General features: G+C 42.3%; 59 protein-coding genes and 1 tRNA gene. 52 read left to right on the forward strand and 8 right to left on the reverse strand.

Going from position 1 to position 46,872, the window contains the following annotated elements:
- Window positions 1–2: 2 nt before the first annotated feature.
- Both MTF66_RS33230 and MTF66_RS33235 read right to left on the reverse strand, forming a co-directional pair.
- Window positions 3–76, reverse strand: a tRNA-Asn gene (locus MTF66_RS33230).
- A gap of 684 nt (window positions 77–760) precedes the next feature.
- On the reverse strand, window positions 761–1,297 hold the full coding sequence (locus tag MTF66_RS33235; protein WP_248529894.1) for an XRE family transcriptional regulator: 537 nt from the start codon (window positions 1,295–1,297) through the stop codon (window positions 761–763).
- 363 nt (window positions 1,298–1,660) lie between these two features.
- Here MTF66_RS33235 and MTF66_RS33240 point away from each other — a divergent pair, with 363 nt between their 5' ends.
- From MTF66_RS33240 to MTF66_RS33390, 31 genes are all read left to right on the forward strand, one after another.
- Window positions 1,661–1,927: a helix-turn-helix domain-containing protein gene (locus tag MTF66_RS33240; protein ID WP_109874407.1), complete on the forward strand. Its 267-nt coding sequence runs from the start codon at window positions 1,661–1,663 to the stop codon at window positions 1,925–1,927.
- Window positions 1,928–1,930: 3 nt separating this feature from the next.
- Window positions 1,931–4,141, forward strand: a complete 2,211-nt coding sequence (locus tag MTF66_RS33245; protein ID WP_248529896.1) for a Mu transposase C-terminal domain-containing protein — start codon at window positions 1,931–1,933, stop codon at window positions 4,139–4,141.
- An 11-nt stretch (window positions 4,142–4,152) separates the two neighbouring features.
- On the forward strand, window positions 4,153–4,860 hold the full coding sequence (locus MTF66_RS33250; RefSeq protein WP_248529897.1) for an AAA family ATPase: 708 nt from the start codon (window positions 4,153–4,155) through the stop codon (window positions 4,858–4,860).
- Between the two features lie 11 nt (window positions 4,861–4,871).
- Complete coding sequence (locus MTF66_RS33255) at window positions 4,872–5,477, forward strand: hypothetical protein (protein WP_248529898.1); 606 nt, start codon at window positions 4,872–4,874, stop codon at window positions 5,475–5,477.
- Window positions 5,461–5,793 (forward strand): LacI family DNA-binding transcriptional regulator, encoded by a 333-nt coding sequence (locus MTF66_RS33260; protein ID WP_248529899.1) that lies wholly within the window; start codon window positions 5,461–5,463, stop codon window positions 5,791–5,793. Before MTF66_RS33255 ends, MTF66_RS33260 begins: the two co-directional genes overlap by 17 nt.
- 2 nt (window positions 5,794–5,795) lie before the next feature.
- Window positions 5,796–6,002 (forward strand): hypothetical protein, encoded by a 207-nt coding sequence (locus tag MTF66_RS33265; protein WP_248529901.1) that lies wholly within the window; start codon window positions 5,796–5,798, stop codon window positions 6,000–6,002.
- Between the two features lie 5 nt (window positions 6,003–6,007).
- Entirely contained in the window at window positions 6,008–6,610 is a 603-nt protein-coding gene (locus MTF66_RS33270; RefSeq protein WP_138764270.1) for a DUF3164 family protein, read from the forward strand.
- A gap of 11 nt (window positions 6,611–6,621) precedes the next feature.
- A complete protein-coding gene (locus MTF66_RS33275; RefSeq protein ID WP_248529903.1) occupies window positions 6,622–6,807 on the forward strand; it encodes a hypothetical protein in 186 nt (61 codons plus the stop codon).
- A gap of 96 nt (window positions 6,808–6,903) precedes the next feature.
- Window positions 6,904–7,083: a hypothetical protein gene (locus tag MTF66_RS33280; protein WP_248529904.1), complete on the forward strand. Its 180-nt coding sequence runs from the start codon at window positions 6,904–6,906 to the stop codon at window positions 7,081–7,083.
- The gene (locus MTF66_RS33285) at window positions 7,076–7,543 is read left to right on the forward strand and encodes a gp16 family protein (protein WP_248529906.1); all 468 of its coding nucleotides are present in this window, start codon (window positions 7,076–7,078) and stop codon (window positions 7,541–7,543) included. Before MTF66_RS33280 ends, MTF66_RS33285 begins: the two co-directional genes overlap by 8 nt.
- Window positions 7,536–7,961, forward strand: a complete 426-nt coding sequence (locus MTF66_RS33290; RefSeq protein ID WP_248529908.1) for a Mor transcription activator family protein — start codon at window positions 7,536–7,538, stop codon at window positions 7,959–7,961. Before MTF66_RS33285 ends, MTF66_RS33290 begins: the two co-directional genes overlap by 8 nt.
- Entirely contained in the window at window positions 7,962–8,315 is a 354-nt protein-coding gene (locus tag MTF66_RS33295) for a hypothetical protein (RefSeq protein ID WP_248529909.1), read from the forward strand.
- 220 nt (window positions 8,316–8,535) lie between these two features.
- Complete coding sequence (locus tag MTF66_RS33300; RefSeq protein WP_248529911.1) at window positions 8,536–8,721, forward strand: hypothetical protein; 186 nt, start codon at window positions 8,536–8,538, stop codon at window positions 8,719–8,721.
- 196 nt (window positions 8,722–8,917) lie between these two features.
- The gene (locus MTF66_RS33305) at window positions 8,918–9,187 is read left to right on the forward strand and encodes a hypothetical protein (protein WP_198523398.1); all 270 of its coding nucleotides are present in this window, start codon (window positions 8,918–8,920) and stop codon (window positions 9,185–9,187) included.
- Window positions 9,187–9,711 carry a hypothetical protein gene (locus tag MTF66_RS33310; protein WP_248529912.1) on the forward strand — a complete coding sequence of 175 codons (525 nt, stop codon included), beginning with the start codon at window positions 9,187–9,189 and terminating at the stop codon, window positions 9,709–9,711. The genes MTF66_RS33305 and MTF66_RS33310 overlap by 1 nt, the downstream gene beginning before the upstream one ends.
- Window positions 9,712–9,757: 46 nt before the next feature.
- Window positions 9,758–11,419 carry a P-loop NTPase fold protein gene (locus tag MTF66_RS33315; protein ID WP_248529913.1) on the forward strand — a complete coding sequence of 554 codons (1,662 nt, stop codon included), beginning with the start codon at window positions 9,758–9,760 and terminating at the stop codon, window positions 11,417–11,419.
- Between the two features lie 73 nt (window positions 11,420–11,492).
- Window positions 11,493–12,086 (forward strand): glycoside hydrolase family 108 protein, encoded by a 594-nt coding sequence (locus MTF66_RS33320; RefSeq protein WP_248529915.1) that lies wholly within the window; start codon window positions 11,493–11,495, stop codon window positions 12,084–12,086.
- A complete protein-coding gene (locus MTF66_RS33325) occupies window positions 12,086–12,349 on the forward strand; it encodes a hypothetical protein (RefSeq protein ID WP_248529916.1) in 264 nt (87 codons plus the stop codon). Before MTF66_RS33320 ends, MTF66_RS33325 begins: the two co-directional genes overlap by 1 nt.
- Window positions 12,339–12,785, forward strand: a complete 447-nt coding sequence (locus tag MTF66_RS33330) for a 3TM-type holin (RefSeq protein ID WP_248529918.1) — start codon at window positions 12,339–12,341, stop codon at window positions 12,783–12,785. The genes MTF66_RS33325 and MTF66_RS33330 overlap by 11 nt, the downstream gene beginning before the upstream one ends.
- The gene (locus tag MTF66_RS33335) at window positions 12,782–13,003 is read left to right on the forward strand and encodes a TraR/DksA C4-type zinc finger protein (protein WP_248529919.1); all 222 of its coding nucleotides are present in this window, start codon (window positions 12,782–12,784) and stop codon (window positions 13,001–13,003) included. The genes MTF66_RS33330 and MTF66_RS33335 overlap by 4 nt, the downstream gene beginning before the upstream one ends.
- 1 nt (window position 13,004) lies before the next feature.
- Window positions 13,005–13,331 (forward strand): DUF2730 family protein, encoded by a 327-nt coding sequence (locus MTF66_RS33340; RefSeq protein WP_248529921.1) that lies wholly within the window; start codon window positions 13,005–13,007, stop codon window positions 13,329–13,331.
- Window positions 13,318–13,530, forward strand: coding sequence for a hypothetical protein (locus MTF66_RS33345; protein WP_248529923.1), 213 nt, complete (start codon window positions 13,318–13,320; stop codon window positions 13,528–13,530). Before MTF66_RS33340 ends, MTF66_RS33345 begins: the two co-directional genes overlap by 14 nt.
- A gap of 11 nt (window positions 13,531–13,541) precedes the next feature.
- Window positions 13,542–13,841: a hypothetical protein gene (locus tag MTF66_RS33350; RefSeq protein WP_024606090.1), complete on the forward strand. Its 300-nt coding sequence runs from the start codon at window positions 13,542–13,544 to the stop codon at window positions 13,839–13,841.
- A 2-nt stretch (window positions 13,842–13,843) separates the two neighbouring features.
- Complete coding sequence (locus tag MTF66_RS33355; protein ID WP_248529925.1) at window positions 13,844–14,440, forward strand: DUF3486 family protein; 597 nt, start codon at window positions 13,844–13,846, stop codon at window positions 14,438–14,440.
- Window positions 14,433–16,034 carry a terminase large subunit domain-containing protein gene (locus tag MTF66_RS33360; protein ID WP_248529926.1) on the forward strand — a complete coding sequence of 534 codons (1,602 nt, stop codon included), beginning with the start codon at window positions 14,433–14,435 and terminating at the stop codon, window positions 16,032–16,034. The genes MTF66_RS33355 and MTF66_RS33360 overlap by 8 nt, the downstream gene beginning before the upstream one ends.
- Window positions 16,034–16,189 (forward strand): hypothetical protein, encoded by a 156-nt coding sequence (locus tag MTF66_RS33365; protein ID WP_248529927.1) that lies wholly within the window; start codon window positions 16,034–16,036, stop codon window positions 16,187–16,189. The genes MTF66_RS33360 and MTF66_RS33365 overlap by 1 nt, the downstream gene beginning before the upstream one ends.
- Complete coding sequence (locus tag MTF66_RS33370) at window positions 16,186–17,751, forward strand: DUF935 domain-containing protein (protein WP_248529928.1); 1,566 nt, start codon at window positions 16,186–16,188, stop codon at window positions 17,749–17,751. Before MTF66_RS33365 ends, MTF66_RS33370 begins: the two co-directional genes overlap by 4 nt.
- Window positions 17,752–19,233 (forward strand): phage minor head protein, encoded by a 1,482-nt coding sequence (locus MTF66_RS33375; RefSeq protein ID WP_248529930.1) that lies wholly within the window; start codon window positions 17,752–17,754, stop codon window positions 19,231–19,233.
- On the forward strand, window positions 19,230–19,424 hold the full coding sequence (locus MTF66_RS33380; RefSeq protein ID WP_248529931.1) for a hypothetical protein: 195 nt from the start codon (window positions 19,230–19,232) through the stop codon (window positions 19,422–19,424). The genes MTF66_RS33375 and MTF66_RS33380 overlap by 4 nt, the downstream gene beginning before the upstream one ends.
- Entirely contained in the window at window positions 19,424–19,876 is a 453-nt protein-coding gene (locus MTF66_RS33385) for a phage virion morphogenesis protein (protein WP_248529933.1), read from the forward strand. Before MTF66_RS33380 ends, MTF66_RS33385 begins: the two co-directional genes overlap by 1 nt.
- Before the next feature lie 61 nt (window positions 19,877–19,937).
- Window positions 19,938–21,158 (forward strand): hypothetical protein, encoded by a 1,221-nt coding sequence (locus MTF66_RS33390; RefSeq protein WP_248529936.1) that lies wholly within the window; start codon window positions 19,938–19,940, stop codon window positions 21,156–21,158.
- A gap of 162 nt (window positions 21,159–21,320) precedes the next feature.
- On the opposite strand, the gene MTF66_RS33395 is transcribed toward MTF66_RS33390, so the two are convergent.
- A complete protein-coding gene (locus tag MTF66_RS33395; RefSeq protein ID WP_248529937.1) occupies window positions 21,321–21,512 on the reverse strand; it encodes a hypothetical protein in 192 nt (63 codons plus the stop codon).
- A 433-nt stretch (window positions 21,513–21,945) separates the two neighbouring features.
- Here MTF66_RS33395 and MTF66_RS33400 point away from each other — a divergent pair, with 433 nt between their 5' ends.
- From MTF66_RS33400 to MTF66_RS33490, 19 genes are all read left to right on the forward strand, one after another.
- Window positions 21,946–23,118, forward strand: coding sequence for a phage protease (locus MTF66_RS33400; RefSeq protein WP_248529938.1), 1,173 nt, complete (start codon window positions 21,946–21,948; stop codon window positions 23,116–23,118).
- Window positions 23,118–24,026: a Mu-like prophage major head subunit gpT family protein gene (locus tag MTF66_RS33405; RefSeq protein ID WP_248529939.1), complete on the forward strand. Its 909-nt coding sequence runs from the start codon at window positions 23,118–23,120 to the stop codon at window positions 24,024–24,026. Before MTF66_RS33400 ends, MTF66_RS33405 begins: the two co-directional genes overlap by 1 nt.
- Before the next feature lie 68 nt (window positions 24,027–24,094).
- Complete coding sequence (locus MTF66_RS33410; RefSeq protein WP_248529941.1) at window positions 24,095–24,577, forward strand: HI1506-related protein; 483 nt, start codon at window positions 24,095–24,097, stop codon at window positions 24,575–24,577.
- Window positions 24,578–25,006, forward strand: coding sequence for a gp436 family protein (locus tag MTF66_RS33415; protein ID WP_248529943.1), 429 nt, complete (start codon window positions 24,578–24,580; stop codon window positions 25,004–25,006).
- Complete coding sequence (locus MTF66_RS33420; protein ID WP_248529944.1) at window positions 25,006–25,425, forward strand: hypothetical protein; 420 nt, start codon at window positions 25,006–25,008, stop codon at window positions 25,423–25,425. The genes MTF66_RS33415 and MTF66_RS33420 overlap by 1 nt, the downstream gene beginning before the upstream one ends.
- 1 nt (window position 25,426) lies before the next feature.
- A complete protein-coding gene (locus tag MTF66_RS33425; RefSeq protein WP_248529946.1) occupies window positions 25,427–26,179 on the forward strand; it encodes a hypothetical protein in 753 nt (250 codons plus the stop codon).
- Between the two features lie 80 nt (window positions 26,180–26,259).
- Entirely contained in the window at window positions 26,260–29,835 is a 3,576-nt protein-coding gene (locus tag MTF66_RS33430) for a tape measure protein (protein ID WP_248529948.1), read from the forward strand.
- Window positions 29,832–30,212: a hypothetical protein gene (locus MTF66_RS33435; RefSeq protein WP_248529950.1), complete on the forward strand. Its 381-nt coding sequence runs from the start codon at window positions 29,832–29,834 to the stop codon at window positions 30,210–30,212. Before MTF66_RS33430 ends, MTF66_RS33435 begins: the two co-directional genes overlap by 4 nt.
- Window positions 30,205–32,316 (forward strand): hypothetical protein, encoded by a 2,112-nt coding sequence (locus MTF66_RS33440; RefSeq protein ID WP_248529952.1) that lies wholly within the window; start codon window positions 30,205–30,207, stop codon window positions 32,314–32,316. Before MTF66_RS33435 ends, MTF66_RS33440 begins: the two co-directional genes overlap by 8 nt.
- A gap of 3 nt (window positions 32,317–32,319) precedes the next feature.
- On the forward strand, window positions 32,320–33,279 hold the full coding sequence (locus MTF66_RS33445; RefSeq protein WP_248529953.1) for a hypothetical protein: 960 nt from the start codon (window positions 32,320–32,322) through the stop codon (window positions 33,277–33,279).
- Window positions 33,255–33,599 carry a hypothetical protein gene (locus tag MTF66_RS33450; RefSeq protein WP_248529955.1) on the forward strand — a complete coding sequence of 115 codons (345 nt, stop codon included), beginning with the start codon at window positions 33,255–33,257 and terminating at the stop codon, window positions 33,597–33,599. The genes MTF66_RS33445 and MTF66_RS33450 overlap by 25 nt, the downstream gene beginning before the upstream one ends.
- Entirely contained in the window at window positions 33,599–35,422 is a 1,824-nt protein-coding gene (locus tag MTF66_RS33455) for a hypothetical protein (RefSeq protein WP_248529956.1), read from the forward strand. The genes MTF66_RS33450 and MTF66_RS33455 overlap by 1 nt, the downstream gene beginning before the upstream one ends.
- Window positions 35,415–35,639, forward strand: coding sequence for a hypothetical protein (locus MTF66_RS33460; protein WP_248529958.1), 225 nt, complete (start codon window positions 35,415–35,417; stop codon window positions 35,637–35,639). Before MTF66_RS33455 ends, MTF66_RS33460 begins: the two co-directional genes overlap by 8 nt.
- Window positions 35,640–35,669: 30 nt before the next feature.
- Window positions 35,670–36,050, forward strand: a complete 381-nt coding sequence (locus tag MTF66_RS33465; RefSeq protein WP_248529960.1) for a hypothetical protein — start codon at window positions 35,670–35,672, stop codon at window positions 36,048–36,050.
- A gap of 752 nt (window positions 36,051–36,802) precedes the next feature.
- On the forward strand, window positions 36,803–38,182 hold the full coding sequence (locus MTF66_RS33470) for an MATE family efflux transporter (protein WP_055013372.1): 1,380 nt from the start codon (window positions 36,803–36,805) through the stop codon (window positions 38,180–38,182).
- Window positions 38,179–40,173 carry an excinuclease ABC subunit UvrB gene (gene uvrB / locus MTF66_RS33475; RefSeq protein ID WP_138596406.1) on the forward strand — a complete coding sequence of 665 codons (1,995 nt, stop codon included), beginning with the start codon at window positions 38,179–38,181 and terminating at the stop codon, window positions 40,171–40,173. Before MTF66_RS33470 ends, uvrB begins: the two co-directional genes overlap by 4 nt.
- Window positions 40,174–41,103, forward strand: coding sequence for a class I SAM-dependent methyltransferase (locus tag MTF66_RS33480; protein WP_109874453.1), 930 nt, complete (start codon window positions 40,174–40,176; stop codon window positions 41,101–41,103).
- A gap of 8 nt (window positions 41,104–41,111) precedes the next feature.
- On the forward strand, window positions 41,112–41,777 hold the full coding sequence (locus MTF66_RS33485; RefSeq protein WP_248529961.1) for a tRNA (adenine(22)-N(1))-methyltransferase TrmK: 666 nt from the start codon (window positions 41,112–41,114) through the stop codon (window positions 41,775–41,777).
- Between the two features lie 95 nt (window positions 41,778–41,872).
- On the forward strand, window positions 41,873–42,886 hold the full coding sequence (locus MTF66_RS33490) for a hypothetical protein (protein WP_248529963.1): 1,014 nt from the start codon (window positions 41,873–41,875) through the stop codon (window positions 42,884–42,886).
- An 8-nt stretch (window positions 42,887–42,894) separates the two neighbouring features.
- On the opposite strand, the gene MTF66_RS33495 is transcribed toward MTF66_RS33490, so the two are convergent.
- Window positions 42,895–43,137 (reverse strand): hypothetical protein, encoded by a 243-nt coding sequence (locus tag MTF66_RS33495; RefSeq protein ID WP_010388451.1) that lies wholly within the window; start codon window positions 43,135–43,137, stop codon window positions 42,895–42,897.
- Between the two features lie 174 nt (window positions 43,138–43,311).
- Here MTF66_RS33495 and MTF66_RS33500 point away from each other — a divergent pair, with 174 nt between their 5' ends.
- On the forward strand, window positions 43,312–43,761 hold the full coding sequence (locus MTF66_RS33500) for an isoprenylcysteine carboxylmethyltransferase family protein (RefSeq protein ID WP_010388452.1): 450 nt from the start codon (window positions 43,312–43,314) through the stop codon (window positions 43,759–43,761).
- A 60-nt stretch (window positions 43,762–43,821) separates the two neighbouring features.
- On the opposite strand, the gene queC is transcribed toward MTF66_RS33500, so the two are convergent.
- Window positions 43,822–44,478: a 7-cyano-7-deazaguanine synthase QueC gene (queC, locus tag MTF66_RS33505; RefSeq protein ID WP_008110177.1), complete on the reverse strand. Its 657-nt coding sequence runs from the start codon at window positions 44,476–44,478 to the stop codon at window positions 43,822–43,824.
- 145 nt (window positions 44,479–44,623) lie between these two features.
- On the opposite strand from queC, the gene queE reads away from it, so the two are divergent.
- Window positions 44,624–45,289, forward strand: a complete 666-nt coding sequence (gene queE, locus MTF66_RS33510) for a 7-carboxy-7-deazaguanine synthase QueE (protein WP_055013381.1) — start codon at window positions 44,624–44,626, stop codon at window positions 45,287–45,289.
- 129 nt (window positions 45,290–45,418) lie between these two features.
- Here the strand turns inward: queE and MTF66_RS33515 are convergent, their stop codons facing one another.
- The 3 genes from MTF66_RS33515 to MTF66_RS33525 all read right to left on the reverse strand — a co-directional run bounded on the left by MTF66_RS33515 (window position 45,419) and on the right by MTF66_RS33525 (window position 46,590).
- Window positions 45,419–45,691, reverse strand: coding sequence for a hypothetical protein (locus MTF66_RS33515; protein WP_138623813.1), 273 nt, complete (start codon window positions 45,689–45,691; stop codon window positions 45,419–45,421).
- A gap of 15 nt (window positions 45,692–45,706) precedes the next feature.
- A complete protein-coding gene (locus tag MTF66_RS33520) occupies window positions 45,707–46,009 on the reverse strand; it encodes a hypothetical protein (RefSeq protein ID WP_024601110.1) in 303 nt (100 codons plus the stop codon).
- Window positions 46,010–46,125: 116 nt separating this feature from the next.
- Window positions 46,126–46,590, reverse strand: a complete 465-nt coding sequence (locus MTF66_RS33525; protein ID WP_010388460.1) for a hypothetical protein — start codon at window positions 46,588–46,590, stop codon at window positions 46,126–46,128.
- Window positions 46,591–46,872 lie beyond the last annotated feature (282 nt).

The following is a 46,872-nucleotide window of genomic DNA, read 5'->3' on the forward strand; positions in this document are numbered from 1 at the left end:
GGCTCCCCCTCCCCGACTCGAACGGGGGACCTGCGGATTAACAGTCCGTCGCTCTAACCAACTGAGCTAAGGGGGAAGCGTCTTGCCTTTCAACGGGGCGAAATATTAATGACCGCATAGCAAAGTGTCAACATATAAAAGATCATAAATTCAAAAAAGAGGTCTATTCGTTGTTTTTATGTGCAATCTGCGCGTTTTATAACACTATTTAAGTAAAGCGTAGTGATATTGTTTTACAAAAACAGCGTAATATTTGAATCAAGTAAGGATCTTTATCCAATAAAAGTTGCCATAAAATTTAAAAAAGTAGCTTTTAGTAATAAAAAACTGGTCTATTTCCTTTATTTTTAAAAAGACTTTATAAACGTATTTAAAATAAATACCTCACTTTTACTTTGTATCGTTAAAGTTTGTTGAACTAAATCTAAATGAAAGACGTAATAGATAGTTTCTATGTTGATTAAAATAAAATGTTTGTAGAGTTATGTGGTTTTGTATAAAAACAGAGCAATCAAAGGGTTGGCTATTTATTCAACATAAATATGGTTTTGCATTAAATAAACAAATAATCTCGTTTTAATGAGTTACTGTAACTAACAGATCTTAATGGGTAATAGGGAATAGATAAGAATAGATGGGAAAACACGGGATAAATAAGGGTTTAAAGGGGGTTTAACAAAAACTAAGTGCGAAAGGTGAAGAGCGAATAAAATGGGTAAAATAAAAAGCAACTTTAAAATTCGCGGGAGTAAATGGGTAACTAAAAAATAAGCTCGGCCTTAATAATCCTACCTAAAAGCCCTAGAGTCTTCAAAATATAGTGCGATTCAGTACTACCATCCTCAACATTAAATTCAGCATCTTTACGCTTTGCGTTATCAAATACTAGCCTTAGCTGTGTATCAGTTAACGCTAGCTTCGCTGCAAAGTAACAACCGGTCATTGGGTTTAGAAAGCCATACATAGCACCAGGTGCCACGTTCTTGTTGCAGGTGTCAATGTATACGGTTGCATCCATAGGCACAGCAGTATGTGAAAGCTCACCAAGCTTCACTTGCAGTAATTCACTGCTAGTTTTGTACTTAAGTGAATTATCAGAAACTTTGTTATCGGTTGAATTTACTGCGTTTAAAGAACTAATAGCTTTTTTAGCAGCTTCTTCATTAGCTTTTGAATCATCTAGGCGTTTCTTAATAATCTCAGTAAAAGGCACACCCACCACCTCTGCAAAATCAACCAAGTAATCAATTGGGGGATCTCTATGGCCCTCATAATTTGACTGAGTATGTCTATGCACTCCAATGCGCTTAGCAACAGTGCCTATGTCCAGGGATTTTTGTTCCCTTAACGATTTTAAATAGTCGTTGAATGCAGCCATTTATCAGCAAGTCTGTGTTCGGATGATTGATGTATATATATTTAAGCACACATGCGAGTGCATACAAAATAAAAAATTTACACAGTCCGTGTTATCAAGTGCGATCTTTCGCACTTTAAAAGCGCGAACCGCGATCCCCTCTAATAAAAAATAAATAATATTAAATATCAATAGCTTAACCATTTGTGTATACGTTCGTATAAAAAACAGTTTGAATGTATATAAATGTATGTATATGCTTGTGTTCATGGATACAAACATATACAACAAAAGGTGGCTTAAATGGATAGCATAGAATGTCCAGGTTGGACAAAAGCAGATATAAAAGCTGCGCTAGAGGATGAGGGTTGGTCATGCCGCCAGTTGTCTTTTAGTCGCGGCTACACCTCAAATGCTGTGCAAACTGCATTACACAGACCCTACCCAGCTATAGAGCGAATTATTGCCGATGTAATCGGCGTAAGTGCCTGTGAAATATGGCCTGAGCGTTACGGTAAAGATGGCAAGCCAAATCGTAAGCTCGGACGTCGTAAGATGAACGGGGTGTAAATTATGGAACTCTACACAGCTAAACAACTTGCTGATTACTTACTATTTAGTAAGCGCAGCATTCAAATCAAAGCTAAAAACGAAAACTGGCCTTTTACAGAAGTACCTAGCCGTGGTGGCAAAGTGCGAAAATACGCGCTTTGTGATTTGCCTGTATATGTTCGTGTACAAGTTGAAGAGGCTATTATTAAATCAATGGATACACCAGCGTCTAAAAGCGGTGCATCTTACCTAGCTGTTAAAGAAAAAGTGAACAGCCTAAGCAAAGATTTAATTGATCACCAACGTCAATCAAATCTAAAAACCTTAGCTGGATTAGAAAAAATCGATCCAAAAGTAAGCGCCAAAGTGCAAATATTAAATGCAGCAGACGCATATATAAGTGCAAACAAACTAGGCAAAATTGTTGGCTTAAAACTTTTTAGCGAGCGCTATAACCAAGGTTTAATTGAAGACGTATTAGAGTGTAAATCTGTTATACCGTCAGTGTCGCGTAATTCATTAATACGCTGGCAAAAAACCGTAACTGAAAAAGGCATAGCAGGGCTAGCTTTAAAGCCTAAGCGCACCGGTAAATCAATCATCGACTCAGACAAAGAGCTAAGCGATTTTTGCATAGCCATGATCTACGAATACCCACACGTAAAAGCCACCCAAATAAAAGAGGGCTTAATTGCTCGTTTTTATCAAGTAGGTAAATCGTTACCAGCAGAAACCACAATCCGCGATTGGCTAACACGTTGGAAGCGCGAAAACAGCGCACTTTATACCAAAATGGCAAACCCAGATGCTTGGAAAAACAAGTATATGAGCGCCATGGGTAAAATGGACGAAAACGTAAAACGTCTTAACCAATTATGGGAATTCGATTCAACCCCATCAGACGTAATGCTAACCGATGGCCGCCACTCACTAATCGGAATTATCGATGTATTTAGCCGCCGTGCAAAAGTCGTTATTCACCCAACCAGTGACAGCACCGGTATCTGTTTAGTTATACGTAAAGCAATACTCGATTGGGGCATACCCGAAATAGCCCGCACCGATAACGGTAAAGACTACACCTCAATACAAATCAAAAGTGTGTTTGACGCGCTCGACATAAAGCACGAAACAACACGCCCGTTTTCAGGTGAAGAAAAGCCCTACATAGAGCGCTTTTTCAAAACGTTCTCGCACGACATAGCCGAGCTATTAACCGGTTACATAGGTCACAACGTTTCAGAACGCCAAGCTATAGAAGCGCGCAAAACCTTTGCACAGCGCCTATTAGCAAAGCAGGGTGGTGATAAATCAGCTATCGAAATCAACATGACCGCGCAGCAGCTGCAAGAGTTCGTAGATAACTGGATAGACAACCGTTACCACCACAAACCACATAGCAACTTAGGCAACAAAACACCATTCGATTTATTCGCAGCAAGTCGCGACCAAATCAAAGTGATCAAAGACGAGCGTTTGCTTGATGTAATGCTACAGCCAATACCGTCAAATCGTGGTTTACGCATGGTAGGTAAAGAGGGCATTAAATTAAGTGGCGGGTTCTATATTGCCCCAGAACTGGGCGCAATCGTAGGAGATGAAGTGCTATGCAAATGGGACCCTAAAAACGTAGGCCGTATTTACGTATTTAATCGCATGAATAACGAGTTTATTTGTATCGCAGTAGACCACGAAATTCAATCAGCAGGCATGACACGCCAAGACGTAGCACACCACGCAAAACGCAGTCAATCAGCCGAAACATCACGCAAGCTTAAAGAGCTTAAAAAGACCGCTAAAAGCGTCAACGTATCAGACATAGCAAACGAAGTGCTAGGGCATTACACAACCCAAAACAAAGCGCTTGCAACACTGCCTAAACAGTCGGTTGAACATACCAATGTCATAACACAGTCAGCTACCAAAGCGCTCGACAGCAAGCCAGCAGTCGGCTTTAGCGACGAGCAATTAAGCGAGTTTGAAAAACGCCGTAAGCAGTTAGAAATTGAAACCGCCATAGCAAACGTCAACCCAACGCCGCTATTCGACAACCCACAAAGCAAAGCCATGTTTCATAAAAAGCAGCGCCTAACAAATCAGTTAAGCGAAGTAGATGCAAGCTGGTTAAACACATGGGAGCAAAACAATCGCGCATCATCAAAACGCCTAGACGACCTACTAAGCGACATGAACGCAGCACCGGCTGCACCAACTCAATTACATAAACAGTAAAAGGAAAAACCATGAAAACTAAAATAGCAATCGTAAGCAATGTAGTAGCTACACAAATGATGGTAGAAGCTCTAAATCAACGCGCGCATGGCGTACCAGGCATTGGCCTAATCTACGGCGATCTAGGTCTTGGTAAAACCACAGCAACAGCATGGTTGGTTAATCGATGCGACGGCATCTACATACGTGCCACATCAGGTATGACATTAGCGCAGCTTTTACGTCAAATAGTTAAAGAGCTAAGCGGCCCAGACATTTACACCCGTGAAGCCATGCTTAACTACATCATAGAGCACATGGCAATACACAACCGCCCACTGTTTATAGACGAAGCCGACTACCTACTAAACGACAAAAACACACTCGAAATTGTGCGCGATATTCACGACTTAACTAACTGCCCAGTAGTACTTATTGGCATGGAGTCAGTGCGCCGCAAATTACAGCGTCACCGTCAATTTTATAACCGTATATCAGAATGGTTAGAGTTCCAGCCAACCCAACGCGAAGACCTGCACATTATCGTCAACGCAGTCATAGAGCCAACGCTCACAATACAAGACGACCTACTAAGCCAGCTGCTCAGCGACACCGACGGCGAAGTGCGTCGCATCATTACAGGGTTATCAAAAATAGAAGCCTTTGCACTGGCAAACGGCCTAACAAGCATCGACCTACAGCAGTGGGGTTCTAAAGAATTTTTCCTTAAAAAAGCGTAAGGAGAGATTCAGTGAGCCGCCCACAATTACAAGACGCATGGCAAGCAATGAGAATCCTAAAAACATTCTCATTGCAACAAGTGCGCGATGCCATAGAGCACACAACACTCGACAGCTTAAAAGCCTTTGCAAAACGTTTAATAGCAGCCAAGGCCATAGCCGAAAATGTTGATTACGAACACATCACCTACACCGTTTTAAACGCCCAATACAAGCCGTTTAAACAACCAAAAAACAGTGATACAAAACAAAAAAACTCAGGGAGACAGCGCATGTGGCAATCAATGCGAATCCTAAATGAATTTGATGCAGGGCAAGTAGCAAGCACCGCCGACATATCGGTAGCCTCTGCGCGTTCATATATCTCAATTTTAAAAAAAGCAGGGTACATATTTGTTGTCAAATCAGCCCCGCGCACAGGCTCAGTCATTGAGCGAGCAGGAGAAACAACCATATACCGCATGCTTAAAAACACCGGTCCAAAACGCCCTGTTCCAAAAGCAACAGGCATATTCGACCCAAACACAAACGAGCTAGTTGAGTTTAACGCCGTGCAACGTAAAACCGTAAAAATAGCCCCCGTCACACTGGGAGAAGCGCATGACTTCAACAGCTAACTGGCTACACGTTTTAAAAGACGAAGTAGCAAAGCAAGGCATGCGCAGCGTTGCCGAAAAGCTAGGCGTAAGTAAAGCCACAGTAAGCCAAGTAATGAATCGCAAATACAAAGCCTCTACACACGTAATACAGCAGCGTGTAGAGGGCGTATTTATGGCATCAACGGTAATTTGCCCAATCCTAGACGAAATACCGCTAAACCAATGCCTAGAGCACCAAAACAGAAAGTTCGCAGCCACCAATCATGTACGCGTCGCGCTATATAAAGCATGTCGCAATGGTTGCCCAAACTCAAAAATATGCGGGAGCAAATAACCATGCAACTGCGCAACGTACTCAAAGAGCTACAAAAACAAGGGCTGCAAATTATCAGCTCACACAAAGGCTTTAGCCGCCATGTAATCGAAGTGGCAGGCAAAGCCCCAGCACATTTACCCGTGCTAACCGAAACCAAAAACGGGCAAACCCGCCAAGTTCGCCCAGCAAAATTATACGGCCAAATCATCATTTTTATAGAGAGATAACCACCATGTCACAAGAGTTTTTAAAAAATCACAAAGGCCACCAGGTGCCACTTAAAGCGATTCGCCCAGCCGACATTATTCGCCATGAGTTTGTGCAATCGGCCATAGCCAAAGCCAAAGAGCAAAGCAAAGCATTAGCCGCCTTTAAAAAAGAGCAAATGAGCGAGTTTGACGCATTCATAGGCTTATTAGCACAAGAGTACGCAGTAGAACTGGGCGGCACAAAAGGCAACGTCACTTTACGCAGTTTTGATCACAAGCAAAAAGTAACCCTGCAAGTGCAAGAAAGCATAGAGCTGGGGCCAGAGCTAATAATAGCAAAAGACCTAATTGACGAATGCCTAAACGAATGGAGCGAGGGCGCAAACGAAAACCTAAAACTCATTATTGAGCAAACCTTTGCCACCGACAAAAAAGGCAAAGTTTCAGTGCAAAAAGTACTCGGCCTACGCCGCCTAAATATCACCGACGAAACCGGAAAATGGCAGCGCGCAATGGACATTATAGCCGACTCAATACTGGTAATGGACTCAACGCGCTTTATACGTTTTTACGAAACCATAGGCGAGCAAGAACACGCCATATCACTCGATATAGCCAAGCTGTAAGGGGCGCAATCATGGAAGTTAAATCAACAATTCAAGTAAACGAACACAGCGACCTACAAACAGTTTTAAACCTAGTGGCACAAAGTAAAGAACCAGTGAACATCAACTTTGTGTTTCAAAACATCAGCTTTGTAGTGCAAAGCCAGCTGGTAGGCATTAACCCGCCTAAGCAAAAAAGCGTAAGCCACGCCAGCTAAACCATTAAAAAGCGCGCACGGACGCGGCTTTTTATCAAAGTGTTTTACCCAAAGCAAAAGCACTTTGATAAACAGCAAACAACAAAAGGAGGTCACATGGCCTATATCGTAAAACCAAAATTAGAGTTAAGACAGCTTGTTGCCCTAGTTAAGTTTTTAGAGTGCTCACACAAGCTATCAATAGACACCAGCGTATTTACAGACCAAGAGGCCCAGCTAATAGGTCAAGGCTACTTAGCCCTACGCGCGCAGCTAGAAGAGTTTAAAAATGACTAAAGCAAAGTTAATACAGCTCATTCACATAGCAAAAGGGCAGTTAGGGCTAGACGACGACACCTACCGCGCCGCATTACTTGGTTCAGCGGGTAAAACGTCATGCAGCCAAATGAGTCTGCCAGAGCTAAACAAAGTGTTAGAACACTTTAAAAAAGCAGGGTTTAAAGCCAAGGCTAAACGCCGTTTAAGCCCTAAATCATCAGCAAAGCAGCTAGGCGAAATAAACAAAATACGCGCAATTTGGATCAGCATGCACAAACAAAACATTGTACGTGATGGCTCAGAAACCGCCCTAGATGCCTACGTAAACCGCATGTTAAACCGCGCAAAAGAGGGTGTAAACGTAAGTTATCACACCCAGTTTTTAACTCAACAACAAGCGTTTAAAGTACTGGAGTCACTTAAGCAGTGGCAAAAGCGTGAATCGAACAAAGAGCAACCGAGAGGTAATAATGACTAATCAAAAAGAACTCCAATCAGAGCTGTTTGGCGAAAGCGTAGAGCAGCTGCAAGACTGCCTGAGCAAGTTATCTACCGAGGATGCAGCCGAAGTACGTAAACGCTGGCCTAGCAACCTACAATCGCTTGCACTACTTATTGAGTCTCAGTTAACTAAAGCCAGTGTAAACAATCCGCAAGGGGTAGGCGAGGCCATAACCCTAGCAATAGGTCATTACTTTGGTGGGCGCGACGTATACATACCCACAGACCAACGTCTAAAAGCCGCGCTGCGCGACATACAAATATGGCAAGAATATAAAGGCAACAACATCGAGCAGCTTGCCAATAAGTTTAAACTAACAGAGCGCCGCATAGCCGAAATCATCCAGCACCAACGCATTGTAGAAACCGAGCGCCGCCAAAGGAGGCTATTTTAAATGACTAATCCAGCCAAAAAAGCCCCAATGAGCGAAGCGGTTAACATAGCCGCCGAGGCCATAGAGTGTGTAGATACGCTAATAGTCGATATGTTAGAGGGTAAGCACCGAAACAATTACGTACTACTGGGCACACTGCAAATGCAAAGCACGGATATACAAATACAGCTGCACGTAATGCAAGACAAAAACAAATTTATAGACGAAGTAGGCGCACCACTCATAGCAAAAAAACCAGCAGCGCTTGAAAAAACAAAAGCGCAAGACCTAGAGTTTATGCTTATACATCAGCCCAACCAGCTGCTAAAAGGCATTACTGAGTTACAGCAAAAGTTAAGGGATTTAACAGGTTAAATTCATGTTTGCTGCTACCCGTACTTTTTCTGCAAGGATTTATACAAAAGGTAACTTGATGGTTAGAGCTTATAAAAAAGTTGATTATTTTTGCACTACTATCATTAAAAAGTTAAAAGTACACAGCATGGATAAAAGTTAATCAGCTAAAGTTTATAAAATACTGTTTAAGTTCGTTTTTAATGTAGTAACCCTTGCTGTTGTATTTTAGGAATTAGTAATGGATAACAAATTAAAAGAGCATGCATTAAATGAGCTACACAATATTCAAGTCACCTTATCTTTATTTGCAGAGCTCGCAAGTCTCCCCAATAGTAATAATGTACCAATAGGCTTAAGCGATATAGCCACAGTACTTGCTGATAATGCCCACCGGATGAAGCAAAATCTCAGTAATCTTGGTTAAGCAAAAATAAGCCGCTTTACGCGGCTTTTTGTTGTATTTAAAATCATTTATATACACTGTTGATTGAAAAAACATTTAAAAGCCCTTACTATCTTAATGCAAGGTTTACTATGTGCAGGGAGTAAATTTAAATAGCATGATGAAAGTTTTATTGCTTAAAAAACAGCAGGTATTTTATGCTTAAAGGGAGAGGTTTATGGCTGTTTATTCTATAGTCAGTAATATGGCGAATAAGGATTTTTTACAAGAGCTCATCGAGTCAAAGTATCCTGGTGATTTACACTGCACTTTCTCCGAGTTGGGCTGGTTTTTACATGAGCCTTTAGGCGGAAGTGTTAAAGAAGTGTCTGATAAACTGGTAGGTGAAGGCGATACAAAATTTATTTTTGTTATAACGACGGTAGACTCATTTTGGGGGGTTCAGCCTAACTCTGTCTGGGATTGGCTTCAACCTAGGGTGAAGTGATGGAACAAAATAATCAAAATAACTTCCCGTCACAGCCTCCTCAAAATGGGGGAGGAGCTTCGGAAAAAAAACATCTTGAGTGGGTACTTACCAATCAAAATGAAATTTCTATCAAAATAGCTAAGCTAGAATCGAATCATGACCATATTAATCAATCCCTCAGTAAAATTGAGGACTTATTGAGCTCTAGCTCCGACAAGCTATCATTAGGACAGGAACGATTATCTGAAACTCTGAGTGTTCAAGTGAATACGTTAGTGCAAGAAACGAGGAAAGACGTTAAAGAATTAAGTTCCGACTTCAAATCTGAATTGAAATCTTGCGATGAAAATTTTAAAAAAGAAATAAAAGAAAGTAATTCTGAAATCAGAAAAATAAACATTAAGATTGCTTGGGCAGGAGGTGCTTTAGCCGCAGCCATATTTCTTGGTGGTATATTGATCAATGGTAGTTTAGGAAAAATACAGAAACTAATGGAGCAGTCAGCAAAGGCTGAAGTTAGCTCTCAAGTCAAAACTAAATAAATTAAAAGGCTACTTTAAAGTGGCCTTTTTTGTTTGTAGGATAAAAATGGATTTTAATTGGAACGAACCTAAACCGATTGATGATAAAGTATTTTCCCCTGATAACCTTGGTCGAGCGAAATACGCCACTTATTTAACGTCTTTAATTAAAGCAAAAGGTGGTACAGATAAAAATAATTTATCAAATTACGTGCTAAACCTTGATGCTGAATGGGGCGCAGGTAAAACCTACTTTTTGAAGCGTTGGAGCGAAGATTTAAAAGGCAATCATCCAGTCGTCTATATTGATGCGTGGGCTATTGACTACCTTGAATCTCCGTTGATGACTGTTTTAAGTGAAATTATAGAGCAATTAAAAACGCAAACAGACAAAATTGATCCTGATGAAACTCAAAGAAAGTTAAATGGGGTTATAAAAGCGGCTGCGCCAAGGATTGGTAGTGCTTTAATGAAAAGGTACTTAGGGTTTGATTTTAATATATTTGATTCTACAGAAACGAATGAGGGACAATTAACAGGTTCAGGTAAAGAAGTTGATTTTTCTAAAGCTGGTGAAAAGGTACTCGAAGTATTCTGTAAAGAAGTCACTGATAGTAAAGAAAGTGTAAAAACACTAAAGCTAGCTATTCAAAGCTGGGTTGAATACGTTGTAGAACATCCTGTTAATAATATGAATACTATTAAAAATAGCTATCCAGCTTTTATTTTTATTGATGAGTTGGACCGCTGTAAACCTACCTATGCTGTAGAAATGCTGGAAGCAATCAAGCACGTTTTTGACATCCCAGGACTAGTTTTTATTGTTGCTACAAATACTCAACAGTTAAGTCATACTGTTAAATCAGTATATGGCTCAGGTTTTAACGCTGAAGAATATTTAAGCCGTTTTTTTGATAACAAGTATTATCTGAGAGCAAACGTAACTGAAGATTTATTACTAAATAATTTTTTATCAAAATCACTAACGCCGGAGCTAGTTCAGGAGCGAGGAGTTATACTTTTTCCCTATATAAACTTTGAGTTACCAGCCTTTTTTAAATTATGCGCCGACATTTTCAACAGTTTAAGAATAGCACCACGTCAAGCAATTAAAGTGTTAAATAGAATTGAACTCATATTATCAATAGTAAATAGAGATACTACATTGGATATACCGTTTCTTGTAGTATTAGTAGCTTTAATGGAAAAAAATCATAGTCAGTATGAGCAGTTTATTGAGTGGGTGAATTCAAATAGTTCACTCATTCCGGTCAACGAGATGAGTGGTGCGGTTCAGGCTGTAGTATCGGAATTTAATAAAGTAAAAGTTGAGGTAAGAATTGAGTCTGGTAAAGACCGATTGTTGTACCCTAGAGTTGGTAACACACAAGTTGAATATGAGAGTTCAAATAGTATAAATAATGTAAATAATGTTATGGTTAAAGAAGAATTATCTTTAAATAGTTATCTAGAGATATATTTGGGCTCAATTGCAAAATCGAAAGAGGAGTTTAGTACTAAATTTTCTTCGATTAAAAATGACCTAGAAGCACAAGTAGAGCATGCTCATGAGCGCCTTTCTCGGGGGGACCCTACAAAAGAACTTCGCAAACAGCTTACAAATCAGGTAAATACAAAAAGATTGAATCTTATGTTTTATGTATTCAGAAATACTTTGGATCTTAAGTTTTATCAAGAGTTAGTTGAAATGTCGGCAAACCTAGATTAATTCCCGAAACCTCGCACGGCCATTAATCAAGGCTAACTAACCAAAATACCGAAAAACAACAAGGTTTTTCGGTATGACATTACTCCCCAATATAACTTACTTCAAACAATCGCCAGAAATACAAGCGGCGCTTACCCCATACTCGCTTAAATTTGCTCAATGCATTTTACCTATCTTGTATTTGGAGGGGGGCTTGCGCAGTGATGGCGGGTTAAATAATGTTGCATCAGACCGTGGCGGCCTTACCAAATACGGCATAAGCCAGCGCGCTTACCCAACTGTAGATATTAAAAACCTAACGCTTGCTAAAGCAGTAAGCTTTTACCATCGTGATTATTGGCGAGCCATGCACTGCGAGCAAAGCCCCGCAGGTGTTGACTTTATGCTGCTAGATGGCGCCGTACAGCACGGCGCACCCGCCATGACCCAATTAACCCAGCGATTAGTCAACTCAAAGCTCGATGGTCGCATGGGGCCAAAAACCCTAGCCGCTATCCTACAGCGTCCAACCCTTAGCCTAACCGTATTGCTCAGCGTAAACCGTGGCCGCAAGTACGCTCGTATTTGTGCAAACGATGCCAGCCAAAAACCAAACCTAGAGGGCTGGTATAACCGCCTAGCCCATGTAACTGAATTTGCAGTAAACCAGCTAAGCGGGGTGGTCTAATGGGTAAAAATTGGGATTGGTCATATCAAAAAGGCCGCGAGAAACGCATGGAGCAAGAGGTAGATGCGCGCATGCACAACATGCCATTCGACCCCCGCAAAATACCAATGCACAGCCATTGCGGCACTATGCAAAGCCACTTTAACAAAGGCTGGCAATCGGTTAGAGCCATCGACATACAGCTGCGCGTAGACGGCCAGCAAAGCTACAAAAACGCCCGTGAAGCCCTTAAAAAACGCTTTGGAGAATCTAATGGCAATTAAAAACTGGTTTAACGTGGTCGAGCCAATCACCAATTTAATTGATGATCTCTTTACCAGCGACGAAGAACGCCAAGCCGTTACCAATGAACTTAAGCGCATTGAAAACGCAGCCCAAAGCCAAGTGCTAGTGCTAGAGGGTAAAATTGTCGAGCTACAAGGCAAAGTGTTAGAGGCGAAATCGCAAATTATTACCGCCGAGGCCAAAGGTGAAAGCTGGCTTCAACGTAACTGGCGGCCTATCACCATGCTTACTTTCTTAGTATTGGTGTGCCTTGATTCATTCGGTCTATTAGCGTTTCGCTTATCAGAGCAAGCATGGGATTTACTGCAACTTGGTATAGGTGGTTATGTTATTGGCCGCTCAGTTGAAAAAGCAGCGCCAAGCGTTAAGCAAAGCATTAAAAACGTCATTGAAAAAGTAAGGAAACCGCAGTGAGTAAATTAGACGACGCGCAAAAAATAGAACAACACCTACTCGATGCCGCGCTATCAATTCAGCGCGAAAAATCAAACACGTCCGGTGTAGCGTTTATGTACTGCCAAGAGTGTGGCATAGACATACCAAAGCAACGCCGTGACGCGGTTAAAAACTGTAGTACTTGTGTAGATTGCCAATCGCTCATTGAAATACAACAACAGCACTATAGGCGCTAGCATGGATTTTATATTGGAATGGTGGAAAGCATTTTTAACCGTAGGTATTGCCATTATTGGGGGGAGCGCACTGGCATGGTTGCGCAGCACCTTTGTAACTAAAACAACCCATGAGGTTGTATCTAAAGCGTTAGAAAGCCGTTTAAGTGCCGTAGAAAAAACAATAGAAGACCTGCCAAACGCCGACGACATACACGACCTAGATAAACGCCTATTAGAAGTAAGCGTAAAAATAGACGGCCTTAACCCACAGCTTACCGATATAAAACGCTTAACCGACTTACTAATGGAAAACGAACTCAGGGGCACGCGAAATGGCGATAGTTAACGACAAGTGCCAATGCGGTGCAAAAATCACCGTGCTTACAGGCATACATAAAACCGAGGCTTGTTATAAAAACATACACGCTCAGGTTGTTACCACCAACGATTTTAATAAAGGCATAACCGATTACACATTGTTCCGCTGCATGAGATGCGGCGAACCAGTAGAAGAAACCGTGCCAGCCCTTAAGCCCCACCCATAGGAAAAACCACCATGGCAATGTTACAAGTTCAAGCCGAGCACCAACGAATTAGCATACTTATAACGCTAAAAGAATCCGCCGATTTTGGCGCTAACACCAGCATGCTAGCCGATGTGCTACAGCGCTATGCACTGGGTTGCAGTCGCGATCAGCTTAAAACCTTACTCAATTGGTTAGAGCAAAACGGCTATATAACACTCGATAAACTCACAGAAAACACATGGGTAGCCCGTATAACGCAATCAGGCATCGACGTTGCTGAGGGCATAAGTGTAGTACCTGGCATTAAACGCCCTGGGCCACGAGGTTAACTATGAGCGAGTCAATCCGCAGAGGCCAACCCAGCAAAGTTGATTTACTGCCCGAAGACATTAAAAAGCAGCTCGACTCAATGCTACGCGACAAACGCTTTAGCCAGGGCGAAATACTCGACGCCGTAAACAGCCTTATTATTGAGTCAGGTTTAGACGAGGGCGCAACCATTAGCCGCAGTGGCCTAAGTCGCCATGCCCAAAAAACCGAAGCCATAGGCCAAAAGCTACGCGACCTGCGTGAGTCAACCAAAGCACTTACCGCAGAGCTGGGCGAAAAGCCAACGGGAGACACCACCAAGCTTATTTTAGAAATGGGCCGTTCTCAGTTGTTCCGCGCTATGCAGCAACAAATGATGAACCCCGACGAAGACGCAGCGGTAGACATCGACACCATAAAAGACGCCATGCTAGCAGCGCAGCGCCTAGAGCAAACCGCCATGGCCGCACACAAACGCCAGCAAGAAATCGAAAAAGCCTACGCGCAAAAGCTCGTCAAAGACCTAGACCAAAAGGTTAAAAACGAAAACTTACCGCAAACCGCAGACGACATGCTGGCATTTTTCAAACGCGACATATTAGGGCTTAAGCATGACTAGCACCGCGCAAAGCGTTACCCAAACAAACGAGCTACCGCTTAGCAAAGTGTCCGGTTCGTTAGCGGTTGCCATGGGCACCGACATACTTTTTGGCTATCAAAAAGCATGGATGGAAGACAAAGCAATAGTAAAAATTGCCGAAAAGTCACGCCGTACAGGGTTAACCTTTGCCGAAGCACTCGACGACGTACTAAGCGCAGCGGCAGCCGCCAACGGCCAAAATACCTACTATCTTGGCTCAGATAAAGAAATGGCTAAGGAGTTTATAGACGCCTGTGCATTTTGGGCGCAAAAGCTCAACATGGTCATGGGCGAAGTAGAAGAGGGCATTTTTGAAGAAAAAGACCCAGACGGCACAAAACGCTCAATCAACACCTTTGAAATTAAATTCCCAAATACCGGCAAAAAAATTGTCGCGCTTAGCTCTAACCCACGTAACTTGCGTGGCCGCCAAGGCAACGTAGTAATCGATGAAGCCGCATTCCATGACCGCCTAGACGAAGTACTAAAAGCTGCCATGGCCTTAACTATGTGGGGCGGGCGAGTACGTATTATTTCAACCCATAACGGGGTAGATAACCTATTTAACACCCTCATTACCCAAGCTAGGCGTGGCACTAAAAAGTATTCCGTGCATCATATCCCCATCGATAAAGCGCTTAGGCACGGCCTATATAAGCGCATTTGTTTGGTAAGTGGGCAAACGTGGACGCAAGCTAAAGAAGACGAATGGCTAGCTAACCAAGTTGATTTTTACCCCACTGCCGATGCCGCAAACGAAGAGCTATACTGCGTACCAAGCCAAGGCGCAGGCCAATACCTAAGCCGCCTGCGTGAACGTGCCCTAAGCGACGACTGCAAAGTAATACGCTACGAGGTCCCCACCGACTTTGAAAGCTGGACAGAAGAGCAGCGCGTAAAAGACGTAGCCACATGGCTTGAACAAAATATTGATGATTTACTCAGTGGGTTAAATCCTGATCTAACCCATGCGTTTGGTGAGGATTTTGCCCGCAAAGGCGATTTAACCGTATTCAGTATTGGTGAAATAAACCAAGACACCAGCCTAACCGTGTCCTTTATGGTAGAGCTGCGCAACGTAACCTACGAGCAGCAAAAGCAAATCATGCTCTATATTTGTGACCGCATACCAAAACTACGTGGCCTAGCGTTTGACGCCACAGGTAACGGCGGTTTCTTAGCCGAAGCTGCAAGCCTTAAATACGGCACTGAGCTAGTAGATAGCGTGCATTTATCACAAGCCTGGTATCGCGAATGGATGCCAAAACTAAAAGACTACTTTGAAACTAACAACATCACACTACCCAAAGACCAAGACGTACTAGACGACCTAGGACAAATTAAACTTAAAAACGGTATTGCACAGGTCGAGAAAGGCAAAAACACCGGCACTGATGGCAACAAACGCCACGGCGATAGCGCCGTATCAATCGCCATGCTAATACGGGCAGCAGAAATGGACGGCAGCGCCATAGAATACACACCACTGCCTAGCAAAGCTCAGCAAGCCGCTAACAGCCTACGGCCCGACCACAGCGACGACCTTGCAAGTGATCGTAAGGCAGCCTGGTAATGCCACGTTTTAGAATCGTTTACCAAGCACTGTTTACAGCCAAAGCAGAGCAGCTTGATATAACCGCCGCCAATTTAGCCAAGGCCCACCAACACAGTAAAACGCTAGACGTATACGTGCTAAGCGTTAAGCCCATCATAAGAGTAACCGCATGAACCAAATAGTAGACATTCACGGCAACCCGCTAAATTCAACCGACTTTAAGCAAGCCCAAACTCAGCAAGATAGCCGCATTGGCATGCTAATGCGCCAATATGCCGAGCATCCAAGCGAAGCACTTACCCCTGCTAAATTGTCGCAACTATTAAAAGATGCCGATGCCGGTAACTTATCAGCCATGGCCGACTTAGCAAAAGACATGGAAGACAAAGACGGCCACCTATTTAGCGAGCTTACCAAACGCCGCAGAGGCTGGCTTAAGTACGACTGGTCAGTAGAACCGCCGCGCAACGCAACAGAGCAAGAAGAAAAAGACGCCGCAGCAATTCAAGAAATACTAGAAGATGCCACCTGGCTAGACGACCTACTATTTGATTGCAGCGATGCAATACTAAAATCGTTTTCATGTAACGAGCTTAACTGGGCGTTTGATAACGGCGAGCATATTATTACCGGTTACGAATTTCGCGACCAAAACCTATTTCAAACCCACCCAGACGACCGTAATCAGCTTATGCTGCGCGACAACAGCTACACAGGCCAAGCACTAAACCCATTTGGTTGGTGTGCCCATGTTCACCGCAGTAAGTCAGGTTATATACACCGCACCGGTTTAACTTCAACCGTGGCATGGCCGTACTTATTTAAAAACTATTCAATACGCGACCTTGCCGAATTCTTAGAAATTTACGGCCTACCGCTACGCCTGGGTAAATATCCTAATGGTGCCAGCGAAGACGAAAAAGCCACCTTGTTACGTGCCGTGCTTAGCATCGGCCATAACGCAGGCGGTATAATCCCCAAGGGTATGGAAATCGACTTTCAAAATGCAGCCAACGGCCAAGCCGATCCATTTGAAGCCATGATCAAGTGGTGTGAAACCACCCAAAGCAAAGCCGTATTAGGGGCAACGCTCACCAGCCAAGCCGATGGCAAAACCAGCACAAATGCCCTAGGCAGCATTCATATGGACGTGCTAGACGACATAACCGAAAGCGATTTAAAGCAAGTAGCCAACACCATAACGCGCGATATTATTTACCCAATGCACGCGCTTAACTCTAAAAGCTACTCAGGCGCACGCCGTATCCCACGCTTTAGATTCGACACCAGCGAAGCCGACGACATAGCCGTACTCGCACCTGCCCTTAAAATACTCACCGAAGCCAACTACCCAGTACCGGTTAGTTGGGTAAGCGAAAAAACCCAAATACCACTCCCAGAAAAGGGCGAGGCCATTTTAAGCCTTGCCCCAATAACAGCACCAACAGAGCCAAGCGCGGCACTTAAGGGGTTTGCTGCACTTAAAAATACACCGCAAAAAGATAACGCCGACCATGTAGCCGAGCAGCTGGCCGCACAAGCACAAAGCCATTTAAACAGCATGAGCGATGCCGTAACCGAGCTGGTTAAAAACGCTAGCAGCCTAGAAGAAATACGCGATGGCATACTGGAGCTAGAGCCACAAATAAGCACAGAGGGCTTTACTGAGCTAATGGCAAAGGCCATGGCAGCCAGCGAATTACTAGGCGCACTAGAAGTGGATGAGGGGCGTTAAATGGCTGTTAGATACGGCTCACTGCCGTTTGACGATGCCATACGCTTTTTTAGGCAAAAGCTAAACACCCCAAGCGCTAGTTGGGATGATGTTTGGCAAAACGCCCATAACCGCGCGTTTATGGTGGCAGGTGTAACCAAAGCCGACATGCTTAACGACCTTTACACATCAGTCGATAAAGCCATAAGCGAGGGTAAAAGCCTGGGCTGGTTTCAAAACGAGTTTAATAACATTAAATCGCGTTACGGCTGGGATCACAACGGGGAACCTGCATGGCGCAGCCAGTTAATATACGAAACCAATATACGCCAAGCTTACAACGCAGGGCGCGAGGGGCAAATACAAACGCTTAAAGCCACACGCCCTTATGCACTATACAAACATGGCGATAGTGAAACCCCGCGCGTACTGCATTTAAAATGGAATAACCTAGTGTTACCGGTTGATCATCCATGGTGGGATACCCACAGCCCACAAAACGGCTGGGGCTGCAAATGTAAAAAGTTTAGCCTAAGCGAGCGTGAGCTTAAGCGCCGTGGCCTAACTGTAGGCACTGCACCCGACGAGGGCAACTACACCTGGACCAATAAAAAAACAGGCGAAGAGTTTGAACTACCACGCGGTATTGATCCGGGCTTTGACTACACCCCCAAAAATACAGCGCAGTTAACAAGCCAGGCTAAAAAGCAAGTGGCCGACAAACCACCGCTTAAACAGCGCGTAGCAGACTACCAAGCAAGCCGCATTGTGCCATCGGCTTACAGCACAGCTAAAAACGTTACAGCGCTAAAGCTCGATCCATTACTAGCCCAGCTCGATAGCGAAGTACTTAACGGCTTAAACAGCTTTTTAACCGCCAAGCAAACTAAAACCCTGTTTGTAAAAAGTAACGAAATGAGCGCAGGTTCTAAAGCAAACGCAGCCATACGCAGTGACGTTGGGCAGTACTTAGGTGTAGACGACTTTTACGCCCGTATGCAATACGCCACCCGTAGCCCTAAACGAGTTGGCGGGTTTACCTCAGTGGGGTTTGAGCACGTAGTGGTAAAAGTAAAAGCCAGCCAAAACCTAGCCAAAGTAGACATGCAAGCCGTGCAAGACAACGCAGCGCTTACCGTAAGGCTCGCCGCTAACAACGCAGGTAAATACAGCTTTAAGCACAACGGGCAAACCTTAAAACGCGATCACACAATATCAGATACACTTAACGCACTGGATAAAAACGAAGCACATGCAGTGGTAGCCACATGGCTACACGAACTAGGGCACCAAGTGCATTATTACGCAGGCGCACCGGCCTTTTTAAAAAACGCCTTACCCGTAACCTATTACGGAGCCGCCAACAAATACGAAGAATTTGCCGAGGCATTTACCGCCTGGGCACTGGCTCGCAAAGAGCTTAAAAAATGGCAACCAGAGCTTGTAAGCTGGATAGACCAACTAGTAAAAGATGCCGCCAAATCACAGGAAAAAAGACGATGACATTACTACAGCAAGCGCAGCAGCTGCTAAAGCAAACCCCATACAGCATACAAACGTGCCGCGAGTTTGCGCACCTTGAAAAACGTGCCAAAGGCCAAGAGGCCGACCAAATAGCCGACCTACTCCCCGCACTAATCGCAGGGCTAGACCAGCAAACACACGCCCAAGCCTTTAACGAGGGGCTAGTGTAATGGCAGGCGCTAAAATACAAATAAGCACCCAGGGCGCACAAGCTGTAAGCGACGTGCTCACCCAGCTTATTAAAAATGCCAATAACCTAGCGCCCGCATTGGGCAATGTGGGCGAGCACTTAATGCTCACCCATCGCGATCACTTTGACGAGCAGCGCAGCCCCGACGGCACCCCATGGCAAGCACTTAGCCCCGACTACGCCAAGCGTAAAAAAAAGAACAAAGACAAAATACTCAGGCTAAACGACATACTGCGCGACACACTCGCTTATAACATCGGGGATGAATCACTAGAGTTTGGTACAAACATGGAGTACGGCGCTATTCATCAATTTGGTGGCACCAGCGATATGATCCCGCGTTTAGCCGCCATACCAGCAAGGCCGTTTTTAGGGTTATCAAGCGACGACGAAAAAGAGGTGTTCGAGATATTGAGTGACTTTTTAGTTTAATCTATAAGAAGTTATGTAGAATAGATCTAAATTTACAATAAAAATAATCAGGAATGGAATCATGTTAGTAGAAGATGCTTTTGAAATAATAGGGTCAATTAATAAAAACTTTTTGAAAATAAAAGAAACGCTTAATAAAACAAAAAACTCCGCTAAAGCAAGAAGAGGTTCGAAGCTACTAGCCGAGGTTGAAGATTGTTTGAAGTATATCAATATTGAGATTTCTGAGTTAATGAGCGATATAGATGAGTCATTTTTAACTCAGTGTGAAGTGGGTACTTATAGCATTGAAAACTCTTTCTTCCAGCCCGAATTAGGCTTATCTAGAATTTATGACTATTTGCATAATTTAGATATAAGTTTTGAAAACGTTTTTGAATATTTTAAGAATTCTCCTGAAACTTCTGACCGAGAAAAAAATCTTGTTGAGTTAATCCATAAAGATATAACCATACTTGTAGGTGCTTTCAACTCAACACATGACGAAATACCAAAGTCTCATGATCTAGGAAAAATGAATTATTCTAAAACACAAAATAAATTAATAGCAGAATCCATGAGCCTTATTAGTAAAAAATTGGATTCTCAACTAAGTGAATATAAAAAAGTTGTAGATAAATCGTTTATAAAATTTGAAAACGATATGAATAATGTTGATGCCGCAGCTGAGCGTGAATTTAAAGAGTTAAACACTAAGATTCAAACCATTAAAAAATCATATGAAGCCACTCTAGCTGACCTTGAAGAAAAGAAAGAACAAATGGATGAAGTATTAGGGCAGACCGCAAACAGGGTAATGGCACAAGATTATGATTCCAGTGCGGTATCCGAGAAAAAAGCAGCTAATTTGTTAAGGTTTGGTTCCCTGGCTTGCATGGCAATTATTGTATATATCGTTTGCTATTCATTTTATGATTCAACTCATTCTGGTTTTAATTGGGAAAGCTCAATCTTCAGAACAGTGCTAGTGTTTATTTTATCAATACCAGCAGCATACCTCTCAAGAGAGTCGACTAAACACCGCGAACAGCAATATAACTACCATCATACGGCATTAGATTTAAAAGCAATCACACCTTATATTGCATCGCTCCCAGAAGCAGACCAAAATAGAATTAAAATTTCAATTGCTGAGCGTATTTTTGCTTCAAGGCAAACCAATGTAGTTCAACAAGACAGTTTTCCTTTAAATACACAAGAATTGATGATGGAACTTATAAAAAAGGTCGACTTTAAAAAAGAAGACAAAAAAGACACACAAGTTGAAAACGCGGGGAAGTAGTAAAATTTGTATATTTGTATATTTGTATATTTGTATATTTGCATATTCATATAACTAAATCGAATATGCACTTAAAAATAATATGTGTATAGTGACGAAGTGGTCAATAGGATAGCTACTGACCACTTAATGTTAAAAAGAAATATCTTTAACTAAAATAATTTATTGAGTTAAAACCTCTATTATCAGGGGGATAAACTCTATAATTTGAGATGTTAACTCTCTCATTATGATAGTAATGATAATTCTTGCAATATTTACAGACTTAACATTTATGTTAGTTATCAGGCTATTTAATGTTGAGTCTGTTTCATTCTTACCATTTAGGTTGGTAATACCTTTCTTTTTGGGCATAAAGCCTCCTTTGTGTTATGAAAAATTCTTCCATATAACCTCCTATCTATATAAATTTAATCTCATATCATATCATGCTTTTTACTCTCTATTGCGTAGCACTAAATAATGTTTTTACATCAACTAATTAGTACTAAATATCTAGCTTACCATTTTAAAGAGCGTAACTGGCACGCTGAGAAGCATTTTGACAGCTTTTCCTAATGAAGCCCTACGCTATATCTAAAATATAAAGAAAAAGCCTTACGTGCAGTTTTAAACATTGTTTAAACAGGGTTGTAATGCCTAAGAGAGAACTATATCTTACTAATCACTATAGTTAATCGCTTTTTATATATTTAATTTGCACTTTTTTATTCCCGAAACATCGCACGGCCAACTAATTCAAATCTAAATCCATACTGAGCACAGATTATTCAAACTGTGCTCAGTCATGAAAAAACCATTCCAAAGCTTACTTGAAACTACAACAGAACTAGCTATTTTATCAGCAAACCAGCCGGCTGATTTAGGCTTTGCTGCGTGCCGCTTTGCCAGCGAAATTAATGAGCAAGGTATAAGCGAGCGTGTAATGGTGATGCCAGACGGCTATTTTAAATCGCACGATGGCCGCCCGTTCGACGTACCTGCTAATGCCTGGTTACTAGACCAAGCCGCATTTGAGCTATTAAAAAGCACTGCCAGCACCCGCACTAACGATTACCACTTTGATTACGAGCACCAAACACTACACGCCGAAGAAAACGGCAAGCCAGCCCCAGCAAGTGGCTGGTTTAACCCAAGCGACATAGAGTACGTACCAGGTGAGGGGCTGTATGCCCTAAATGTACGCTGGACACCTAGCGCACGCGCTCACCTAAAAAACGACGAATACCGCTTTATAAGCCCTGTTTTTCATTACGACAAGCAAACAGGCCGCCCAACCAAATTACGCCACTTTGCCCTTACCAACGACCCAGCGGTAGACGGCATGGACAAAGTAGCAGTTTTAAAGACTTCTAAAACCCATGTTAACAATGGAGATACACCCATGAATGCAGCTCAAAAATTGCTGAGCTTGCTAGGTATTACTGTGGATGGTGACAAAATCACCGATGCAGACTACACCCAAGCAACAACAGCACTCACTGCTTTAAAGGCTAAGGCCGACGAAGCCGACTCGCTCACTACCCAGCTAAGTAACGCTAATGACGCCGTTGCAGCACTTAAAGCCAATAGCCCAGATTCTGAGGTTAATTTAGCGAAATACGTGCCGGTTGAAACCTACAACGCATTGCACACTGAAATGGTTGCCCTTAAAAGCATCAGCGACACCCAAACCGTTGAGCAGGAAATTAACAAAGCTAAACAAGATGGCCGCATTATCGCAAGCGAGGTTGAATACTTAACGAGCTTAGGTAATCAGCAAGGCGTTGTTGCGTTAAAAGCAGTGTTAGATGCCCGTTCACCAATTGCCAGCTTAACGGCTCAGCAAACCACTCACGCACCTAAGCCAGAGCAAGACAAAGACGGCTTAGTAGCACTCACAGCAGAAGACAAATATGCAGCAGACCAACTAGGCCTTAGCCATGCTGCTTATGCCAAAGCTAAACAGGAGCAAAACTAATGGCTTTAGTGACCCCAGCAATTTTAAACGCTTTATTTACCGCGTTTAAAACCGAGTTTGAACAAGGTAAATCAGAAGCAGCACCGCAATTTAATAAAATTGCCAGTGTAATTAAATCTACATCGGCCAGTAATACCTATGGCTGGTTGGGTAAGTTCCCAAGCCTGGCTAAATGGATTGGCGATCGTAATATTCAAAGTATGAAATCGCAGGCGTACACCATTACCAACGACGATTACGAGTCAACGGTAGGCGTAGACCGCAACGACATTGAAGACGACAACCTAGGCGTGTACTCACCTATTTTTAAAGAAATGGGTAACGCCGCAGCTATCCACCCAGACGAAATGATTTTCCCATTGCTGGCAGCTGGTTTTACAACCTTGTGCTATGACGGGCAAAACTATTTTGATGTTGATCATCCGGTTTATCCAAATGCCGACGGCACAGGTGTAGCGGTATCTACTGCCAATATGGCCGAAGATGTAGCCTACGAGGGCGAAGCCTGGTACGTACTCGATACCTCAAAAGCCCTTAAGCCGCTTATTTTCCAAAAGCGCAAAAAGCCTAACTTACTTGCTATGACAAAAATGGACGATGAAGCCGTATTCACGCGCAAAGAATACCGTTACGGCGTTGATTGCCGTGATGCAGCAGGCTTTGGTTTTTGGCAGTTAGCCTTTGCTAACAAACGTGCATTAACGCCAGATAACCTATGGGACAGCATCGAAAAAATGCGCAGCTTTAAAGCCGACGGTGGCCGTAAGTTGGGTATTAAGCCAACCATGTTAGTTGTTCCTGCCAGCATGGAAAAGCTAGCCACTCGCATGTTAGAGCGTGAAATGGAATCAAACAGCTCAAACGAACTTAAAGGCCGCGTAGAGCTATTAGTAGCTGACTACCTATAACCACCTATAAAACCCTATTAAGCACGGGGCTTTAAAGCCCCACGCTTTAAACCAGGAGTAATAATGAAATGGCTAAAAACCTTAAACTTACTGCCCTTGCGGCTATCATTGTCCATTGCACGCAGCCTACGGGCTACCGTCGAGGCGGCATTAGCCTCACCAGCGGCAAGCAAACATTGTCCGCAGAGCAACTTACCCAAGAGCAGCTTGAAGCAATTGAAAATGATCCACGCTTATCGGTGCAAGCTGTACCGCTCGATGCGAGTACTGCGCAGAACCCACAGCTGGACGCAGATAACGTGGGTGCAAATTTAGATGCCCCTAAACTCTACGCTCAAGTTGATTACACCCAAGCGCCCATTGAGCTACAACCCGTTATTGCATTAATGATTGATGCACAAATGGAGCTTAAGCCGGTTGTTGAGCAGGTGGCTTATGAAGCACCAGGCGAAAACGAGGGCGAAGTAGTTAAAATTAAAGTATCTGCCGCACAGCGTGATGATGCTTGGCAATGGCTACAAGAAGCAGCCAAAGCAGGCGAGGGCGAGTAAATGGCCTACGCAACAATAGCCGCAATGCAAAAGCGCTTTGGTGAGCAAGAGCTTATTTATTTAAGTGAGCGCGACGACGCCCCCGCTGGTGTAATTAATACCGCAGTTATTGAGCAGGCCATTACCGATGCAAGTGACATGATTAACGGCTATTTAGCTGGGCGTTATGAATTGCCGCTTGTCACGGTGCCTAACTTACTTGAGCAATTTTGTTGTGATATTGCCCGTTATAAATTAGGCACAAACGACACCCCAGAGCACATAGAAACCCGCTACAAGGACGCAGTAAAGTTTTTAACCTCAGTGGCTAAAGGCGAGTTAAGCATAGGCGTAAACGCCTTAGGCGAAGACGCAAAAGTGCAAGACACCGCAACCATACAAAGCTCAGGGACTGTGTTTTCACGTGAAAAGTCTAAGGGGTTTATTTAATGTTTGAAATTACCATCGACTATTTTGCCGCTCAAAATCCGCTTAAACAGGCACTTGAAAAAGTACCAGGCATTAAGCGTGTTTACCTAAGCGACGAGCTAGCCGACGTAAAAGAAGACCGCCAAACAACCCCCAGCATTCATCTTATGTACTACGACGATAACTTACCAGAGAGTAAAAACGCCGGTCATTTAATGCAGCTAACCCAAACATGGATTGTTGTGTTGGTAGTACGTAAGCAAGACACAAACGCAGGTGAGCACCTAACTAACATTATTCGCGCTATGGCGGGCAAAGTGCTTAATGGCACGGGGCCGTGGCTTAGAGTAAACACCCCAGCTAAACCCCAATTCACCAAAGGCCATGCGTATTACCCGCTGGCTTTTACTTGTCAAATGAGACTTAAAGGAGCGCTTTAATATGAGCGACGGTATTTTACTAGCGGGCAACATTTTTGTAGACCGCTTAAATGAGCAAGGCATAAGCACCGGCCAAATTTTTGGCCCAATTAACACCACTAAGCTAGGCATTAAGGCCGAAGCCGATTCGGTTGTACGTACATCAAATAAAAAAGCCACTAAGGGCCAAACACTTGATGACGTAAAAATCAGCAAGCCAACCGTGATCACATGGGAGTTTGACGACCAGCCAGCCGAAATGATCGCACTTGCGCTTATGGGCGATGTGGCTGCAATTAACGACGCAGCCGGTACATTAACCGACGAAGCCGTAACCATGCCTGCTAACCAATCGTGGGTTTCAGTACCAGGGCAAAACTTTGCAAACGACGTAGTAGTAAAGCAAGCCACCGAAACGAAAGTAGCGGGTATTGATTACGAGTTTAACTTTGCCCTAGGCATGATTCGCGCCATTAAAGGCGGTGCATTAGACGCTGGTGGCAGTATTACAGTAAGCGGTTCTTACAACGCCCGCACTGGTAAACGCATTAACGGTGCAACAGTAAGTCAAACGCGCTTACGTATTTTTGGTGAGGGCAAAAACCTAGCCAATGGTAAGCAAGTTAACTTTGAAATTTACGACACTTCAATGATGCCAACATCAGAGCTTGATTTAGCAAGCAGTGAGTTTGTTAGCGCTACGCTTGAGGGCACAGCTAAGCTGGTAGCAAACAAAAATGAGCCGTACTACATTGACGAGCTAGACGCTTCATAAGCCTTATTTAGCGTATTTATAAAGGGGCATTGTTTGCCCCTTTATCCCCATTTAAACCTTGTTTAAACTGAGTTAACACCATGGCAGATAAAACCCTAGAATTAGCCCTACGCATAGTTGCCGAAGCCACAGGCAAGCAAAATATTGAGCAGCTGGTAACAGAGCTTAAAAATATTGAGCAAAGCGCCGATGCTGCTAATCCTGCCGCTGATAAGCTCAGTGAGTCGTTAAACCAAACCGATACAAGTGCAAAACAAACCAGCCAAACGGCGGGTAAACTTGCCAACGAATTAGACGGATTAGCTAACCAAGCTGATCTAATACGTGCGTTTGAGCAGTCAAAGCAAAAACTAGAACAACAAGAAATTGCCACCGCAGCAGCCGCACGCGCACTAGAACAATTACAAACCGAAGCCAGAAACACCGATAAGCCATTTGTGCAACTTGCGCGCTCACTCGACGCCGCAGAAAAAGACCTAACACAAATGCACACCGAGCTTACTCAGCAAACCAGTAAGCACACCGCACTACAAAATGCCCTTAAAAAGTCAGACGTAAACACCAATAACTTACGTGCCGCAAAGCGCGATTTAGCAGCTCAATTTGATAAAACAGGCCGCTCAGTCGATAAGTTTAGCAATGAGCTGCGCCAAGGCACTACAGCGCAACGTGCCCAAGCACAAAGCCTAGACGGTGTAATAGGCAAAGTTACCGCATTAGCCGCCGCGTATGTGGGGCTTGATCGGGTAGCCCAAGCAGTAAGCCAAGTATTTAGCACCGGTGATAAATTTGAAAAGCTAGGTGTACAAATGCAGGGGCTTATGGGCAGCATTGCCGCAGGTGATAAAGCCACCGCCTGGGTAAAAGACTTTACGTTAAAAACACCCTTGCAAATGGACGAAGTAAGCCAGGCGTTTGTAAAACTTAAAGCCTTTGGCCTTGATCCAATGGATGGCACCTTGCAGTCAATTACCGACCAAGCATTAAAGCTGGGCGGTGGGTTTCAAGAGGTGCAAGGTGTAAGCCTGGCATTAGGCCAAGCCTGGGCAAAACAAAAATTACAAGGCGAGGAAATACTACAGCTAGTTGAACGCGGTATCCCAGTATGGGATTTACTGCAAAAATCAACTGGCAAAAACGTACAAGAATTACAGCAGCTTTCTACAGCAGGTCAGTTAGGCCGCGATGTAATTAAAGGCTTAATTGATGAAATGGGACGTAGTAGCGTTGGCTCAGCAGCCGCGCAAATGGCGCTCTTTAGCGGGCAGGTATCAAACGCTAAAGACAACATGGCCCAGTTTTATAACCTTATAGCGCAAAGTGGCGCTATGGAGTGGTTAAAAGGGCAAATAACCGCCCTTAATACCGAATTTGCAGCCATGGCCAAAGATGGCCGTTTAAAAGAATGGGCGCAGCAAATCAGTGACGCCATTGTAAGTACGGGTAAAGCGATACAAAACACCGTTACTACCATGTACGAATACCGCGAAGAAATAGCCACCGTTGCCAAAGTATGGTTAGCCCTTAAAGTAGGCACTTATTTTAGTAGTGTGATCAGCGGCGCTACTACGGCCATTGCATCGTTAAGAACCTACCAAGCAGCCATAGGCGCAACCACAGTAGCCACCAATGCCGCAGGTATTGCAGCGGGTAAGTGGGGCATGGCCTTAAAAGCCGTGGGCAAAGCCGGCTTATACACCTGGTTGATTACCGAGTTAATAGACGTAGGTTTACTATACAAAGACTTACTAGTAGCAGAAGAAGCGCTGCGCAAATCTAAGCAGCAATCAGCCCAGCAAGCCCAGTTACTTGCTGACGAGCTAAAGTATTTATCTAATTCTACCGGTTTAGTTATTACCAACATGACCGAGTTAGACGCGCTAATAGAAGCCGGCACACTTATTTGGGATGAGGCAAACCAGCAGTATATAAATGCTGAGTACCAGCAACAAAAGCTAGCCGAGGCCACCGCTAAAACCCTAGAAGCTGAAAAGCAGCGCCAGGCGTTTTTAAGCTTATCGTTACCCGAAGCCCTTAAAACCATTGCGTCATTAGAGCAACAAGCAACAGCCATGGACGGTGTAACCGTTGGGGTTGATGGCTTTATTCAAAGCATTGAATCTACCCGTGTGGCAATACAAGGCGCGGGTGAGCAGTACCAAGGCCAGTTGGCTATTTTAGATGCCCTACAAATTAAATTTGAAGAGCATGGCGCAATGCTTGAGCGCCAAAAAGTATTTGCTGGCGATGTTGAAAAAGCCTACAAAGAGCTTGGTTTAACCTCAACCAAAGCCCTAGACGATACAGCTAACAGGCTGCGCGCAGCTTATGAGCTAATGCAGCAATCCGAGCAGCCGTTAGGCATACAACGCCAGGCATATTTAAAATGGGCAGAGGCTGCTATAGCTGCCGCAGATGCAACCGACCAAACCATACCCGTGAGCATTCAAGCCGCAGCAGCTGCACTGGGGTTAACTAAAGAGCTAGATAAGCTCATTGAAAAAGCTAATGCTCTTAAGCCTGTTACCGACACAAACAGCGATGCAGTTAATCGCTTTGCCCGGGTGCTTGATCAAACCCGTGCGGCAATTATTACTAATCAGCAAGTAATGGCGAGCAGTACGGCCACAGCAGAACAAAAAGCCCAAGCCCAAGCCGCGCTTACTATTCAGCAGCAACGCTTAACCGACCAAACCACCGACTTAAACCGTGTGCAGCAGTTAGAACTGGCAAGCCTAGGGCAATTACAAGCAGAGCACAGCCGGCTAACAGATGAACTAGCCCGCTTAAACGATCGTTACTCAGCAGGCACATTAACAGCGCAAGAATACAACTATCAAAAAGAGCGTTTGGGCGATGTATTAGCCGTTGTAAATAACTTATTGGGCGATTTTAAAGGCGCTCAAGATGCGGCCACAGCATCTACCCGCGCAGCTACGCAAGCCACTAACGACCAAGTAAAAGCCAACGAATTTGCAACTAAAAGCCTACGTGAGCAACGCGACGAGTTAGACCGTGTATCACGTTCAGCAAGCACAGCCGCTACCAATGTAGGGCGTTATAACTCAGCACAGCGAGCTAGTGTTAGTGATGTTGTAGACTACCAAGAAAAAAACGGCACAGGCGCGTACGACTTAAACACCAAGGCCATACGTGACGAAAAAGCCAAACGTGCTAATGAGGGTTTTTCTAATAGCCAGTTTGGTAAATTTAGCAGCCAAATAGATAACGCCAGCACCAGCGCCGCCCTTAGCGATTTATACAATAAAATTAATAAGCAGCTTACGTATTTAACACGTGAGCAAAAAAGCACATTAAATGCAGCCATTAACGCACAGCGAAACGCGCTAAAAGCGCAACAAACAGCCCAAAAAGCGGTGCAGCAATATGTACCACCAACGTACAGCAGCACCCCAAGCAATTCGCAACCTAGCAATAACACGCCTAGTTACAGCGTCTCTAACACTCAGTTAAACAGCCTTACTAACGCTATTAACCAGCTTGTTGCGCTACTTAAAAAGCAGCAACCAAGTACCACTAACGCTAAAACAGTACGCTTAGAGCTTGCTTTACCAGGTGGACAAACCGCCGGTATTTTAGCTGATTTTGAAGAGCAGTTTTTACAACGTCTAGAGCAATTGAGTAACACCCAATGATTATTATTAACACCCAGCTATTAGATAACTTCACATGGCTTGATGAAATCGACTACATACCGGTTGCCGAGCAAGCAGAGCGCGCATTAAATGGCGCACAGCACATAGAAAAAACCCTTATACCACTAGGCCGCCCAATTAACTTATACAGCGATTTTGAACAGGCAAGCGTAGTTAATCCTTTACTTGAGCATGCAAAAACCACGCTAGACGCATTTGAAATAACCATACGCGGCACGGTATTTAATGTGGTGTGGGACCACACGCAAAAAGCAGTAGAAGCCACGCCCCATACTTACTTTTCAGACGCAGCACCAACCCATTACCAAAACGTAAACCTACGTTTAAAAACCGTTGAAAGGCCAAATAATGCTTAGAACCGATTTAAAAATATTTAAACCACAGCGCATTGGTAACGAGCTATACGCTGGCGGCCACCGTACTAGTAACGCAATTGTGAGCGGTAAACTTAACGATGTTTTTAGCTCAATTAGTGACATTGATCATGCGCGTTCATCGTTTGACTTAGTAAAGATTTACCCAGCGCTTAGCACAGACGATGCTAGCCGCTTGCAAGATGCGCATATATTCCTAAGTGACCAACCAGATGATGCCCTTGTAAATGTGCTACTGGTAGAAGCTCAACAGCTAAAAGACACTGACACCGTAGTTGACATGCTGCCTTTGCTATCATCAGAAACAACCAAATACCACGGCACGAGCTTATTAACCGCCCAAGTTGCCGCACAAGGCCAATCGCTTACCGTGGAGTCGGTTAGCCGCTCGTTAACGCCAAGCATCAAAACTGTTAGCTCTAAAATTGGTTTGCGACCTCAAGCGGAAGAACTAGCCATTTACAGAACTAAGCGCCTTTTAAGCTATGGCAAAATATCAGAAGTAAATATTGAGGTGCCCGATTTGCTCACTCAAAGCCCTAATTTTTATGCTGAATATCAGTATCAAGCGTATACCGGGCAGGGTTCAATTGGCGGGAGTAGGCTAGTAACAATAACTAAAAAGCTTACCCAAGAAGAGTTAACCCGTGTGGGTAATTCAATATCAGCCACGCTTAACCCAGCTGTCACAAAAGACCAGTATTTTACGCTGTTTTATATGTCTACTCAGGACTTACGTTTTCACTCATTTACTAATAGTCAAACTATTACGCTAGGCGCAGGTGAGCGTGTTTTAAAAGGCCATGTACGCCTTAAAAAAGCTACCGAAGAAACCATAGTCACAGATGACGGCCAAGGGCGCTTTATTTCAGCCGGTTACGTATTTGCCACTATTAACTATGACACAGGCGTTATTACTGAAATTGACCCTGTAAATTATAGCGGCACAATTACCGAAAACTTAGGTGCTATTGTAGAAAAAGGCGATCGTACAATCAGCGCTAAGCAGTGGCAGTTACCCGACAGCAGCTTTGCGCGCGACTCGCTTTATATCACCTATGAGAGTGCAACCGGCACCACGTTCTCAGCATCAAGCGATTTAAGCGGCAATATTACCGGCACTAATTGTACCGGTACAGTAAGCGAAACGGGCTATGTTGATATTGAGTTTAGCCAAGGGGTAAAGCCTGCATCTATTACTTACGACTATAACCAAGTTGAAGTAACCACCGTACCCTCACCACCAGGCGGCTTTGATACCTCAACATTACCAAACAACGGTAACGTGCGTATTTTCCACGAATTTACACCGGTGAGTGTGCAAAACCGTTCACGGTCAAGCGCAGCAACACTAACAAGCGGCCAAGTATTAACCGTATTGGCCGATGCCGACTTTATCGACATTGTAGATAGCACAGGCGCAAGCCTTTGGTCTGTAACCGATGATAACTACAGCTACGATAGTGCCACAGGCGAGCTAACAATAAATGCAGGTATTAGCGCTTTTACAGCCCCGTACATAGTAACGGCCATTCAGTCAGAGCTTGCATTGATTGACGCAATACAAGGCAATCAAATAAGCCTGTTAACCCCCCTTAGCCGAGCTTATCCAGCTGGTGCAACACTTAGCAGCGTGCAGGTTTTAGGTGACTTTCAAGCGCAAACAAAAGACGAGCGCACACTAGCGGCATGGCAAAACAACTTTGCTGATTTTGGCGCATCCGCATCAAGCGCAATTAACACCACTCAATACCCAATCGAAGTGACAAACATAGGTGTAATAGCACAGCGCTGGGCAATCGTTTTTACCTCAACAACCGCTTACAACGTTATTGGTGAGTTTGTTGGCAATATTTACAGCGGTGACATTTTAAACGACTGCACACCTATAAACATATTTGCAGGTGCACCGTATTTCATATTACGCAAAGCAGCGTTTGGTGCGGGATTAAACCCCGGTGAAGCATTTTTGTTTGAAACCATAGCCGCCAGTAAACCAACCATGGTTACACGCTCAGTATCACCCGGGCACTCTGAAATAGTGCGTGACAATTCAACTTTATCATTTCGTGGAAATAAGGATTAAATTATGGCTTTACCAGTAACAATGTACCGTTGGGATGATGTAGGCGCACCGCAAATAGTGGACGGCAAACCAAGCGAGTACATGAACGTGCTTAAAAAGTGTTTAGTAGAGGGTTATGGTTCTAAGGAATCGCTAGGTTGGACTGTGGTTGATGATATTGCATCCCCGCCGTTTTTATCATTAAGAAATAACATCTCACTTGGCGGTAGTGGTGGGGTTGCTGTTTTTAGTGCTTTAGATGATGTAGAAGGAACTAATATAAAAGTATTTGGTTGCCAAGACTACGCAAGCAAAGATAGCCAATCGCGTAAAAGTTATTATTTTCCAATATCAAGATATAGCACAGGTCAATACTTAAATAATAAATGGTTTATCATTGGAACAGGGAATTCCTTTTACTTTTTTGCTTTCAATGATTATGTGTATAACTCATCGAGAAATAGAACAGCAACCAATATTTGTTGCTCTTTCTTTATGGGGGATTTTAACTCTATATACCCAAATGATCCTGCAAGTTTCACAGCGTTCTCAGGAGCTAAAAACACACTTACATCTAACTGGACGCAATCATTTTTTTATGCTTTTGGTGAGTCTACATCTTCAAACATAATGCTTGTTAACCAGTTAGATGGAGCTGATGTTAGTCACCCTGCATCGTTAAAAAGCGTATTTGGTAATGAAAATTATGTAAGGAAATTAATTAATGGCCCCGCAGATATAAGTGTACTTTCCCCACACTATATATTAATGGGAGATGGCAGTTTGGCTAACTCTTCTATTTATCAAAACAAAGAATCACCTTATGCAAGAGCAGTTTTGCCAGGCCTATTCTCAGCAGACGCGGCCGGTTATGACGATGAGTCAATGCCTGTTGTTAAAAATATAGATGGGGTTTCTTACTATTTAATTCCTTCAGCAAATAGTTATACAGGTTGCTGTTGGATAAACTTGGAGCAATGGTAATGCACTATGTAACGGTTAATTATCTTGATTTAAAGCCTATTCCAATTTCATTTTTACTCGCTGATTGCGATCCAAAAAGCGAAAGGTTTCAAATTTTACACCGAGAAACAGGGCAGCTATTACGTCATTCAAGAGTATTAAATAACAATTTTAAAGCAATATTACCTCTTAAATACTCACAAGAAAATTCATTAATGTGTGTAATGCTAGATGATAATGCAGAATTTAACGCTGCTATTTTGGATAATGTAAAACCAATGCTAGTTGATCTAGTGATATTTGATCCAAATAACCCGCAACCATACGAGCCAATACCCTAATGTTGAACTTACGTTTTATTAGCCCATACAAAGTTAATAAATCACCAATTCAACTTAGCTATCAACCAGACACGCCAAGTAATGCTTTATTAATACGATTTAATAAAGCATATACCGTGAACGTGTCACCGATAACCATGCGGTTTGGTGATGATACGGGGCCAGTTGAGCCTACATTACCAATACTGCAAGCAAACATAGGTATTGAAGTAGATTCAAACTGGTTTAATGAACAACTACTAAGTAATACCGACTTACTACAATGGCAAACCGATAGTGTTAAAAATGAGTTTATAACAGCGTTTAAACAGTCTGAAATCATAAATGAGCAAAGCACTATTGATTGGCACAAAACTGCACTAGTGGCAGCTGATAAAACGCTTGAATGGGGTAATGCAGGCTATGTTATAAACGTTATTCAAATGCCTTACATTATTACTATGGCAATTGAATATAACGAAAAAGATTTTAACTGGCTAACTCAGTTAGACGCTGAGCAAACCGAGCTTAAAACGCTTTGGAACAGCTCAGAGCTTTTAACCACATCAGGTGATCAGCATTGGCATGTAAAGCCACTTTTAGAGTCAAATGAGCTGGTAATACACTACGGCGAAACAGATAAACAATACATTTGTTACTGGCGAAATCACCCGTTTAAAGGCTACGTAAATTTAGAATTTACAGAGTCTGCACAAATGCACAGTGGCCGCTTAGTTATGCGTTTTAACAACCCTGACAAAGTGTGTTACTGGGGCTTGCCAGGTGGCTTAGTTCGTGGTGATGACGATGTACCAACCCTAGATAGAAAAATACCCATTGAACCTCAGATTAGGAATACATACATTATGCAGCCAACTATCGATTGTGTGCGTGTATCAGACGATTTAAAAATACTAATTAGCAGCGTTAGTTATTCTATTTCACGCGGCCAATTTAGCGCCACATGCAACATTAAATTCTGTTCCCGTATCGACTTTGATCGTGCCCTGGGCCAAGAGCTTAAAATCTCAATAAATAGCTACGATTTTTATGTAATTTGCGAGCAGCCAAGCACCAGCAGTAGCTTTGCAAATTCAGGTTATAGCGCAAGCTGCCGTAGTCGTTTTGCATTGTTGTCTGCGCCATACGCCCGCGCTACTAATTACGCCAACCCAACAGCTAAAACACTTGCGGGGATCATGTCTGATATTTTAATAAATACGGGTTGGTCACTCGACAATCAAATGATTGATTACGTAATACCAACAGGGGCATTTAGCTATACAAATTTAACCCCAGCCGCAGCATTATTAAGCGTGGCTAAATCGGTAGGTGCAATGCTTGATATAGACAACGCGAATAAAACAGTATCGATAGTGCCGCTTTGGCCTGTAATGCCATGGGACACCGAAAGCGCTATATGCGATGTAATACTAAACGACTCAATCATACTTGAGCACAATACAACGCAAACCATTAACCAAGAGCATAACGCAGTATTTGTGAGGGGCGAGCAGCAAGGCGTAGCCTGTAAAATAAAACGGGCAGGTACGTTAGGCGATAAGTTTGCAATTGATGTGGTAGACAGCTTAATAACAGATAACCAAGCAGCAAGACAGCGCGGAACGTGTGAGTTAGCAAACAGTGGTAACAAGCAGCAAGCGACAATGCGCACTAAAATAAAAGCCGATTTGCCACCCATTCGCCCAGGTATGTTAGTAGGTGTTACTTATAGCAACTCTACATATAAAGCCACCTGCGACAGCCTAACCATAAATGCCTCTATTAACGCGCAAGGCGCTATAACGGTAAACCAAACTATTAAGGTGATCAGCAATGTCTAACACACTAAACCGCCTAGGCTCAGTACTCGATAAAACCCAACGCACAATAGCAACCTTCGTCACAGTCAACACAAACGGTACGACATTAGTCGAGTATAGCGACAGTAGCCAAAGTGTTGTATTAGGTGCTAATGTCCTTGAGGGGGCTGTATACGTTGAAAATGGAAGGGTAGTAGGAGCTGCGCCCACGCTACCATACTCAGAAATAGACGTTTAAGCGAAATGATTTTAGATTAGGACAAGTTTTATGGATGAGTGGATTGTAAGAGTATTAGTTGCTTTTGTATTTACTGTTATAGGTTGGTTGGCAGGCCACAGGTTAGCATTAGGCAGAGATAAAAGGAAAGAGTATAACGATGCTATAGAACCTATAAGAAATATATTATTAAGCAATCGTGTAGTATCTGAATTAATAGTAACAGAGATAGATGTCAAATTAGGTAAGAGGGCTCATAAAATTCTTAAGGTTTATCGTGAATCTTATAAACCATTAATCGATAAAGCTAGCAGTTTATGTGGTTCAGATGATTATGGGCAGTATGGACCTTTAAAAGCTCACAAAGATGAATATGAATTTATATGGACTGAAGCTAAGAAGAGAATGTTAGAGGTATGCAAGCATAAATAATGACTTAGAATATTAAAAAATAATTCAGTTGTAGGTTATGTTAGACCCTTGCTGTTTTTATTTTTACTTGGCGGTTTCAGCCTTGTTTAGGCTATTTATTAAGTTAAATTATCTGTAAGGAATATCTACTTTTACCCATTCCAGCCCGCGCGCCCATGTTGGGTAATTTACATTTACCCAACTAAACCCGCGTTATTACCCATTTTTGGTCGGCGGCTACAGTTACAAAACCATTTTGCGCTGTTTCCATATTGATAACGTAAAAAAACCACAACACTGTTAAATTTGCACCGGGTTGTAGCCCTTTATAAACGCGGGGTTGAATGAGTTATCCACGGTTTCTGTGGATAACTCTGTTTATTAAACTTTAAGAACATCAGCACCCCCAGCACTGTAGGGCGCTACAACGATTTCAAGTATTAAAAAGCTTTTTTTTTATATATTAAAAAACAAAGGCTTATGATTCAGCTTAGATAGCCACCTAAACGATAAATAAAATTTTTCGTGACGATAAAGCATCATCGCTAACTGTGTAATAAAGCAACAAAATCTAAAAGGTAAATGTTGCAAAAGTTACATAAATGTATTTAATTTGATTTTTAATGTGTTTGTGCAAAATTTATTTACAACAGCGTAAAAGTAATAGTTTGTAGATTAAAGGCTGATTTAGTTGTTTAGATTTAATAAAGCATGGCTTGAACTCTCCGGATGCTTTAAAATATGCCGTTCAGTAAAAGAGGCTTATTTATTTTATGCGCGCACATTCTCAATCACATACTCGCCCTGATTTACTCACTGCTCCAATCTTGCCTACGTTAAAGAAAATGACCGTTCCAATGATCTTTGGGATGATTACCCTGATGATGTTCAACATAGTTGATACTTTTTTTATTAGTTTATTGGGTACAGAGCCGCTTGCTGCAGTTAGTTTTACATTTCCTGTTACTTTTACCGTGATTAGTTTAGCAATTGGTTTAGGTATAGGGACTTCTGCGGTTATTGCAAAAGCATTAGGCAGTAACAATTTAGAAGAAGCGCGTTTTGATGCCAGTGTGTCGTTGTTGGTAGCGGTAATATTAGTATTAATTTTATCTGCTAGTGGCTATTTATTGATTGATCCCATATTTACGTTGCTTGGGGCTGGGGAGCAAGTACTCCCGCTAATTCATCAGTATATTAGTATTTGGTTTTTAGGCAGTGTGTTTTTAATTACCCCAATGATTGGTAATTCTGTACTGCGTGCGAGCGGTGATACTAAAACACCGAGTATTATTATGGGGGGGGCTGGACTTATAAATGCCGTACTCGATCCTATGCTGATTTTTGGCTTTGGTCCCATTCCCGCATTAGGCATTAAAGGCGCTGCTATTGCCAGTGTTATAGCTTGGGCAGTTGGAGTGGCGATTATTTTATACATATTAATTGCTAAAAAGCAGTTGCTTAGTTTAAAAGCGGGCAAACAAACTGTTATTGGTGCAATTCGTAAAATTTTAAAAATTGGTTTACCGGCAGCGGGTGCTAACATGCTCACCCCAGTTGCTATGGCGGTAATGACTGCATTGGTTGCTCATCATGGTCCCGAAGCCGTGGCTGCTTTTGGAGTAGGGAGTCGAATAGAATCAATAGCGAGTTTAGTGGTATTAGCCTTGTCGATGACCTTGCCACCTTTTATTAGCCAAAACTTTGGAGCGAGTCATTTTTCTCGCGTAAAAGATGCCTACCTAGGTACGCTCAAGTTTGTAATGTTGTGGCAGTTCATTATCTATATTATTTTAATTATTTTTTCAGGCGTCATTAGTGAAATATTTGGTAAAGAGCAAGCGGTTGTTGATGTCATCAAGCTGTTTATTTATACCATTCCTTTAAGTTATGGCTTGCAAGGAGTGATCATTTTATCAAACTCCTCGTTTAACGCTTTACACAAACCCATGAACGCCTTAGTTTTAAGCGTTATTCGATTGTTTGTTTTTTATATTCCCTTTGCGTATATCGGGAACGAACTTGCAGGCTTAATCGGCTTGTTTATTGGCGCGGCCATTGGTAATTTATTTACAGCACTTGTAGCCTACAAGTGGTTTATGAAAGAAATTGAAGCGTTAAGCAGTCAAGCATTACAGGAGTGTAGTCATTGAGCGATCATTTTCAGCTAGTATCAAAATTTAAACCCGCAGGGGATCAGCCAACCGCTATTGCTCAGTTGTGTGAAGGCTTAGAAGCCGGACTGGCCCAGCAAACCTTATTAGGTGCAACGGGAACCGGTAAAACGTTCACTATGGCTAACATTATTAGTGATTTAAACCGGCCAACTATTATTATGGCGCATAATAAAACCTTAGCGGCGCAATTGTATGGCGAAATGAAAGAATTTTTTCCACACAATGCGGTTGAATACTTTGTATCTTACTACGATTACTACCAACCTGAAGCCTATGTGGTAGCCAGCGACACCTTTATCGAAAAAGACGCATCTATTAATGAGCATATAGAGCAAATGCGACTCAGCGCCACCAAAGCGCTTTTAGAGCGACGCGATACCATCATCGTTGCGTCAGTATCGGCAATTTATGGTTTGGGCGATCCTGACTCATACATGAAAATGATGCTGCTTTTAAAAGTGGGTGAAAAGGTCGACCAACGTGACATGCTGCGCCGTCTTGCAGAGCTACAATATACGCGAAACGATATTGATTTTAGTCGCGGTACATACCGCGTTCGTGGTGAAGTAGTTGATATATTTCCAGCTGAATCAGACACCTATGCAGTGCGTGTAGAAATGTTTGATGACGAAGTTGAACGCTTAAGTATTTTTGACCCATTAACCGGTGCGGTAGAAAAACACATAGTGCGTGCCACCATTTATCCTAAAACTCACTATGTAACGCCACGAGAAAAAATTCTCGAAGCCATAGAAAAAATTAAAGCAGAACTCAAAGAGCGCAGAGCACAATTGCTCAGCGCAAATAAGTTAGTAGAAGAGCAACGCATAGCTCAGCGTACCCAATACGATATAGAAATGATGACCGAGCTTGGTTATTGCTCTGGTATTGAAAACTACAGCCGTTATTTATCGGGGCGTACACCTGGCGATCCACCGCCAACATTACTGGACTATTTACCCGACGATGCATTAATGATTATTGATGAATCGCACGTAACCGTATCGCAAATCGGTGCCATGTATAAAGGTGATAGAAGCCGTAAAGAAAACCTCGTTGAATATGGTTTTAGAATGCCCTCAGCTATGGATAACAGGCCACTGCGTTTTGAAGAGTTTGAGGCCATTGCACCACAAACCATTTATGTATCGGCCACCCCGGGCGACTTTGAATTAGAGCGCAGCAACGGCGAAGTTGCAGAGCAGGTTATTCGTCCAACCGGCTTACTTGACCCTGTTATTGAAGTGCGCCCGGTAGGCGATCAGGTTGATGATTTACTCTCAGAAATTTACAAATGTGTTGAATTAAAAGAGCGAGTGCTGGTAACCACGCTTACCAAACGTATGGCTGAGGATTTGACCGACTACCTGAGTGAGCACAATGTAAAAGTACGTTATTTACACTCTGACATTGATACCGTAGAGCGGGTAGAAATTATTCGTGATTTACGTGCCGGTGTATTTGATGTGTTAGTAGGCATTAACTTACTACGTGAAGGCTTAGATATGCCAGAAGTTGCACTAGTGGCTATTTTAGATGCCGATAAAGAAGGCTTTTTACGTTCAGCACGCTCACTTATTCAAACAATAGGCCGTGCGGCGCGCCACCTTGATGGTCGCGCTATTTTATACGGTGACAGAGTGACTAAATCGATGGCCAAAGCCATTGAAGAAACTGACCGACGTCGAGAAATACAACACGCTTATAATGTTAAGCACGGTATTGAGCCCAGTGCCTTGGTTAAAAAAATACTTGATGTAATGGATGTAGGTGAAGATGCCTCACCGCAAGACAATCTACAGCTTATTCGTAAAGACTCTAAAAAAATCCTCAGTGCTAAAGAGATTGCAACGCAAATTAAGCAGTTAGAAACCAAAATGCATGCGTATGCCAGTGATTTAGAATTTGAAAAAGCCGCCTCAGTGCGCGACGAAATACATGAACTACAACAACAGTTGATTAATTAAATGACAACCGATTTTACTCCCCTTATAAATGCTTTGGCAGACACGCCTTTTTCCGATAATGAGCTTTGCCGCGTTTTTCATGGGCGTGGCCACAGTGTGGAAGCGCTTAGTCATATTAACTTAGACTTTTACCCACCAAGTTTGTTTTTGGTGTCATACAGTGAAATTGACGAGGAAACACTCGCTGCACTCACCGATACGTTATGGCAATGGGCACAACAACATCATCCAGAGTTAATTACTGCATTGGTGTATCAGCAGCGAGCTGGGCTGCAAAGCCATAACACCCTTGTTCACGGCCAACTGCCAGTTCGTCATAGCGTAGCCGAAAACGGGGTGCGTTTTTTGGTTGATTTAATGAGTAAGCAAAACACCGGTATTTTTCCTGATATGCGAAAAGGCCGTGAGTTTGTCATGCAAAATAGTAAGCACGCCAAAGTACTTAATTTGTTTTCTTATACCTGTGGGTTTTCGGTTGCGGCTATGCACGGCGGTGCAGATCATGTGATGAACATGGATATGAGCAAAGGTGTGTTAAAAGTAGGTAAGCAAAACCACCAACTCAATAATGTCGATCGTGGGGTCAGTTTTTTACCGCACGATATTTTAAAGTCGTTTGGTAAGCTAAAAAAAGCCGCACCGTTTGATTTAATTATTGTTGATCCGCCCAGTTTTCAAAAAGGCAGTTTTATTTTAACCAAAGACTATCAAAAAGTGCTGCGCAGACTTCCTGAGCTTTTAAACGATACTACACAGTTATTGCTATGCGCTAATAGCCCAGAGCTTACAGAAAACGATTTTAAAGCACTTATTGAAGAGCATACTCAAGGTGCTATTGAATTTGTTAAACGCCTAGAACCTACCGATCGCTTTATTGAAATTGATAGCGATAAAAGCTTAAAAGCATTGGTGTACAAAACAAAAACATAGTGAGTTAAATGAAACTGAGTAAACGTTTAAACGCCATCAATTCGTTAATTACACAGTCTTACGATATTGTTTGGGATTGTTGTTGCGATCATGGCTTTTTAGGTATGGCATTACTTGAGCGCGGCATAGCCAAACAAATAAACTTTGTTGATATTATTCCAGAGTTAATGGAAGCGCTTGAGCAGTCGCTACAACAATTTGAGCAAGGAAAGTCTTTGCCTTCATGGCAAGTGCGCTGCGAAGATGTTGCGCAAATTAAACTGCCAACAGGTGCTAAGCAAGTAATCGTTATTGCGGGAGTGGGGGGCGATTTATGCTTAAAGCTCATTGAGCAAATTATTGCTAATAATCCGCACAGCCTTAAACAACTAAGTTTTATTATTTGCCCTATTATGCACCTCTATAAAGTACGTGCGGGTTTAAAAGCGTGTAATTTGCAGCTCGATAGCGAGCAAATTATTGTTGAAAACAAGCGTTTTTACGAAGTGCTACAAGTCAGTTTTAATACCACCGGCACTATTACTAAAACGGGGGCTCATATGTGGGATAAACATAACCCTCAACATCATCAATATCAGCAACAATTGCTTGACCATTATACTCGAATGCTCAATAAAGATAGAGTTTACTATCAAAAAGTTATAACAGAGTATCAACGCGTATTTGAACGCTAAATACTGCCAAAAAGTGTGATCGCTTTTTATGATTAACTACGTAAAGTGCTTCATAGTTAATATCTTGCCGCTAGGCAGATTTATTTGGTTTACATATGTCAGATAACAACACAAAAATTGAGTCATTATTAGATGATGGGCAAAAATGGCAACACAGTTACGAGCAACCTATTTCGTATGCGCCCCTAGTACAACTGGCTAATAAAAATTGGATTGTTCCGCAGCATTTTTTGCGTTACAAGCATACACTGGCCAGTGTTAATGAAGTGCTTAACGACATTAGTTTTTCCAACCACTTTAGCGTGTTAGCAGCTGAAAAAAATAGTGATGTTTATTTGCAAGTAGCAGTACTTAGTCCCGACAATTATCGCGCTGATAATAAAGCAAAAAAACTATTGTTTGGTCGCCGTTGGCCGGTAGAGCAGAACCTGCCTACCTCGGAGCTTATTCAAACTGCATTTTTAGCGTTAAAAGTGGCGCGTGAGCATGAGGTAAGAGAGCTTTTTCAGCTGCAACACCAAGGCGCAACCAGTACGCCATTTAATAATCATCATGACTTACCCGTTATGGCACAAAATCCCGAGCTTGTTAAAAGTACATCGTTTAAAAATATTTCATTGAACGAGCTGATAGATCGCCTTGTGTTTGTGGATAACCAAATAGAGCTAATTAACTGCCAAGCTATAATCACCGGTGAGCAGGTGTATACGGTTAAACTTCATTGCGATAGTTGCCAGCTGAGTGAGTTTAATAACAAAACTTTGTCATTTTTAGCACCGGATACAACAACAAATAGCTTTTTACATAGTTTTATTGCCGCATTGGTTGCTATAAGCAATGATTATGTGAGTGAGCATTTTAAATACCAAGGCTTTGCACGTTTTAGTAAGCATGTACAGGCGGAGCAAATAGGCGAGTTAAGTGTTTCTATGCGTTCGCCAAGTTCAGTTAGTTTGTGCTCAATGGGTAAACAAGAGGCGAATCAGTTAAATTTCGAGATAGACAGTGGCCGAGCACCACAAGGGTGTGGTCAAGCAATTGGTGGTTTTTTAGCTGCCCATGGCATTGAGCAGCCTGAAAACGCACATTTATACCCAAATTACTTGTAACGTATACATTAAAGTTTGTTTATTTCTTGTTTTACGTTGTAGCTTGAGTCGGTAACAATGGCTTCAAGTGTTTGTACTCGTTGTTTAAGTTCACTCACTTGAGCGGTTACCTCAGCTAATTGTTTGTGTGCGTCTTGATTGTTGTCCTGTACTTTATGTTTAAATTCAAGGTGCTTTTTATACATATCGTAAATAACTCCCGAACCTACAGAAATAAGTACAATGAGAACTATCATTGTTGTGCCAGACATAATTACTTCCTTTAACTTTTATTTAAGCTTAAATTATAACCATAATTAAGCGCTCATAAAGCTAATTAATTGTAACTTTATTTGTATTTATAAATATCTGATAAGTCATTGTTATTATTTGTGACGCCACCATATAGTAATTATAAAGTTTTTTAATCGATACAAGGACTAGGTATGTTAAATAATAAAATTCCACCGGTTGTGGTTGTGGTGTTTTTTGCTGCTGTAATGGCACTGATTGCACATTATACCGTGATTGATTTTAGCGCATTTATTACTTATCTCTCGCTAGCACTTGTCGCTACTGGGTGTATATTTTGTATTGCTGGGGTCGTGAGTTTCCGGTTTGCTAAAACAACAGTACTACCTAACAAACCAGAACAAGCGTCTAGTTTAGTTACCTCAGGTGTTTATAAATTCTCTCGTAATCCGATGTATTTAGGTTTTGCGTTTATATTAGCAGGCTGGGGCGTGTGGCTGGGTTCAATGTGGGCTTTTTTAGGTGTAGCAGGGTTTATTGCTTACATTACCTTATTTCAAATAATCCCAGAGGAACGGGCGCTCCACAAATTATTTGGTGAGCAATTTGACGATTATAAATCACGAGTAAAACGCTGGCTTTAACGTTTTATCGCAACAAAAAAGGCTACCCTTGGTAGCCTTTTAGTGTATTAACGTTGAACTTTACTCATATTCAAGCGGGTCTGTCACGTTGTTAAGCTCAAAGGCCTCTAAACGTTCTTGGCAGGCACCACATTTACCACACGCTTTGTCACGACCATTATAACAGGTCCATGTTTGGCTGTAGTCTAAGCCCATTTTAATACCGTCGGTTAAAATATCGATTTTAGTATTGTTTAAATACGGGCTAAAAATTTCTACTGCATCGTAATTTGCAATACGACATACATCATCCATCTTTTTAACAAACTCAGGACGACAGTCAGGGTAAATTGCATGATCGCCTGAATGCGCGCCGTAATATACTTTGCTCGCTTTAAGCGACACTGCATAACCTACCGCTAAGGAAAGTAAAATCATATTGCGGTTAGGCACAATGGTGCTTTTCATGCTTTCTTCTTCGTAATGGCCTTCTGGCACATCAATATCGTCTGTTAACGACGAACCACCAATAAGCTGATTAATTGCTGATATATCAACAATTTTGTGCGGGACATTTAGCTTTTCACATACGTTGGCGGCAACTTTAAGTTCTTTAACATGACGCTGACCATAATCAAACGAGAGGGCATAAACATCATGGCCTTGCTGCAAGGCTTTATTTAATACAGTAAATGAGTCCATACCGCCGGAATAAATAACAACTACTTTTTGCGTCATACGTGGTTTGCTCTTTAGTTTTGATAGAGGTTTATATCAGGGCGCGATATACTACACGGCCAAGGCATAAATGACAATTTTTGCACCGTGCTTTGCGATTTTTAATAGTAACAATTTTGCCGTCAGGTTGTAAGTGAGATTTCTTTTGTACAAAATTAATGAAGTGTTTGAAACCATTCAAGGTGAAGCGAGCTTTACCGGTACGCCGTCTATATTTTTACGCCTGCAAGGTTGTCCTGTGGGATGTTCATGGTGTGACACTAAACAAACTTGGGATGTTGATAACGTATATAAAGTATCACTAGATGACACGGTAGAAAAAAAAGCCGACTCTGATCATTGGGCTGAGGCCAGTGCCGCGCAGGTCCTGGAGTTATTTAAATCCCGTGGCTATACCGCCAAGCATGTTGTGATCACCGGTGGTGAACCTTGCATGTACGATTTAAATCCAGTGTGTAATTTATTGCATGATCATGGCTTTAGCACGCAAATAGAAACCAGTGGCACCTTTGAAATTCTCGCCCCTGCCCAAACGTGGGTTACGGTATCGCCAAAAATTAATATGCGTGGTGGTTACAAAGTATTGAGCAGTGCTATGCAACGCGCCGATGAAATTAAACATCCGGTTGCTATGCAAAAGCACGTAGAAGAACTGGAAGAGTTATTTGTCGCCACGGGTGTTAACCCAAAACTGGTATATTTACAGCCAATCAGTCAAAAAACGTCGGCAACTAAATTAGCCATTGATACTTGTATCGCCAAAAACTGGCGCTTATCAATTCAAGTACATAAGTATTTGGGTATTAGTTAAACAGAAAGAGCAGTTATAAGTGCTTAGCTGTAAGCGTTAAACTGCTTGGCGTTAAGTTATATTACGTAGGTTGGGTGAGTAAACCCCAACCTAACTCAACAAATTTCAGCTCATAAAGCCAAGCAGGCTTTAAATATAATTTTCATCAATAAACTGGCACCACAGCTGTGTATTTAATTTTGGTACGTTTGGCTTATCTCTAATACCGAGTTTAAACATGATCACAGAGCGCCATTCTAAAGAGCCAATGCCTGGCCCATGTCCATAACCGTCACCGGTACTTATTTGCTGTTCAACATGATTAAACCATGCTTCAGAGCACGGCGAATATTTTTCACCCTTTTGCGCAACACTACTGCACCCAGCAATAATGAGTAATAAAGGGGCCATTAATAGTCTCATATTTTACCTATGTGTTTATTTTGCTAATCGCTGCTGTGTTAAGTTTAAACGCTTATGTGAGCTGTATACTTGCAACCTTTCATCGTCCGTAATTAAAAATGCATCCATTTCTACAGATATTAAAGCTGATATGGGGAAAATCTCTAAAACACCAAGATCAGCAAGTTTAGCTGAAAGAAGTGCCGTTTTGCCGTTAGCAATAAAGGTAGAGTCTTGATCACGGTAATCGCCATCAACATATAGTTTTGCACCACCAAACCATGAGTTAACAATTTTAATTTTATGGCCCTTAACTGTGAATTCGAACTCTTTTCTCATTTTCAAACTCCATTTTTTGAAAAGTGTATAACATGTTAACGCCGTAAATAAACGGCAGAAAATAGTTGGCAATAACTTGTTGGGAACGAACAAAATAATCTGTTTTTATCCCACTTCTAATTTGTTTTGTTCAATTGCGATTTGCACAATACATTTTCGTTAAGCTTATTACCAAACAAAAATTTCAACCTTTCTGTACCACCCGTTTTTTCATAAAACTCTTGTAATGTAATTTCTTTTTTCTCGTAGCTCATTAGCTGCCAAAAACCGTAAAAGCCTTTGAACCAAAAGTAATAAAACACCGCTCCAACAGCCAATAGGAAATATGCTGATTTGCCAACTTTTCGTTTGTACTTTATGGCGCAATAAAAAAACCAGACACAGCTTAAAACTGCCACTATTAAAAATGCCGTAAAAGGTGTAATTGCAGTATCGATATTATCCCAAAGGAAGCTTAGACAAATTGAACTCCAATCTAACCCCATAGAGAAAATTAAAGTAATCTTAAAAAAGAAATATAATAAAACGGTAGTAAACACCGCATATAAGATCCCACTTTCCTTGTACTCTTCTTTATTCAATACTTGTCCTTATTGAGCGATTTAATAATCTTATAGTGCGCGAGTCGTGCAGGTTTATATCCATACCACGCTCACTTTTCTTCTGTAAAGTTTTAACAAATTACCTAAGATATTACTACCACAAACTTTTCTATGACTTTTAAGCAAAGCTAATACTAAAAAACGTTGTTATTGAGCAGCGCTTTTGTTTTTATTTTGTTGAACCTTGAACCTTGAACCTTGAACCTTGAACCTTGAACCTTGAACCTTGAACCTTGAACCTTGAACCTTGAACCTTGAACC

This window comes from Pseudoalteromonas sp. 2CM39R, from assembly GCF_023161845.1.

What these genes read in the sequence shown, in the direction of transcription:
- MTF66_RS33240 (WP_109874407.1), top strand. Translation starts at nt 1,661, where the DNA reads ATGGATAGCATAGAATGTCCAGGTTGGACAAAAGCAGATATAAAAGCT.
- MTF66_RS33245 (WP_248529896.1), top strand. Translation starts at nt 1,931, where the DNA reads ATGGAACTCTACACAGCTAAACAACTTGCTGATTACTTACTATTTAGT.
- MTF66_RS33250 (WP_248529897.1), top strand. Translation starts at nt 4,153, where the DNA reads ATGAAAACTAAAATAGCAATCGTAAGCAATGTAGTAGCTACACAAATG.
- MTF66_RS33260 (WP_248529899.1), top strand. Translation starts at nt 5,461, where the DNA reads ATGACTTCAACAGCTAACTGGCTACACGTTTTAAAAGACGAAGTAGCA.
- MTF66_RS33265 (WP_248529901.1), top strand. Translation starts at nt 5,796, where the DNA reads ATGCAACTGCGCAACGTACTCAAAGAGCTACAAAAACAAGGGCTGCAA.
- MTF66_RS33270 (WP_138764270.1), top strand. Translation starts at nt 6,008, where the DNA reads ATGTCACAAGAGTTTTTAAAAAATCACAAAGGCCACCAGGTGCCACTT.
- MTF66_RS33275 (WP_248529903.1), top strand. Translation starts at nt 6,622, where the DNA reads ATGGAAGTTAAATCAACAATTCAAGTAAACGAACACAGCGACCTACAA.
- MTF66_RS33280 (WP_248529904.1), top strand. Translation starts at nt 6,904, where the DNA reads ATGGCCTATATCGTAAAACCAAAATTAGAGTTAAGACAGCTTGTTGCC.
- MTF66_RS33285 (WP_248529906.1), top strand. Translation starts at nt 7,076, where the DNA reads ATGACTAAAGCAAAGTTAATACAGCTCATTCACATAGCAAAAGGGCAG.
- MTF66_RS33290 (WP_248529908.1), top strand. Translation starts at nt 7,536, where the DNA reads ATGACTAATCAAAAAGAACTCCAATCAGAGCTGTTTGGCGAAAGCGTA.
- MTF66_RS33295 (WP_248529909.1), top strand. Translation starts at nt 7,962, where the DNA reads ATGACTAATCCAGCCAAAAAAGCCCCAATGAGCGAAGCGGTTAACATA.
- MTF66_RS33300 (WP_248529911.1), top strand. Translation starts at nt 8,536, where the DNA reads ATGGATAACAAATTAAAAGAGCATGCATTAAATGAGCTACACAATATT.
- MTF66_RS33305 (WP_198523398.1), top strand. Translation starts at nt 8,918, where the DNA reads ATGGCTGTTTATTCTATAGTCAGTAATATGGCGAATAAGGATTTTTTA.
- MTF66_RS33310 (WP_248529912.1), top strand. Translation starts at nt 9,187, where the DNA reads ATGGAACAAAATAATCAAAATAACTTCCCGTCACAGCCTCCTCAAAAT.
- MTF66_RS33315 (WP_248529913.1), top strand. Translation starts at nt 9,758, where the DNA reads ATGGATTTTAATTGGAACGAACCTAAACCGATTGATGATAAAGTATTT.
- MTF66_RS33320 (WP_248529915.1), top strand. Translation starts at nt 11,493, where the DNA reads ATGACATTACTCCCCAATATAACTTACTTCAAACAATCGCCAGAAATA.
- MTF66_RS33325 (WP_248529916.1), top strand. Translation starts at nt 12,086, where the DNA reads ATGGGTAAAAATTGGGATTGGTCATATCAAAAAGGCCGCGAGAAACGC.
- MTF66_RS33330 (WP_248529918.1), top strand. Translation starts at nt 12,339, where the DNA reads ATGGCAATTAAAAACTGGTTTAACGTGGTCGAGCCAATCACCAATTTA.
- MTF66_RS33340 (WP_248529921.1), top strand. Translation starts at nt 13,005, where the DNA reads ATGGATTTTATATTGGAATGGTGGAAAGCATTTTTAACCGTAGGTATT.
- MTF66_RS33345 (WP_248529923.1), top strand. Translation starts at nt 13,318, where the DNA reads ATGGCGATAGTTAACGACAAGTGCCAATGCGGTGCAAAAATCACCGTG.
- MTF66_RS33350 (WP_024606090.1), top strand. Translation starts at nt 13,542, where the DNA reads ATGGCAATGTTACAAGTTCAAGCCGAGCACCAACGAATTAGCATACTT.
- MTF66_RS33355 (WP_248529925.1), top strand. Translation starts at nt 13,844, where the DNA reads ATGAGCGAGTCAATCCGCAGAGGCCAACCCAGCAAAGTTGATTTACTG.
- MTF66_RS33360 (WP_248529926.1), top strand. Translation starts at nt 14,433, where the DNA reads ATGACTAGCACCGCGCAAAGCGTTACCCAAACAAACGAGCTACCGCTT.
- MTF66_RS33365 (WP_248529927.1), top strand. Translation starts at nt 16,034, where the DNA reads ATGCCACGTTTTAGAATCGTTTACCAAGCACTGTTTACAGCCAAAGCA.
- MTF66_RS33370 (WP_248529928.1), top strand. Translation starts at nt 16,186, where the DNA reads ATGAACCAAATAGTAGACATTCACGGCAACCCGCTAAATTCAACCGAC.
- MTF66_RS33375 (WP_248529930.1), top strand. Translation starts at nt 17,752, where the DNA reads ATGGCTGTTAGATACGGCTCACTGCCGTTTGACGATGCCATACGCTTT.
- MTF66_RS33380 (WP_248529931.1), top strand. Translation starts at nt 19,230, where the DNA reads ATGACATTACTACAGCAAGCGCAGCAGCTGCTAAAGCAAACCCCATAC.
- MTF66_RS33385 (WP_248529933.1), top strand. Translation starts at nt 19,424, where the DNA reads ATGGCAGGCGCTAAAATACAAATAAGCACCCAGGGCGCACAAGCTGTA.
- MTF66_RS33390 (WP_248529936.1), top strand. Translation starts at nt 19,938, where the DNA reads ATGTTAGTAGAAGATGCTTTTGAAATAATAGGGTCAATTAATAAAAAC.
- MTF66_RS33395 (WP_248529937.1), bottom strand. Translation starts at nt 21,512, where the DNA reads ATGCCCAAAAAGAAAGGTATTACCAACCTAAATGGTAAGAATGAAACA.
- MTF66_RS33400 (WP_248529938.1), top strand. Translation starts at nt 21,946, where the DNA reads ATGAAAAAACCATTCCAAAGCTTACTTGAAACTACAACAGAACTAGCT.
- MTF66_RS33405 (WP_248529939.1), top strand. Translation starts at nt 23,118, where the DNA reads ATGGCTTTAGTGACCCCAGCAATTTTAAACGCTTTATTTACCGCGTTT.
- MTF66_RS33410 (WP_248529941.1), top strand. Translation starts at nt 24,095, where the DNA reads ATGGCTAAAAACCTTAAACTTACTGCCCTTGCGGCTATCATTGTCCAT.
- MTF66_RS33415 (WP_248529943.1), top strand. Translation starts at nt 24,578, where the DNA reads ATGGCCTACGCAACAATAGCCGCAATGCAAAAGCGCTTTGGTGAGCAA.
- MTF66_RS33420 (WP_248529944.1), top strand. Translation starts at nt 25,006, where the DNA reads ATGTTTGAAATTACCATCGACTATTTTGCCGCTCAAAATCCGCTTAAA.
- MTF66_RS33425 (WP_248529946.1), top strand. Translation starts at nt 25,427, where the DNA reads ATGAGCGACGGTATTTTACTAGCGGGCAACATTTTTGTAGACCGCTTA.
- MTF66_RS33430 (WP_248529948.1), top strand. Translation starts at nt 26,260, where the DNA reads ATGGCAGATAAAACCCTAGAATTAGCCCTACGCATAGTTGCCGAAGCC.
- MTF66_RS33435 (WP_248529950.1), top strand. Translation starts at nt 29,832, where the DNA reads ATGATTATTATTAACACCCAGCTATTAGATAACTTCACATGGCTTGAT.
- MTF66_RS33440 (WP_248529952.1), top strand. Translation starts at nt 30,205, where the DNA reads ATGCTTAGAACCGATTTAAAAATATTTAAACCACAGCGCATTGGTAAC.
- MTF66_RS33445 (WP_248529953.1), top strand. Translation starts at nt 32,320, where the DNA reads ATGGCTTTACCAGTAACAATGTACCGTTGGGATGATGTAGGCGCACCG.
- MTF66_RS33455 (WP_248529956.1), top strand. Translation starts at nt 33,599, where the DNA reads ATGTTGAACTTACGTTTTATTAGCCCATACAAAGTTAATAAATCACCA.
- MTF66_RS33460 (WP_248529958.1), top strand. Translation starts at nt 35,415, where the DNA reads ATGTCTAACACACTAAACCGCCTAGGCTCAGTACTCGATAAAACCCAA.
- MTF66_RS33465 (WP_248529960.1), top strand. Translation starts at nt 35,670, where the DNA reads ATGGATGAGTGGATTGTAAGAGTATTAGTTGCTTTTGTATTTACTGTT.
- MTF66_RS33470 (WP_055013372.1), top strand. Translation starts at nt 36,803, where the DNA reads ATGCGCGCACATTCTCAATCACATACTCGCCCTGATTTACTCACTGCT.
- MTF66_RS33480 (WP_109874453.1), top strand. Translation starts at nt 40,174, where the DNA reads ATGACAACCGATTTTACTCCCCTTATAAATGCTTTGGCAGACACGCCT.
- MTF66_RS33485 (WP_248529961.1), top strand. Translation starts at nt 41,112, where the DNA reads ATGAAACTGAGTAAACGTTTAAACGCCATCAATTCGTTAATTACACAG.
- MTF66_RS33490 (WP_248529963.1), top strand. Translation starts at nt 41,873, where the DNA reads ATGTCAGATAACAACACAAAAATTGAGTCATTATTAGATGATGGGCAA.
- MTF66_RS33495 (WP_010388451.1), bottom strand. Translation starts at nt 43,137, where the DNA reads ATGTCTGGCACAACAATGATAGTTCTCATTGTACTTATTTCTGTAGGT.
- MTF66_RS33500 (WP_010388452.1), top strand. Translation starts at nt 43,312, where the DNA reads ATGTTAAATAATAAAATTCCACCGGTTGTGGTTGTGGTGTTTTTTGCT.
- queC (WP_008110177.1), bottom strand. Translation starts at nt 44,478, where the DNA reads ATGACGCAAAAAGTAGTTGTTATTTATTCCGGCGGTATGGACTCATTT.
- MTF66_RS33515 (WP_138623813.1), bottom strand. Translation starts at nt 45,691, where the DNA reads ATGAGACTATTAATGGCCCCTTTATTACTCATTATTGCTGGGTGCAGT.
- MTF66_RS33520 (WP_024601110.1), bottom strand. Translation starts at nt 46,009, where the DNA reads ATGAGAAAAGAGTTCGAATTCACAGTTAAGGGCCATAAAATTAAAATT.